The 54,646-nt window shown below is 64.0% G+C and carries 56 protein-coding genes, 1 tRNA gene and 3 pseudogenes (1 of these 60 cut by a window edge); 16 read left to right on the top strand and 44 right to left on the bottom strand.

Annotated features, from left to right (window positions below; all coding sequences use genetic code 11):
• The 4 genes from V8359_RS16130 to V8359_RS16145 form a co-directional block, all read right to left on the bottom strand.
• Positions 1-1,094, bottom strand: the 5' portion of a protein-coding gene (locus V8359_RS16130; protein ID WP_336430096.1) for a TRAP transporter large permease. Its footprint begins 214 nt before the window's first position; 1,094 of the gene's 1,308 nt are visible here — the first part of the coding sequence; it begins with the start codon at positions 1,092-1,094; the stop codon falls past the left edge of the window.
• A gap of 2 nt (positions 1,095-1,096) precedes the next feature.
• The gene (locus V8359_RS16135; protein ID WP_336430097.1) at positions 1,097-1,666 is read right to left on the bottom strand and encodes a TRAP transporter small permease; all 570 of its coding nucleotides are present in this window, start codon (positions 1,664-1,666) and stop codon (positions 1,097-1,099) included.
• Entirely contained in the window at positions 1,659-2,657 is a 999-nt protein-coding gene (locus V8359_RS16140; protein WP_336430098.1) for a TRAP transporter substrate-binding protein, read from the bottom strand. Before V8359_RS16140 ends, V8359_RS16135 begins: the two co-directional genes overlap by 8 nt.
• A 322-nt stretch (positions 2,658-2,979) precedes the next feature.
• Positions 2,980-3,894, bottom strand: a complete 915-nt coding sequence (locus tag V8359_RS16145; RefSeq protein WP_336430099.1) for a LysR substrate-binding domain-containing protein — start codon at positions 3,892-3,894, stop codon at positions 2,980-2,982.
• Positions 3,895-4,000: 106 nt separating this feature from the next.
• Between V8359_RS16145 and V8359_RS16150 the strand changes: the two genes are divergently transcribed.
• A complete protein-coding gene (locus tag V8359_RS16150) occupies positions 4,001-5,191 on the top strand; it encodes a M24 family metallopeptidase (RefSeq protein WP_336430100.1) in 1,191 nt (396 codons plus the stop codon).
• A gap of 419 nt (positions 5,192-5,610) precedes the next feature.
• Here V8359_RS16150 and V8359_RS16155 read toward each other — a convergent pair whose 3' ends face one another.
• Together V8359_RS16155 and V8359_RS16160 are read right to left on the bottom strand one after the other, a co-directional pair.
• Entirely contained in the window at positions 5,611-6,153 is a 543-nt protein-coding gene (locus V8359_RS16155) for a dimethylsulfonioproprionate lyase family protein (protein ID WP_336430101.1), read from the bottom strand.
• Positions 6,154-6,314: 161 nt separating this feature from the next.
• On the bottom strand, positions 6,315-6,635 hold the full coding sequence (locus V8359_RS16160) for a hypothetical protein (protein WP_336430102.1): 321 nt from the start codon (positions 6,633-6,635) through the stop codon (positions 6,315-6,317).
• Between the two features lie 323 nt (positions 6,636-6,958).
• Between V8359_RS16160 and V8359_RS16165 the strand changes: the two genes are divergently transcribed.
• Positions 6,959-7,498: a BLUF domain-containing protein gene (locus V8359_RS16165; RefSeq protein ID WP_336430103.1), complete on the top strand. Its 540-nt coding sequence runs from the start codon at positions 6,959-6,961 to the stop codon at positions 7,496-7,498.
• Between the two features lie 176 nt (positions 7,499-7,674).
• Here the strand turns inward: V8359_RS16165 and V8359_RS16170 are convergent, their stop codons facing one another.
• The 3 genes and pseudogenes from V8359_RS16170 to V8359_RS16180 form a co-directional block, all read right to left on the bottom strand.
• A complete protein-coding gene (locus tag V8359_RS16170; RefSeq protein WP_336430104.1) occupies positions 7,675-8,550 on the bottom strand; it encodes an SDR family oxidoreductase in 876 nt (291 codons plus the stop codon).
• A 91-nt stretch (positions 8,551-8,641) separates the two neighbouring features.
• Positions 8,642-8,757, bottom strand: a pseudogene (locus V8359_RS16175) (transposase); the annotation flags it as partial.
• A 543-nt stretch (positions 8,758-9,300) separates the two neighbouring features.
• Complete coding sequence (locus tag V8359_RS16180) at positions 9,301-13,158, bottom strand: Hint domain-containing protein (RefSeq protein ID WP_336430105.1); 3,858 nt, start codon at positions 13,156-13,158, stop codon at positions 9,301-9,303.
• Between the two features lie 407 nt (positions 13,159-13,565).
• Here V8359_RS16180 and V8359_RS16185 point away from each other — a divergent pair.
• From V8359_RS16185 to V8359_RS16195, 3 genes and pseudogenes are all read left to right on the top strand, one after another.
• Positions 13,566-14,988 (top strand): annotated as a pseudogene (locus V8359_RS16185) (IS1182 family transposase).
• A 242-nt stretch (positions 14,989-15,230) separates the two neighbouring features.
• Entirely contained in the window at positions 15,231-17,249 is a 2,019-nt protein-coding gene (locus tag V8359_RS16190; RefSeq protein ID WP_336430106.1) for a bifunctional enoyl-CoA hydratase/phosphate acetyltransferase, read from the top strand.
• Complete coding sequence (locus V8359_RS16195; protein ID WP_336430108.1) at positions 17,246-17,854, top strand: hypothetical protein; 609 nt, start codon at positions 17,246-17,248, stop codon at positions 17,852-17,854. The genes V8359_RS16190 and V8359_RS16195 overlap by 4 nt, the downstream gene beginning before the upstream one ends.
• On the opposite strand, the pseudogene V8359_RS16200 reads toward V8359_RS16195, so the two are convergent.
• Together V8359_RS16200 and V8359_RS16205 are read right to left on the bottom strand one after the other, a co-directional pair.
• Positions 17,814-19,385 (bottom strand): annotated as a pseudogene (locus tag V8359_RS16200) (baseplate megatron protein TIM-barrel domain-containing protein); the annotation flags it as partial. The gene V8359_RS16195 and the pseudogene V8359_RS16200 overlap by 41 nt on opposite strands.
• 284 nt (positions 19,386-19,669) lie before the next feature.
• A complete protein-coding gene (locus tag V8359_RS16205) occupies positions 19,670-20,779 on the bottom strand; it encodes a Hint domain-containing protein (RefSeq protein ID WP_336430109.1) in 1,110 nt (369 codons plus the stop codon).
• A 397-nt stretch (positions 20,780-21,176) separates the two neighbouring features.
• On the opposite strand from V8359_RS16205, the gene V8359_RS16210 reads away from it, so the two are divergent.
• Positions 21,177-22,070 (top strand): OmpA family protein, encoded by an 894-nt coding sequence (locus tag V8359_RS16210; RefSeq protein ID WP_336430110.1) that lies wholly within the window; start codon positions 21,177-21,179, stop codon positions 22,068-22,070.
• A 153-nt stretch (positions 22,071-22,223) separates the two neighbouring features.
• Here the strand turns inward: V8359_RS16210 and V8359_RS16215 are convergent, their stop codons facing one another.
• The 9 genes from V8359_RS16215 to V8359_RS16255 all read right to left on the bottom strand — a co-directional run bounded on the left by V8359_RS16215 (position 22,224) and on the right by V8359_RS16255 (position 28,347).
• A complete protein-coding gene (locus V8359_RS16215) occupies positions 22,224-22,673 on the bottom strand; it encodes an NlpC/P60 family protein (RefSeq protein WP_336430111.1) in 450 nt (149 codons plus the stop codon).
• Positions 22,670-23,551, bottom strand: coding sequence for a DUF2163 domain-containing protein (locus tag V8359_RS16220; RefSeq protein ID WP_336430113.1), 882 nt, complete (start codon positions 23,549-23,551; stop codon positions 22,670-22,672). Before V8359_RS16220 ends, V8359_RS16215 begins: the two co-directional genes overlap by 4 nt.
• 126 nt (positions 23,552-23,677) lie before the next feature.
• Positions 23,678-23,908, bottom strand: coding sequence for a hypothetical protein (locus V8359_RS16225; protein WP_336430114.1), 231 nt, complete (start codon positions 23,906-23,908; stop codon positions 23,678-23,680).
• Positions 23,901-24,080: a hypothetical protein gene (locus V8359_RS16230; RefSeq protein ID WP_336430115.1), complete on the bottom strand. Its 180-nt coding sequence runs from the start codon at positions 24,078-24,080 to the stop codon at positions 23,901-23,903. The genes V8359_RS16225 and V8359_RS16230 overlap by 8 nt, the downstream gene beginning before the upstream one ends.
• A 55-nt stretch (positions 24,081-24,135) precedes the next feature.
• The gene (locus V8359_RS16235; RefSeq protein ID WP_336430116.1) at positions 24,136-24,783 is read right to left on the bottom strand and encodes a lysozyme; all 648 of its coding nucleotides are present in this window, start codon (positions 24,781-24,783) and stop codon (positions 24,136-24,138) included.
• Between the two features lie 4 nt (positions 24,784-24,787).
• Positions 24,788-24,919, bottom strand: a complete 132-nt coding sequence (locus V8359_RS16240) for a hypothetical protein (RefSeq protein ID WP_336430117.1) — start codon at positions 24,917-24,919, stop codon at positions 24,788-24,790.
• Positions 24,912-25,259 (bottom strand): hypothetical protein, encoded by a 348-nt coding sequence (locus V8359_RS16245; RefSeq protein ID WP_336430118.1) that lies wholly within the window; start codon positions 25,257-25,259, stop codon positions 24,912-24,914. The genes V8359_RS16240 and V8359_RS16245 overlap by 8 nt, the downstream gene beginning before the upstream one ends.
• Positions 25,256-25,882 (bottom strand): DUF2460 domain-containing protein, encoded by a 627-nt coding sequence (locus tag V8359_RS16250; protein ID WP_336430119.1) that lies wholly within the window; start codon positions 25,880-25,882, stop codon positions 25,256-25,258. The genes V8359_RS16245 and V8359_RS16250 overlap by 4 nt, the downstream gene beginning before the upstream one ends.
• Complete coding sequence (locus tag V8359_RS16255) at positions 25,882-28,347, bottom strand: phage tail tape measure C-terminal domain-containing protein (RefSeq protein WP_336430121.1); 2,466 nt, start codon at positions 28,345-28,347, stop codon at positions 25,882-25,884. Before V8359_RS16255 ends, V8359_RS16250 begins: the two co-directional genes overlap by 1 nt.
• 85 nt (positions 28,348-28,432) lie before the next feature.
• On the opposite strand from V8359_RS16255, the gene V8359_RS16260 reads away from it, so the two are divergent.
• Positions 28,433-28,714 (top strand): type II toxin-antitoxin system RelE/ParE family toxin, encoded by a 282-nt coding sequence (locus V8359_RS16260; RefSeq protein WP_336430122.1) that lies wholly within the window; start codon positions 28,433-28,435, stop codon positions 28,712-28,714.
• A 22-nt stretch (positions 28,715-28,736) separates the two neighbouring features.
• Complete coding sequence (locus tag V8359_RS16265; protein ID WP_336430123.1) at positions 28,737-29,027, top strand: HigA family addiction module antitoxin; 291 nt, start codon at positions 28,737-28,739, stop codon at positions 29,025-29,027.
• On the opposite strand, the gene V8359_RS16270 is transcribed toward V8359_RS16265, so the two are convergent.
• From V8359_RS16270 to V8359_RS16285, 4 genes are all read right to left on the bottom strand, one after another.
• A complete protein-coding gene (locus V8359_RS16270; RefSeq protein WP_336430124.1) occupies positions 28,998-29,213 on the bottom strand; it encodes a DUF7697 family protein in 216 nt (71 codons plus the stop codon). The two genes, V8359_RS16265 and V8359_RS16270, sit on opposite strands and share 30 nt — an antisense overlap.
• Before the next feature lie 17 nt (positions 29,214-29,230).
• Positions 29,231-29,731, bottom strand: a complete 501-nt coding sequence (locus V8359_RS16275) for a hypothetical protein (protein ID WP_336430125.1) — start codon at positions 29,729-29,731, stop codon at positions 29,231-29,233.
• Positions 29,731-30,672, bottom strand: a complete 942-nt coding sequence (locus V8359_RS16280; protein ID WP_336430126.1) for a phage tail tube protein — start codon at positions 30,670-30,672, stop codon at positions 29,731-29,733. Before V8359_RS16280 ends, V8359_RS16275 begins: the two co-directional genes overlap by 1 nt.
• Before the next feature lie 104 nt (positions 30,673-30,776).
• Positions 30,777-31,196 (bottom strand): acyl-CoA transferase, encoded by a 420-nt coding sequence (locus V8359_RS16285; protein ID WP_336430127.1) that lies wholly within the window; start codon positions 31,194-31,196, stop codon positions 30,777-30,779.
• A 264-nt stretch (positions 31,197-31,460) separates the two neighbouring features.
• Here V8359_RS16285 and V8359_RS16290 point away from each other — a divergent pair, with 264 nt between their 5' ends.
• Positions 31,461-31,802 (top strand): hypothetical protein, encoded by a 342-nt coding sequence (locus V8359_RS16290; protein WP_336430128.1) that lies wholly within the window; start codon positions 31,461-31,463, stop codon positions 31,800-31,802.
• Between the two features lie 35 nt (positions 31,803-31,837).
• On the opposite strand, the gene V8359_RS16295 is transcribed toward V8359_RS16290, so the two are convergent.
• From V8359_RS16295 to V8359_RS16335, 9 genes are read right to left on the bottom strand one after another with little or no spacing between them, the layout of a single operon-like run.
• Entirely contained in the window at positions 31,838-32,470 is a 633-nt protein-coding gene (locus V8359_RS16295) for a DUF6441 family protein (protein WP_336430129.1), read from the bottom strand.
• Entirely contained in the window at positions 32,467-32,778 is a 312-nt protein-coding gene (locus V8359_RS16300) for a head-tail joining protein (RefSeq protein ID WP_336430130.1), read from the bottom strand. Before V8359_RS16300 ends, V8359_RS16295 begins: the two co-directional genes overlap by 4 nt.
• Entirely contained in the window at positions 32,778-33,791 is a 1,014-nt protein-coding gene (locus V8359_RS16305) for a major capsid protein (protein WP_336430132.1), read from the bottom strand. Before V8359_RS16305 ends, V8359_RS16300 begins: the two co-directional genes overlap by 1 nt.
• A gap of 39 nt (positions 33,792-33,830) precedes the next feature.
• Positions 33,831-34,196, bottom strand: a complete 366-nt coding sequence (locus V8359_RS16310; RefSeq protein ID WP_336430134.1) for a head decoration protein — start codon at positions 34,194-34,196, stop codon at positions 33,831-33,833.
• A 6-nt stretch (positions 34,197-34,202) separates the two neighbouring features.
• Positions 34,203-35,195 (bottom strand): head maturation protease, ClpP-related, encoded by a 993-nt coding sequence (locus tag V8359_RS16315; RefSeq protein ID WP_336430135.1) that lies wholly within the window; start codon positions 35,193-35,195, stop codon positions 34,203-34,205.
• Positions 35,196-35,199: 4 nt separating this feature from the next.
• Positions 35,200-36,723: a phage portal protein gene (locus V8359_RS16320; protein ID WP_336430136.1), complete on the bottom strand. Its 1,524-nt coding sequence runs from the start codon at positions 36,721-36,723 to the stop codon at positions 35,200-35,202.
• Positions 36,724-36,726: 3 nt separating this feature from the next.
• A complete protein-coding gene (locus tag V8359_RS16325) occupies positions 36,727-36,942 on the bottom strand; it encodes a phage head-tail joining protein (RefSeq protein ID WP_336430137.1) in 216 nt (71 codons plus the stop codon).
• Positions 36,943-36,945: 3 nt separating this feature from the next.
• The gene (locus V8359_RS16330; RefSeq protein ID WP_336430139.1) at positions 36,946-38,937 is read right to left on the bottom strand and encodes a phage terminase large subunit family protein; all 1,992 of its coding nucleotides are present in this window, start codon (positions 38,935-38,937) and stop codon (positions 36,946-36,948) included.
• Positions 38,885-39,481 (bottom strand): hypothetical protein, encoded by a 597-nt coding sequence (locus V8359_RS16335; protein WP_336430140.1) that lies wholly within the window; start codon positions 39,479-39,481, stop codon positions 38,885-38,887. The genes V8359_RS16330 and V8359_RS16335 overlap by 53 nt, the downstream gene beginning before the upstream one ends.
• A gap of 146 nt (positions 39,482-39,627) precedes the next feature.
• Between V8359_RS16335 and V8359_RS16340 the strand changes: the two genes are divergently transcribed.
• The gene (locus tag V8359_RS16340; protein ID WP_336430141.1) at positions 39,628-39,900 is read left to right on the top strand and encodes a hypothetical protein; all 273 of its coding nucleotides are present in this window, start codon (positions 39,628-39,630) and stop codon (positions 39,898-39,900) included.
• Positions 39,901-39,995: 95 nt separating this feature from the next.
• Positions 39,996-40,580 (top strand): DUF3489 domain-containing protein, encoded by a 585-nt coding sequence (locus tag V8359_RS16345; protein ID WP_336430143.1) that lies wholly within the window; start codon positions 39,996-39,998, stop codon positions 40,578-40,580.
• A 57-nt stretch (positions 40,581-40,637) separates the two neighbouring features.
• On the opposite strand, the gene V8359_RS16350 is transcribed toward V8359_RS16345, so the two are convergent.
• The 5 genes from V8359_RS16350 to V8359_RS16370 all read right to left on the bottom strand — a co-directional run bounded on the left by V8359_RS16350 (position 40,638) and on the right by V8359_RS16370 (position 45,007).
• Positions 40,638-41,267: a class I SAM-dependent methyltransferase gene (locus V8359_RS16350; protein ID WP_336430144.1), complete on the bottom strand. Its 630-nt coding sequence runs from the start codon at positions 41,265-41,267 to the stop codon at positions 40,638-40,640.
• Positions 41,268-41,346: 79 nt separating this feature from the next.
• Positions 41,347-41,568, bottom strand: coding sequence for a DUF7220 family protein (locus tag V8359_RS16355; protein WP_336430145.1), 222 nt, complete (start codon positions 41,566-41,568; stop codon positions 41,347-41,349).
• Positions 41,568-42,548 (bottom strand): DNA cytosine methyltransferase, encoded by a 981-nt coding sequence (locus tag V8359_RS16360; protein WP_336430146.1) that lies wholly within the window; start codon positions 42,546-42,548, stop codon positions 41,568-41,570. The genes V8359_RS16355 and V8359_RS16360 overlap by 1 nt, the downstream gene beginning before the upstream one ends.
• Complete coding sequence (locus V8359_RS16365) at positions 42,548-43,870, bottom strand: site-specific DNA-methyltransferase (protein WP_336430147.1); 1,323 nt, start codon at positions 43,868-43,870, stop codon at positions 42,548-42,550. The genes V8359_RS16360 and V8359_RS16365 overlap by 1 nt, the downstream gene beginning before the upstream one ends.
• A 525-nt stretch (positions 43,871-44,395) precedes the next feature.
• Complete coding sequence (locus tag V8359_RS16370; RefSeq protein ID WP_336430148.1) at positions 44,396-45,007, bottom strand: hypothetical protein; 612 nt, start codon at positions 45,005-45,007, stop codon at positions 44,396-44,398.
• A 127-nt stretch (positions 45,008-45,134) separates the two neighbouring features.
• On the opposite strand from V8359_RS16370, the gene V8359_RS16375 reads away from it, so the two are divergent.
• The 3 genes from V8359_RS16375 to V8359_RS16385 are packed head-to-tail and all read left to right on the top strand — an operon-like array spanning position 45,135 to position 47,273.
• Positions 45,135-45,617: a DUF2924 domain-containing protein gene (locus V8359_RS16375; protein ID WP_336430149.1), complete on the top strand. Its 483-nt coding sequence runs from the start codon at positions 45,135-45,137 to the stop codon at positions 45,615-45,617.
• Entirely contained in the window at positions 45,614-46,738 is a 1,125-nt protein-coding gene (locus tag V8359_RS16380) for a recombinase family protein (RefSeq protein WP_336430150.1), read from the top strand. Before V8359_RS16375 ends, V8359_RS16380 begins: the two co-directional genes overlap by 4 nt.
• Positions 46,701-47,273: a hypothetical protein gene (locus V8359_RS16385; RefSeq protein ID WP_336430151.1), complete on the top strand. Its 573-nt coding sequence runs from the start codon at positions 46,701-46,703 to the stop codon at positions 47,271-47,273. The genes V8359_RS16380 and V8359_RS16385 overlap by 38 nt, the downstream gene beginning before the upstream one ends.
• A gap of 756 nt (positions 47,274-48,029) precedes the next feature.
• Here the strand turns inward: V8359_RS16385 and V8359_RS16390 are convergent.
• Positions 48,030-48,119 (bottom strand) — tRNA-Ser (locus tag V8359_RS16390).
• Between the two features lie 181 nt (positions 48,120-48,300).
• On the bottom strand, positions 48,301-49,398 hold the full coding sequence (ychF, locus tag V8359_RS16395) for a redox-regulated ATPase YchF (RefSeq protein ID WP_336430152.1): 1,098 nt from the start codon (positions 49,396-49,398) through the stop codon (positions 48,301-48,303).
• A gap of 170 nt (positions 49,399-49,568) precedes the next feature.
• On the opposite strand from ychF, the gene trpA reads away from it, so the two are divergent.
• A complete protein-coding gene (gene trpA, locus V8359_RS16400) occupies positions 49,569-50,360 on the top strand; it encodes a tryptophan synthase subunit alpha (RefSeq protein ID WP_336430153.1) in 792 nt (263 codons plus the stop codon).
• Between the two features lie 42 nt (positions 50,361-50,402).
• Positions 50,403-50,855 (top strand): methylated-DNA--[protein]-cysteine S-methyltransferase, encoded by a 453-nt coding sequence (locus V8359_RS16405; RefSeq protein ID WP_442970394.1) that lies wholly within the window; start codon positions 50,403-50,405, stop codon positions 50,853-50,855.
• A gap of 38 nt (positions 50,856-50,893) precedes the next feature.
• Here V8359_RS16405 and V8359_RS16410 read toward each other — a convergent pair whose 3' ends face one another.
• The 4 genes from V8359_RS16410 to V8359_RS16425 form a co-directional block, all read right to left on the bottom strand.
• Positions 50,894-51,592: a CDP-alcohol phosphatidyltransferase family protein gene (locus tag V8359_RS16410; protein WP_336430156.1), complete on the bottom strand. Its 699-nt coding sequence runs from the start codon at positions 51,590-51,592 to the stop codon at positions 50,894-50,896.
• 36 nt (positions 51,593-51,628) lie between these two features.
• Entirely contained in the window at positions 51,629-52,555 is a 927-nt protein-coding gene (locus V8359_RS16415; protein WP_336430157.1) for a tyrosine recombinase XerC, read from the bottom strand.
• Positions 52,552-53,259 carry a DUF484 family protein gene (locus V8359_RS16420; RefSeq protein WP_336430158.1) on the bottom strand — a complete coding sequence of 236 codons (708 nt, stop codon included), beginning with the start codon at positions 53,257-53,259 and terminating at the stop codon, positions 52,552-52,554. Before V8359_RS16420 ends, V8359_RS16415 begins: the two co-directional genes overlap by 4 nt.
• Positions 53,260-53,439: 180 nt before the next feature.
• Positions 53,440-54,213: a methyltransferase domain-containing protein gene (locus tag V8359_RS16425; RefSeq protein WP_336430159.1), complete on the bottom strand. Its 774-nt coding sequence runs from the start codon at positions 54,211-54,213 to the stop codon at positions 53,440-53,442.
• Between the last annotated feature and the right edge of the window lie 433 nt (positions 54,214-54,646).

Raw genomic sequence — 54,646 nt, forward strand, 5'->3', positions numbered from 1 at the left:
CCGAACCAGATCATGTCGATCCCTGCGGCGCGCACCAGCGGCTCGACCACGGCGATTGTGAGCACGATCATGGAGATCCCATCGAGAAAGCAGCCGAGCAGCATGTAGAGCATCATGAGCGACAAGATCAGCGCGGTGCGTGAAAGCTCCATATCGACCACCCATTCCGCCAGATCGCGGGGCAGCCCGGTGAAGCCCATCGCTAGCGTGATGAAGGCCGAACCAGCGAGTAGCAGAGTGATCATGGCGGTCGTGCGCACCGTGCCCATGAGCGACTCGCGTAAAGATTGCATGTTGAGCGAACCCTGCAGCGCAGACAACAAAAGCGCGCCGGCCACGCCCAGCACCGCAGCCTCGGTGGGCGCCGCGATGCCGGTATAGATCGAGCCCACCACCGCAACGATGAGCCCCACCACCGGCAGGAGCTTGGGCAGGGCATGGAGCTTCTCGCGCCAGTCCGAGGGGTTCTCGCGCATGGCGCGCCCAGCTGGCGTCAGGACGCCCCAGCCGACATTGTAGAGCAGAAAGAGCCCCGCCAGCATGAGCCCCGGGATGAGGCCAGCCATGAAGAGCCGCGCAATCGATTCCTGCACCATTATCCCGTAGATGATCATGGTGATAGAGGGCGGGATGAGCAGGCCGAGCGTGCCCGCCCCCGCAAGCGTCCCTGCGACCATCGCATCGGGGTAGCCGCGCTTCTTGAGCTCCGGCATGGTGATCTTGCCCACCGTCAGCAGCGTCGCCGCCGATGAGCCGGAGATCGCCGAAAACGCGGTGCAGCCGGCCACGTTCACATGCAGCAGGCCACCGGGCCAGTTTCGCAGGAGCGGCGAGAGCCCGTCGAACAGGCTGCGCGAGAGCCGGGTGCGAAAGAGGATCTCGCCCATCCAGATGAAGAGCGGCAGCGAGGCGAGCCCCCAGAGCGAGATATGCGACCATACGGTGGTGGCCATCGCGGGGCCGATGGGGCGGCTGGTGAAAAGCGACATAGCCAGCGTGCCCACGATCAGAAGCGCCACGCCGACCCAGACGCCGGTGGCCAGCACCAGCACGAGAATCGCCAGGAAGATCAGTCCCATGGTGAGCGGGTCCATCCCTAATCCTCCTCGGGCCGTTCGAGCAGGGCCTCGTCGCTGTCCTTCACAAGGCTCTGGCCCGTGAGGCAGTAGCGCAGGGCGCCGTGCACCAGTGCGATGGCGAAGACCACGAATCCGATCGCGGCGGGCAGTTGCGGCAGCCACAGCGGCAACCCGTCGGAGCCGTCGCTGATATCCCCGAAATTCCACGAGATGCGCACCATGCGCACCAGGTAGTAAGCCAGAAAGCACACGGTTATGGCCGCCAGCACGGTAGCAAACTGGTCGAGCCTCCAGCGTAAGGGCTGCGGGCAGGCGTTCAGCCCCAGATCCACGCGAATATGCGCGCCCGCCCCGAAGGCATAGGCGCAGCCGAGGCTGCCTGCGGCAGCCATGGCATAGCCCGCCCCCTCGGTCATCCCGCCGATGTAGACCCCAAGAAGGCGCGAGACCACGCTCACCGCGACGAAAACAGCAATGAGCACGATGGCCAGCGCGGCCAGCCCGCCGCAGAAACGGTAGAGACTGTCGAGCGCGGCTTCGACCAGCGAAACCGCGCCCTGACCATCCTGGCGTTCGGGGTCAGCCACGATATGCTGCCAGAACCTTCTCGCCCACCTCGCCGGCGCTTGCGGCCCATTCTTCGGCCATGGTCGCGCCGATCTGCCGCAACCCGTTGATCAGCTCGTCCGAAGGCGCTTCAACCTTCATGCCGTTTTCCTTCATCGTCTCGATATAGCCGGCATTCTGCACTTCCATCTCGTCCCAGACGGCGGCTTCCGTCTCGGCGGAGGCCTCGAGCACCGCCGCGCGGGTGGCGTCATCGAGGCCGTTCCACGCATCGAGGTTCACGATCACGCCGGATTTCGGCATCCACGCGTTGATCGTGTAGAAGTAATTCACGTAATCCCAGATCTTCTGGAAGACGCCGATGGCACCCGAGGCCGTCATCGCCTCGGCCTGCCCGGTGGAAAAGGCCTGCGCGATGCCATCTGCTTCGGTCTTGGTCGGAACGGCCCCCATCAACTCGGCAAGGCGCGTGGTCGAACCATCATATGCGCGGAAGCGGACGCCTTCCATGTCGGCCACCGAGCTGACTGGCTTGGCAGAGAACAGCCCCTGTGGCGGCCAGATCGGCGCGAAGAGCAGCTTGAGACCACGCTCTTCCAGCGCGGCCTCTAGGTAGGGCCGCGATGCCTCGTAGAGCCGCCGCGCCTCGTCGCGGTCGGTGGCGAGAAAGGGCACGGTATCCACGCCTAGAACCGGCGCCTCCGCCGCATGGGGTGCAAGAAAGCGCGCGCCGATCTGCACCTGCCCTTCGCGCACCGCCCGCAGAATATCGGAGCCACCATAGAGCGAGCCCCCCGCATGAACGGTGATCTGCAGCTCTCCGCTGGATTTCTCGGCAACCTTCTCAGAGAAGGACACGTAGGACTTGGAGATGAAATTCCCCGCGCTGTAGGCCGCAGGCATGTCCCATGTCTGCGCCGCGAATGAAATGCGCGGCGCGAGCATGGTGGAAAGGCCGCCGAGCAGCCCGATCTGCAGGCTTTGGCGACGCGATATGTTCGAAAAGGTCATGTCTTGTCTCCCGTTGTTGGTTGTCGTCGTCCACCGCCCGAGACTGTCAAGACCGGGGCTCGCGTATTGAGGCCGCTGTCTTCTTCAGTGCCACGCAGCGCCATCTCACCCCGGCATAGTGCGTCGCATCAACCAACAATCATAATACTAATATCTCATCTTAATCTAAAATAAAGTTATACTCCGGGCACCTGGCCCAAAGGTCATAAGCGGCGCCGGCGATAGTTAGGGGCACATTTGAGACGGGCGGGGCGCTTGCCCGTGCGAAACCCGTCAGCCGGAAACTCCACGCTGCCCCCTTTCGGCAATCGGCGCGCAAGTCTCAGCGCAACGCATACTGCGTGCCAAGCTCGAGCTCCGTCTTCTGGGCAAGCCGGAGGATCTCGGAGCGCACGAAGTCCGTCATGCGGGTGTGCTTGCGCGACTTTGTCGAAATCAGCGACAGGTCGAACTGCGCGTCCGTCTCCACCGCCCGCGCCACGAGCCCACGCTCTTCGTAGAACCTGGCGGTGAGCGCGTCCACGATCGCCACGCCAAACCCGGCCAGCACGATTTCACCCGCCGCAGCCGTGGTAAAAACCTCCAGCGAAGCCGCCCCACGACGCCGCACCTCCGGCACCCGCAAGGCATCGACCGATTGCCCGTCGAAACTGCGCAAAACGACCACGGCCTCCGTTTCCAGCTGATGCGGCGCGATATTCAACTGCTGCTCGAACCTGTGCCCCGGACGGACAAGGCAGACGAGCGGCAACTTCATGAGCGGCACCGAGTCCACATCCGTCGCGTGCGGATCGGAAAGACAGAGCCCGATATCTACGCGGCCCGCCGCCACGGCCCGCAAGAGCCAGTCGGTGCTGCGCACTGGTAACGAAAGTGTGGTGTCGACCGCGTTCTGCATGAGATCGGCCACGATGCGCGGAAGCCAGAAATGCGCAAGCAGAGGCATTGACCCGACCGAAACCTCGCCGGCGCGGTTCTCGCGAATCGACGCGGCAAAGCGTTCGATCTGCTTCAACCCGGTATAGACGGTCTGCACCTGGTCGAATAGCAGCATCGCCTCGGCGGTGGGGTGCAGCCGGTTTCCCATCCTCTGGAAGAGTGCGAAACCCACGGCGCTTTCCAGCAACTGGATCTGCTTGCTCACGGCAGGCTGGCTCACATGCATCCGCTCCGCCGCGGCGGTGATGGAGCCTGTGAGCATCACGGCCCTGAACACTTCCAGCTGTCGCGGCGTCATAACTTTTATTGCTCCTAGAGACAATTAATTCGAATTGACGGAATGGATAGCACGTTCCACCCTATCGGCCAAGCCTGCCTGGGAGGCGTGAGCGGAGGAGCAAGGCGTGCACGTGATTTCCGACATTGCGCCAACGGAGCGCCAGAGAAGATTCTGGCCCGGGGAACTGGCGTTTCCCGAGGAAAGCTACACTCCCCGCCTCGACATGGTGCAAGCGGATCTGCGCAGGCAGGGCCTCAACGCCGCGCTTATCTTCGACCCCGAGAACATGTTCTGGCTCACCGGCTACCAGACGATCGGATATTTCACCTTCCAGGCCATGCTCGTGCCGGCGAGCGGGCTGCCGGTGGTGATCACCCGCGTCGTCAATTGCGACATGGCCAATGCCCTGCCGACAATCTCCCATGCCGTTGCGATCCGCGACACCGAGGATCATGTGGATGTGCTCGCCGGTTTCCTGAACACGGCCGGCGCAGCACGTATCGGCTTCGAACCCACGTCGCGCCAGCTCAGCGTGCAGGATTACCTGCGCCTCACCGGCCAGGTCACGGGCGAGCTCGTCGCCTGGATCGGGCCGATGGAGCCCGCCCGGCGCATCAAGACCGACGAGCAGATCGCCCGGATGCGTGCCGCCGCCCACGCCGTCGAGGCCGGCATGAAAGAGGCACTCGACACCATCGCGCCGGGCCGCACCGACAACGAGGTTGCGGCCGCGCTCTATCGCGGCTCCATCGCCGCCGGCAGCGAATATATCGGCCACCCTCCGATGGTGGTCAGCGGCAAGCGTTCCGCGCTCTGCTTCGCGCTCTGGAAGCGCAAGGTCATCGAGCGAGGCGACGTGGTGCTGCTCGAAGGTGCCGGCTGCATCGACCGCTATCACGTGATGATGTCGCGCTGCGCCGTGGTGGGCCCTCCGACCGATGAGCAGAAGGCAACCGCCGAGGCCTTGACGGAGGTGCTTGAGACCGCCGTCGCCACGATCCGGCCCAACGAGACCGCGGGCGAGATCGACAGGCGCTGCCGCGGCAAGGTCGAGCGGCTCGGGCTCGGAAAATACTTCAAGAGCCGCATGGCCTACGGCATCGGCATCGGCTTCCCGCCGAACTGGGCCGAGGGTCACATCTACGCCATCCGGCCCGACGACCCACTCGTCATCGAGGAAAACATGACTTTCCACGTGATCCCGACCATGTTCCGAGAGGAGTTCGGCATGGCGATCAGCGACAGCATACGCGTAACTAACAAGGGCTGCGAAGTTCTTACGAATTTTCCCCGCGATTTGGTTATCGTGGATTAACCGGGCGCTCTGCCAACCATTAGTCGCTGTTTGGCCACAGATGCTCACTACCCTGAAGAAACGAATAATCGTCCCCCGAATCTACATGAACCACGGCTGGGCGATCTTCTTGAGATTTTTGTCCTAGCTTAGCTACAAAGGTTTCGCTGGCGCGATTGGCTGAGTCATGGATTTCGCTTTTGCATAGAGTGATTTTCGCGTCGAATGTGTTTTCATTCATGTGTGTTTTTGCTCAAGAAACACGCCCACTCCTCCATCATCTCCCGTCTCTTGTCCAACATGTCACTACGGCGATAAGCCCGCTCGCGACAGCCGATCTGACATGCCGAGCGCTCGCAGCGCTCCGCCGCCGCAAGTCCGCTTCGAGCCGATTTTGATCTTCGAAAGCCCCACCTAAAGACCACTTATGATTGGCTACCTCAAGCGACGATTTCGGACTTCTCGTAGCTTCCGCCGACCCAGCAGGCGATCATTAATGTTGCGGCATTCCCATTGTGGAGAGCATGTAATTCGTTCGGTTCTGTAAAGACTACTTCGCCGGGTCGGACCCAAACCCGTTCTTTCCCGATCCGCTCGAACCAGAAGCCTCCAGACACAGTGACATACATCTCACGTGGTCCGTGCCTGTGTGTCGGATAATGGGCATGCGCGTTAAGGACCGAAAGCGCCAGCAACGCACCGTTCACGGCGATTGGTCCATCCGAAGTTGCCAGCGGGACCCATCCCCCGATCTTTTCAGTTTTTCCAAGCTCTTGCTCGGAGTAGCCTTCTCCCCAAGCAACCTTATCATACGCATTGATAAATGCGGTGCAGAGCCGGTTCAGCGCAGGATGTCCGCATTGATGGCAGTCAGGCAAGTCGGTATCCGGGCGCTCGTTTTGAACCCGATATGGGATCAGATCGTAGGATTGAGAGAATTGCCTAAAAAACTGTTTGATTTCGCGGTCGTTGAGGCTCTTCATTGCGTTCAATGCAAGCCTATATAGCTCAACCGTCGCGTTCGACACACTGGTAATGGGGCAGACCTCCAAGCTAGGCATGAACTCCTGAGGACAGAAGTATATCGCGCATCTAAACGCAAGCGGCAAGGTCCGCTTCGTCCCGCATTGCCGCCACTCGGAGCTCAAAAATTCTGCGCGAAGCATGAATGACCGGTCTGGGGAAGCTGCGGCGCGGCATCGGTGCTACTGATGGACGGCAGCTCCGGGCCGGTCGTGGCCTCCGCCATAGAAACAGCGGCTTGCATAAATGCTGTGCTCCGGTGCAGATTGATGCCATGTTGGTTAAAGAAATATTCGCCATCGCCGACGTCCGCGTCCCGGTCAAACGCAAAAAGACCCTGGATCCAGGAAAAGTTGACGATATCGCCGAGGATATGCTGGAGAATGGCCAAACCACCCCCATACGCCTGCGCGCCTGGCGTTACACCCACGCAGGCCAGCATGTGCTTTAGCCGGGCGATCTCGGGTTCGAGTATGTGACAGCCATTCAGGATCGGGGAACTATCTGGAAGCGGGAATAGGCGAAGCCCTTTGGCGCCGCCGGACCTCGAAGGGATACGAGCGACCCTTCGCCTGAAACTGAAGGTATAAAGGACGTGAAGGACAACGCTTGCTTGAACTTTGTGCCCTCTGATGGCAATTCAGTTTGCGAACTGCTCCAAGCCGCCAAACAGTTTGGTCTGAGGTTAAGCTTGGACAAAAAGAAGATGCAGGATCCGTGATGCGCTAGCATCCAAACCTGCTAACAAAAAAGAAGGGCAGGCAGATGACAGAAATTATCGGAACCGCATATTGCTCCACACCGGTCGGCTTTTCGTTCAAGACGATCGACGATATACTCAAAGTTTCGCAGGGCAATAATCTGCAAGCTGGCCTTACCGGTGCCCTAGTATATGACAACAATAATTACCTGCAGTGGCTCGAAGGCGACCCACTAACTGTGCGCGCCGTAGTCGAGCGAATTTTTCAGGATGACCGACACACTGACATCAAACTTCTGACGGCCCACAAGCTGAAGGGCCGGTGGTTTCCGGATTGGAATATGACAGCAGCAGTTACGCAAGGTGAGACACTTCGAGGACTCAAGCTTGTTCCTCATCTGTCGCTCGCAGCCTTCAACCCCCAGGATTGGTCCGAAGCAGATGTTGTTTCCTTTATGAGCGCTTTCAGCGACTATCTGAAACAGAGGCCGGCACCAAAATCTGAACTCTTGTCGGAAAATGAATCGCGACGCCCACGCCGCGTCGACCCATTAAGTCATTTTGACCGACGGTTGAGGAGCATCGCCCCGGATGCGCTGAGTTAAAGTTCTTTTTGAACCTCACAAGCTATCTCGATGTCATCGCTTCAAACATCGAAACGGCTCATGTGGACGACTTTGGAACCCTGAGCGCCGGCAATTTTGAATATCGAGACGCGCATTATCCTCACCGGCGGGAAGGAGGTGGCCGCCCTCTTGTGAGGGGCCACACCACGCTGAACTCAACTCAGAAGCCAACCACCATCAACATCCACGGTCGTGCCGGTTACAAAGTCGTTCTTGATCACAAACAAAATCCCCTCTGCCACCTCATTGGCTGTGCCAGCACGAGGGATAAGGTGGTCTTGGGTCATATCGTCATAAAGCGCTTTGCGTTCAGCGCCTTGCGCAGACACCATTGGAGTATCAATGATACCGGGGGAAACCACGTTTATACGAATTCGAGGCGCAACCTCGCGGGCCACCGCGCGCGCCATGGCTTCTACCGCGCTGCCGACAGAGGAAAGCGCGCTCTGCCCGGGTTGGCAATTGCGCGCTGGCGCACCAGACACGAGCGTGATCGAACCGCCGTCAACCACATGGCCGGCACCATGTCTGACGACGTTGGCATACCCCCAAAGCTTGTCAAAGGAAGCCTTGTAGCCGTCCATGTCCATCTTGAGAAAAGGACCGATTGCGCGCTCGCCACCCGTTGCGCAACTCACCAGGATATCGATTGGACCGAGGTCATTTAGCAGAGCCGCGACTGCTGCTTCATCAAGAACATCGCAGGATCGTGTCGTGACATTGGCAGGCAGTTTTCCCGCCTTGGAGGGATCGCGGCTAACCGCTACGACCGTTGCATCGCCATCAGCCAGCATCTGTGTTGTCGCAAGACCAATGCCCGAAGTGCCGCCAAAGATTACAGCTTTCTTGCCTGATACATTCATGTCGAAATCCTTTCGTAAATGAACCCTGGAAGGTGTGCGTCGTTTCAAGTTCCTACTGGAAACCTCTAGCTGACACGTCCAAAGTGGAACGTCTTTTGCGGCACCTTGTTGTTGTTTCGAGGCTGTATCAACATTCTGGGGCAAGTTGAACCAGCTGAAAGCCAGCATGTGCTTTATCCGGGCAATCCCGGGTTCGAGTATCTGACCGCTTTTCAGGAGCGAGAGATCACCTGGGGACCCCGGACATCTCCATTCAGGCGTAGAAGGTGCCTTCCGACATGCCATGCTTGCGGCACAGATCGGCGCACTTCGCACCGGCCTCATGCTCGGTCAGGTGCCGATGATCTGTTCTTCTGTGTATCTCGTTCGCTTCATTGTCCGGTAGTCCGTCCCTTCGGTGGGTCGGACTGTAATTCCAAATGGAAGGAAAATTCCGTGGCAGGTCACTGCCGCAACAAGGGATAGCGGCAGCCAATGAGAACTCTTGATCGTTCACTTAGAGAACAACCTGCGCAGGACACCACGAACCGAGAGGGTTTCGTAGGTTGGGTAGGCGCGTCCAAAGTCTCTATCATCAACCAGTTCGGGAAACTGATGAGGCTTACGCTTTCGACTCATTGTCTCCGAATTCTGTTCCAGATGGCTCCTGCTCAGGTAGGTATCTCGCATCGTTCACTTCCCTCTTGTTACCCAGACAATTTGCGGGGGAACCATGGCGAAAAGCGGCAAAGGCTATGAAAGATCAATGGCAACTTTTGATGAGCTCGAGACAAATTAGAGGACAGAATGCGCAGGCAGCGGACATTGCAAAGTTGGTGCCGTTGGCAACGCCGGGCGGCAAAGGCGAGCTAGACCCGACATTGGTGGCCCGCGCTGCAAACGGGTAGAGGCAGCCAGCATTGTTCAAAAACTGACCTTTCAGGCAAGAAGCACGGTCTCATGTCGCTTCAGAGATCGGCGCGCAGAAAGAAATGCTGAACTTTTCTGATCGTCACGCAAATCAGGAAACAGCGCGAGCAACTCGCTGGATTGTTCCTTATCCATCCCGGTGAGAAGATTTTGGCCCGGGTTGAAGCTCTCACTCCACGCGCCATCAGCCAGAACAACTTCATGTTGATCAAACAGGAAGTGGAGGTAAACTACCTTGTCTGCCAATATCGTCTCGATGCCCGGCAGATAGGTGAGATGCTTTGCCGCCACGAATATTTCAGGATCACCAAAGAAAACCGAAGAAGAGGCCGACATCCACAGCATCTTGTGCTGCGGTGACACCATCATATCCTGCTCCGGGATACCGGCACCAAGGGCACCGCGCTTGATCAGGATCGGTGCGAGATGTGTTCGGCGAACAATCTCTTCGCGCGAGAGAGCCCTGCGACCGACCCAATTGACTGGCTGGTAGCCATGATCACGTGTGACAAGCAGGTCTCCCTCGCAGATATCTCCTGCGGGCACGAGCCCGCGCTTTGTCATGACCAGCGATCCTGGTGTGAAGCATGGAACGGTCGGCCTTTCTGGCTCATACGTTATACCCGTGCCAGTTTCCATGTCGGTCACTTTGAACGCATCAATGTCGTAGTCGCCTTCGAGCGTGACAACGCTGTCTACCTCACCATCTGCATCGGAATCCACATTCAGAATGGCCGAGCCTTCTTCGACACTCAGTTCCTCATCACTGAACCGTGCATTGGTATAGAACAGAAGATCACTTTCCCCAAAGCCTGAAACCTGATCTCCGTCCAGTTCCTCTGGCAGCCCAAAGATGATGTTTTCACCGTTATTGATTTCGAGGTCGTCGTCGCCGGCCCCACCTTGCAGAACACTGCCATCGCCTTCCGATATCAGCGTATCTTCACCATTGCCCGTCGACATGAACGCTGGCGTCGTGCCTGCGTGATAGTTGACACCTGCATTCGTATATACAGCGTCATCTTCAAATCGATCTTGCACCCAGTTGCCGAACCGTTCACCTGCGTCCCGAGCGCCAGTGATATATCCTTCCCCCGCTTCTCTAGGGTTTATTCCAAGTGTAGACCAAACGTTCTCCGGAACGTTTTGTAGGTCTTCCCACCTGTTCGACACAAAATCGAAAATGGTATCTGCTGCGGGGATCAAGTTTTCGAAAGTTGGCCCAATAATATCCCGCGTATCTTCAACAGAGCCTCGGGTTTCGAGCAAATCTTCTAAAGCAAGGCTTTCGAATGGATTCTCCAAACCGTAACGAAGTTCGACAGTCTCTACGGCGGATTCAAATGCAAACTTGGCGATCGCTATTGGTGCTGAAGGAGCCGCAACTGGCAACGACGATAAAAAGCTTGACGCAATATCCACCCTGTAGTCCAGCGTTTGTAAAAATGTATCATAGTCAAAATCGAAATTGGTGATTGGCACATCACCTGTCGTTGACCCCAGAAACGAAAAGCTCTCGTCACTAAATTCCGTGGAGTTTGTGCTTGTGGACAACAGTTGGTAATCGCTGAGCGGTCGGATCTCTGAAGAGCTATTATTCTCCACTGTCCCGATGCTGGTATACAACTCATCCTGGAACCAGTAGCCCGTATGAGCATCCGTGATGAAACCAACCAAGGACCCGGACACCAATCCCTCGAGATCATTATCTGACGTAATCTTATCGAAAATTCCGTATTCAACACGGCCTGAGATGTAAGCATCGCCCGCTAACTGAACCAAGTCTCCGCTTGTGACAAAGTGAACCGAGTCTCGCACGTCGTCATCCGGATCAAAGGCCTGCGCCAAATCTTGATCAATGCCGGGGCTATTGAATGTTGCGATTGTCCCAAGCGATAGATCACTCAGTGTGGGCTCATCTTCAGACTGCAGTCTGGAAGCAATGTATTGGGTTTGTGCGCCACCTTGACTGTGACCACTAATATTCAGCGCTTGGCCCTGCTCGGTATTGCGCGCGATCCAGTCAACAATATCATCCCAGCTCTCATCAACCTGCGACCGCCCAACACCATCAGGCTCAAAATTAGAGGCCCAGTCATCTGCGTTGGATGACCCCCGGATGGCCAGAATTGGCTCTGCCGTCGGAGAGGTCATGCCAACCGCGAAAAGCCCTTCATCAGGACTGCCCTGTGACAGCACTTCGAACTCGTAACCCTGCTCAAGAATATAGGTGCTCTCGGTTCCAGCGCTTCCGAAGGCATGATAATCATTGGGTTGATCCCCCAGACTCTGATAAGCGACCAGCCGTGCCGCGATCTCAAGGTCCTCGGTGCTTGGCTGATAAAGAGAGGGGGGCGTTTCAGGGTCCTCAGGCACTTCTGGGTCGTCGGGGACCACCGGATCTTCTGGATCATCTGGCTGTTCCGGGTCGACGTCGCCGGGACTATCTTCTCCCGCCCCGGGACCTGAGGTGTCATCACCATCATTCGCGCCGGTGCCGATGTCCTGGTCCGCGAAAGGCGAGGCGAGGGTGACAACACCGGAGGATAGCTCATCAGCCACTGCGCTGGAATCTCCGCCATCGTCGCCGTCACCCCATGTGACGACCGAGCCGTCTTCTTTCAGCGCTGCGAAGGCGGTTTCAGTCGAGAAAATCTCCGTCACGCCGCCGGACAGGTCGTCCTCAACCCTGCTGGAATCACCGCCCGTGTCGCCCCACCCCCAAGTCACGACCGAGCCGTCTTCTTTCAGTGCCGCGAACGCGTCTCTAGTCGAGAAAATGTCTGTCACGCCGCCGGACAGCTCGCTGGCGATTGCACTGGAATCCCCGCCATTACTAGCTTGACCCCATGTTGCGACGGAGCCGTCTTCTTTCAGCGCCGCAAAGGCGTTTCCAGTCGAGAACACTTCCGTAATACCGCCGGAAAGCTCGTCCTCAACCGCGCTGGAATCACCGCCCCAAACATCCCTACCCCATGTCACGACCGAGCCGTCTTCTTTCAACGCCGCGAACGCCTGTGTATTCGAGTATATTTCTATGACATCGAAAGACAGATCGCTCGCTACGGCCGTGGAGTCTCCACCGAAGGAAGACGATCCCCACGTCACAACCGAACCGTCCTCGCTTAACGCCGCAAAGGCGCCACGGTTCGAGGTAATATTAGTGACTCCGTCGGATAGGTCGCTCCTCACCGCGCTGGAATCACCGCCCCAATTGCTGCTGCCCCATGTCACGACCGACCCGTCGTCTTTGAGCGCCGCAAAGGCGGTATTCGTCGAGGAAACAGCTGTTACCCCACCAGACAGATTGCCGGCCAACACGCCGTTGAAGCCAGGACCAGCCCCATCGCCGGAATAGCCGCCGAAGGGAGCGAAACCCCACGTCACAAGCGAACCGTCCTCGCTTAACGCCGCAAAGGCCCTCGAAGTCGAAAAAACCTCTATCACGCCGCTGGACAGATTATCCGTCACTTCCCTTGAGTTGCCGAGCCAACCGCCCCATGTTTCTATCGAGCCGTCCTCTTTAAGCGCTGCGAAGGCGCTACCATGCGAGTAAACGACCGCTACGCCACCGGACAGCTCGTCCGCCACAGCGCTGGAGTCTCCCCCGCTAGAGTCGCTGCCCCACGTGACGACCGAGCCGTCCTCTTTCAGCGCTGCAAAAGCGCTGCCAGTCGAGAAAATATCTGCGACGCCACTGGACAAATCGTCCGCCACCGCACTGGAGTCTCCGCCAAACCTGGCATCACCCCAAGTGACGACGGAGCCATCTTCTTTCACAGCCGCGAAAGCACGCCCATTGGGAAATTCACCACCTGCGCCAGTGGACCAAACCGACCCGTCACCGGAGTTCTTTTGTCCTGACATCCTGGCGACTCCCTCTTGGAAATATCGTCTGCGACAAAATTAAATGGCTTTCAGAAGCTAGCCACTCAGATTTGCTTTGGTGAGTCAATCAAAGGCAGCTTCTTCTCTAAACAATCCTGCCAAAGCGCGACGCTTGTTTCCTCTATTGCTTCTTACTCGAGGCTCGCTTGTCCAATCCTCGCCCGCCCAATTGTAGCTCAGGGGGCCTTTATCGCTGGTAGGTCCACCATTTCTACAACAAGAAAGCGTAACTACGTGAACAGGCCTCCCACCCGTCATCAAGACTTCCTCAATGGAAGAGAATTGCCTGACGACTGTCCACTTCGGGCTTATTTTGTTGAAAAACTAGCACTTGATCGAGGGACATCCTGCTGATTCAATTCTCTCGACGAGCGGGAGAATTGACGATGATGGGACCAAGACAGGAAGCTCAGGCGGCGCTGTTCGATGAGTTCTCGCTGGAAGATCAGGTTCCGCAAGACCATCTTCTTCGCTCCATTGATCGGTTCGTCCACCTGAGCAACATCCGTGCCCACCTGACCGAATTTTACAGCCATACCGGCTGGCCGTCGGTCGATCCCGAGCTGCTGATCCGGATGCTGCTGGTCGGATATTGCTTCGGTATCCGGTCCGAGCGGCGACTTTGTGAAGAGGTGCATCTGAACCTCGCGTATCGCTGGTTCTGCCGCCTCGATCTGAACGACCGCGTGCCGGATCATTCGACGTTTTCCAAGAACCGACATGGGCGTTTCCGCAAGAGCGAACTTCTGCGCCACCTGTTCGAGACGACCGTCGCGCGTTGCATCGCGGAAGGTCTGGTCAGCGGTCAACGCATGGCCATCGACGCCAGCCTGATCGAGGCGGATGCCAACAAGCAGAATTCAACCCCGAAGGAAGAATGGGACGCGTCGAGCATCAATCCCGCTGACGCGCCCCGCGCGGTCCGCGAGTATCTCGACACGCTCGACGAGGCCGCGTTTGGCGCGGCCAGCGATGTCCAGCTCAAGTTCACCTCGCATTCCGATCCAGCGAGCCAATGGACGGCGGCACGCAAGGGCCCTGCTTTCTTCAGCTATTCCGACAATTACCTGATCGACACGGATCATGGCGTGATTGTCGATCTGGAAGCCACGAGGTCGATCCGGCAGGCCGAGGTCGGATCGACCAAGACCATGCTGAAGCGGGTGAAGGGAAGGTTCGATCTGCACCCCGAACGCCTGATCGCGGATACGGCTTACGGCACCGGACCGATGCTGGGCTGGCTGGTCGACCGCATGATCGCGCCCCACATCCCGGTTATAGACAAGTCCGGACGCAGCGACGGCACCTGGACACGGGCAGAGTTCGAGTGGGACGCCGATAACGACCAATATATCTGCCCAGAGGGTCACGAGTTGAAGCAGTTCCGACGGAATTATTCCGACCCGAACCGGGGACCGACCGGCAAGGGCACAGCCCGTTACCGCGCATTGAAGGACGTCTGCCAAGCGTGCCCATCCAAAGCCAAATGCTGCCCCAACGCCGAGGCGCGCAAGATCACCCGCGAAGAGCATGAAGACGCCCGCCAGGTCGCCCGCGACATCCACTGCCCGGCAGTGCATGTTTACATGCATGAGAGGGGCCAAGACCCGCCAATACGACGTCTCAATGAAGCTTCGGAAGAAGGTTGAGATGCTCTTCGCGCACCTCAAACGTATCCTCGGCCTGGGCCGCCTCCGATTACGTGGTCCATGCGGCGCAAACGACGAATTCCTCCTCGCCGCCACCGCCCAAAACCTCCGGAAATTGGCCAAGGTCTTTCCCGCACCGCAGCAAACGCGAAAAGTCTGATAGGAAAGGCGCTCGCGCTCCACCAAAGCTTCCCATTTCTGCAATCGCAAACGGGTGTTTTTCCACAAAAGCGGCGGAAAAGGGACTTTCGCCGCGGCGGCAATTTCTTCCTATCAGACGACCTTAACGGAAATTGACAATTGCACCCGGCCGCGACGGATGCGGGTTCTTTCAAACTGTTATTTGCCTGTCATGTAACAGTCCTACGCAGGGAACACGTATGACGAACCAGGCGGGACCCGATGAAAGATTTGAAATCCGAGCGATCCAGCACAGACGACACCTATGCAGGTGATTACCCGCAACGGCCCCTTCGCAAAAAGCTGGCGACGTTGTCGCTTGGTGGCTCTCGTGCATCGATCCAGGCCATGTGGAGTGATTGGGCCGTGCATTTTGCGATGGCGCCCGACCTTCAACTCGACATGGTCAAGTCGGCGACCGAGAGCTGGCTGCAATGGGCGCGCTATGTCTCGGCGGGCTGCCCGGATGACCCGGATCTGAAACCCATTGAACCAGCGGAATCTGACCGTCGGTTTCGTGGTCGCGGGTGGAGCCAACCGCCTTTCGCGGCTATGGCGCAAGGATTTTTGTTGCTTGAAGAGCTTGCAGATCAGGCGGCGCGAAGCGTTCCCGGGCTTGGACAATCTCGACAAGACTCCGTGGCCTTCGTGACGCGGCAGATCCTCGACGCTATGGCACCGTCCAATTCCCCGATCACCAATCCGGACGTTTTGGCCCGAACCTTGGCGACTGGCGGGGCGAACATCCATCACGGCTTGGAACGCGCATTTCGCGACATCAAGGACGGGCCGACCCCCGCCGGAAACAGTCAGGTCGGGGAGGCGGTGGCGACCACGCCGGGCAAGGTTGTGTATCGCAACCATCTGATAGAGCTGATCCAGTATGAACCAACAACCGACACGGTTCATCCAGAACCCATCCTGATCGTGCCAGCCTGGATCATGAAATACTACATCCTCGATCTCAGCCCCGAGAACTCACTCGTGCGCTACCTGACCGAGCAAGGCTTTACCGTGTTCATGATCTCATGGCGCAACCCCAAGGCAGAGGACGCGCATTACGGTATGCAGGATTACCTCGACCTCGGGCCGCGTGCGGCTTTGGACGTGATCGAAAGCCAGTCCGGCGCCAAGAAAGTGCATAGTGCTGGTTACTGCCTCGGCGGCACGCTCTTGTCGATTGCCGCGGCGACCATGGCGCGTGATGGTAATGATCGGTTGGCCAGCATGACATTATTTGCGGCGCAGACGGATTTCAGCGAACCGGGTGAACTCAGCCTCTTTATCAATGAAAGCCAGGTGTCGTTCCTCGAAGACGTGATGCAGGAACAGGGCTATCTGGACGCCAGCCAGATGATGAGCGCCTTTCAGATGCTGCGCTCCAATGATCTGATCTGGTCGCAGATGGTGCGCAAATACCTGTTGGGGGAAGACGATCTTCCGATGAATGACCTCATGGCGTGGAATGCCGACACCACGCGCATGCCCGCGCGCATGCATTCGGAATACCTGCGGCACATGTTCCTCAACAATGACCTTGCTGCGGGGCGCTTTCACGTGGATGGGCACCATGTGTCACTGCGTGATATCCGGCTTCCCGTGTTCGTCGTGGGCACGGAAGGCGCCCTGCATACCGATGAGGTCATGTCCGCCGTTGTGTCCAAGACCGGCGGACTGCGCACCGAGCGCCGGATGAGCCATGTCTACGTCATGGACGTGCCAACCTATCCCAAACCGCTCATCATTACCGATGCCGCGATCAACATCGAGCCTGACCTTGAGACCAAGGCCGACATCATCCAGAACGCCATCGACTTGGCCCGCGCCATCGGCATCGAAGTGCCCAAGGTGGCGATCCTGTCGGCGGTCGAGACCGTCAACCCGCGCATGCAATCCACGATCGAGGCTGCAGCCCTGTGCAAGATGGCGGATCGCGGACAGATCACCGGCGGACTTCTTGACGGACCTCTGGCCTTCGACAATGCGATTTCATTGCGTGCTGTTGCCACCAAAAGCATCGTGTCGCCCGTCGCGGGGCAGGCGGACATACTGCTCGCGCCCGACCTTGAAGCCGGCAACATGATCGCCAAGCAGTTGATGTATCTGGCAGGGGCGGAAGCCGCCGGTGTCGTCCTCGGCGCGCGCGTGCCGATCATCCTGACCAGCCGGGCCGATGACGTGAAAACCCGCACCGCTTCTGCCGCGATTGCCGCCCTGTTTAGCGCGGCCCAACGCCCGTGACCGGATTGCTGACGCTCAACGCCGGGTCGTCATCTTTGAAATTCGGCCTCTACCGCAACACACAGGAGCCTGCATTGCTGGTGGTCGGGCAGGTTGACGGCATTGGCTCTACCTCGCGATTGATCCTTGGGACGGATGACGCCGCGACAGAAACGCCCTGCGATGTGGCCACTCACGGCGCGGCACTTGAATGTATCATCAATGCACTTGGGCCGTATCTTGACGGCATCACGATCACCGGTGTCGGGCATCGTGTGGTTCATGGCGGTCCGGATTTCGCGGAACCGGTGATTGTCACGCCGGGGATCGAGGCCGCACTGACAGATCTGATCCCGCTGGCCCCATTACACCAGCCGCATAACCTGGCTGGCATCGCCGCCGCACGCGGCCTGTTTGCCGACGCTGTTCAGGTGGCGTGTTTCGACACCGCGTTCCATCGCGGGCACCCATGGGTCAACGATACATTCGCGTTGCCCCAAAAGTTCTATGACAACGGCATACGGCGCTACGGATTTCACGGGCTTAGCTATGACTACATAACCAGCGTGATCGAATACGACGAGCCCGATGCCCGAAGTATTCCGACCAGTCGGCGGCGTAGCTGATGTCCGTGCTGGCGCCGAGGATGGCCCGGACGTCGGCCGCCAGATCGCGAAACGCCTGCACGGCCGGATAGCTCGACGCGCCCGAGCGGATCGTCGTCAGCCCGCGCATCTCGGTCCCGATCAGGAAGGCGTCGACCCCGCCCGCCGCCGCGCAGAGATGGACATAGTGCAGCACCATGCGGCGCAGGCCCCAATCGCCCGCCGCGCCGGTCCAGGAGACGGTCTCGCCCGAGACCGCGAAGTCTGATGGGCTGGCGCTGCCGAAGAAAGCCGACACCTGCGCGGCCGCAGCGGCAGTCTTGTCGACGCTGCCGGCATAGCCCACTGCGGGCGAGCAGGTGATCCGGCCGCGCCAGGGGAACGCGGGCTGACCGGTCTCGGCGGCGTTGTCGGAATACGGGTTCGGCAGGCTGTTGCCGGGCGGCACGTCCATCAGGATGAACGGGTAGAACGTCACGCGCAGCCCGCGGGCTTTCATCTCCTTGATCGCCTCGACGATGGCGAAGTCGGCGGGCGTGCCGCCATAGACGGGGCGGTCCTGCTCATCCCGGCTGACGAGGTGTGCCTCGGCACGCGAGACCCCGTTGACACTCCACGTCTGTGGGCTGGTGGTCTTTTTTGACACCTCGACACCCGGCCGGATGGTGCACTCGCCCGCGCGCAGGTCGTTGCCGAACCAGGCGACGACGAGGCTGACGCTCTCCACCTTGGGCGCCATGGCCTGCAGGCGATCCAAGGCCAGCACCATGTCGGCGGTGTCCGAGAGCGCGTTCAGGTTCTCCGGGGTCTGCGCTCCGCCGCTGCCTTTGCGAATGCCTGCCGTGGCGTAGGTGAACTCGCCCGAGGCCGGGATCATCGTAACGGCCTGCGTCAACCCTTCGGCGGTTTCGGGATCGGCGAGCGGGCGGAAGACCTCGAAGGAGAGCTGCGGCAGCCGGTTGCCATAGGTGGAGAGCGCCAGTTCCTCGAAGACCACATAGGCCGTGCCCCGATAGGCGGGTGTGCTGGCCACGCCCATCTTCGCCGCAATGAACGGGTCCGCCGTCTGCGTCTCGTCGCCGGGATACCAGCGCCAGCTGACGCCGGAGAGGTCCATCGGCTTGCCGTCGGCCCAGATGCGCCCGATGCCGGTGATCGGGCCTCCGCAGAGCGCCACGGCAAAGCTGGCGTAGTAGAGATACTCGGTGGTCTTGACCTTGCCGCCCCCGCCACCCTTGCCGCCGCCCTGCGTGGTGGTCTTCGTCTCCTCGCGGAAATCGGTCGCCCAGATGATGTTGCCGCCCATCCGCATCCGGCCGTAGAGCCGCGGGATCACCGCGCCTTCGGTGGCCGAGGTGATGCGCAGCGTGTCGAGCCGCGCGCCCTCGATGCGCTGCGTCGGCGCCAGCGACGAGATGATCCAGCTGTCGACGACCGAGCCGATGGTGGAGCCGATGAAGCCGCCGATCGTCGCGGCGCTGACGCCGAGGATCGCGCCGCCGATGCTGCCGCCAATGGCGGCGCCGGCCGCGCCGAGAACGAGGGTGGCCATTGGACCTCGAGGATGACGATTGAAGGAAAGACGGAAGAAAGGATTGGTCAGACGCGCCCGACGGAAGGCGTTCAGACCCAGGCGAAGCCAGCCTCACCCGCCACGCGCGTCAGGCGAAGGCGATGGCTGCGGGCAGCCACTGCTCGGCCGCCACGAAGGCGTCACTGATCAGTATTCGTTGACGGTGGTCGGATTGGGCGGGAAACGGTCATTCGCTGCAATCGCGAAGGGCTCGTGTAGGGAAGAATAAGCGGTCATTCACCGCGCATAGCCGAGCGTATTGGTTAGGCGCTCAGGCGCAATGCCTGTGCCTCGAACCGCTTCAGCGTATAACGCGAAAGTTCATAATCACAAACTTGCTGTTCAATTTCAGGGAAAAGTGCCACAATTTCGTCCCGCTCGAGCGGCGTAACCGCTTCAAGCGACTGCTGACCGGGGAATAGGCTTTCGACCGGGCTGGCCTCGGCAAAGACGACCTGATGCTGATCGAACATAAAATGCCAATATTCGATGGTCTCACAGGGGATGATGCGGATTGTATCGTCATTCACCAGGTGTTTGGCGGCTACCAGCACCTGTGCCTCACCGAACAGCAATTCAGCCCTAGCGCCCGTGATCAGAACTCGGTGATTTTGCGACACCCAAAGATTGCGGACATTGCCTATCGCTCCGCGCCGGATACGCACCGGCGCATTCGCGCCAACACCAGCTGTTTGGGTGCCGCCGATCCAGCGAATGCGTTGCGGTCCTTCATCCATGGTATTGACCAAGTCGCCCACTTTAAGCGTTTCAATCGCCTGAGGGCCGCCTGGGGTTTCGATCAGAGTGCCCGAGGCGAAACACACAAAGGTGTTCTCAGTAAAGATGTTGAGATCGCTGGAAAATTGTCCATCAGACACCTCTTCGCCCGAGATTACCCCGTCGCCATTCAGATCGATATCTTCATTGGTGGGCACCTCTAATGGCCCATTGGTGGACTCCAGCGTACCCAGAATATCCACACCCGCCACCGCCGCCATTTCACCCAAAACCGGCGCACCGGCGTCGGTTGAGGTCAGCGCGCTTGCATCAAATTCCAGATACCGATCGCCCATAGTCTTGCGCCCGACATCAATATCGGCACCTTCGCCCGGCGGAGCGTTGAATTCATAAAGGGAAACATCGTTGAAATAATCCGAGGCGTTGTCATAAACCGTGATGCCAACAATAACGGAATCGTCAGTTAGGATGCCATCGTCGGTCGCACCTTCAACATGATATACGACGATGTCGTCATATTCGAAAATAGCCGTGCCATCATGAATCATCAACTCGCCCCCACCACTTGCATTGGTGTTGGTTTGGGGGTCACCTATGACACTAAAACCGTTCAACAAAAGCGTTGTATCGGCCATAACTGCTCTTTTCCTGCCTCGAACCCGGTTCTTTTGCCCGTTTTTTCGATTTTGTCTCTCCGCTTACAGCATTAAGGCGGAAATGTGGCCCAAATAGGGCGGGGATTGATGGTGGAGTAGATATTCCGCGCTGCGGGTTTTCAAATGGCCAACAATTGTGCATGACCAGCGAAGGACCGGAATCGCGGGCCGCGATGCAGCGGTGGAAAGGCATGGCCAATGGCGGCTCTGGGCCGATAGGCTTTCCAAGTTGGAGCCAACCCGCTGGAAACCTCGCATCGCACATCGGTCGCCACGCACCGCTTGTCGTCCGGCGCCACCGTCTTTCGTCCTACCAAACGCGGGCTTGACCCATTACTCAATCGTCGTTTTCTCTCCCAGCGTAAGGAGACTTTCCATGCCCCAGATCATTCGTGCTCTCGCATTCGGCCTCGCCGCCGCCCCAGCCGCCGCACAGCAGACCGAGTATAGCGACGCCACCCGTGGGACTGTCGTTCTTCCTCAGGGCGATCGGTCCTTTGCCGATGCGGTGGTTTCACGCACTGTCGGCAGCGGATCGATCAAGACTTCGGCTGCAGACCCCGCCGCCACGCTGGGCGCACCGAATTATTCCGGGGATGTGAATGACGGCAGCTTCTTATCACTCGGTTGCGACGGGAATGTGGTCTTGCAGTTTGCTGACAACGCGCTGGTCGATCTGGAGGGGCCGGACCTATACGTGTTTGAGGTCGGGCCGAAAGTCGAGGGTATGTCGCTCGCCATTTCTACCGATGGCATGGATTGGACAGACATCGGCGCGATTACCGGCGGGCGTGCCGAGGTAGACATCGCAGATGCCGTGCAAGACGGGGCTGATTTCCGCTTTGTGCGTCTTGCCGATGACGGGGAGGACTGCGGCACTTCCTTTGCCGGGGCGGACGTCGATGCCGTCGCGGCCATCGGTTCCGCCTTGCGTTTCACGCTGGATGGGGCTGTGCTCTTTGCCCATGACAGCAGCGACCTCATGCCTGATGCCAAGGCCGCGCTCGACGACCTGGCCGCGCAGATCGCCGACGCCAATCTCTATGCCTTCCGCGTTGTCGGCCATACCGATGCCACCGGCAGCGATGCCTACAATCTGACACTGTCGCAGGAGCGTGCCGCGGCTGTGCGGGACTATTTCGCCAGCATGGACATCTTAACCAACGTGTCGATTTCGTCCGAAGGTCGGGGCGAATCCAATCCGCTGGCCAGCAACGAGACAGAAGAAGGTCGCGAACAGAACCGCCGCGTGGAAATCATTGGGCGCTGATACGGCGTTGTGATGCCGTTTCGACGGCGCTTGAGGGCGACCATGAAGAATCTTGGAACGTAGAGGCTCACGTCCGCAATGCGGATACTGCCTCGCAGGATTCATTTAGCCTCCCAATGACCGAAATGGGCCGAGACTTCCCGGCTTTTCCGTTCAGCCTTCGGCTTCCTGACGCTGCGGGAACAGGAAGGCGAAGGCGATGCGCCGCCGCCAGGATTGCGTGAGCGGTTCCTCGATCACGCCGAGCCGCTCGTAGGCGTGGAGGAAAATGTCGGGCCCGGTGACGATCCCGACATGCTTGGCGATGGCACGCGGCATCATGCGGAACAGCACCAGCGCGCCGGGACCAGCCACCGTCGGTTTCACCTCGATCATCATGGCGCGCGCGCCTTCGGCCAGCAGCTCGCACGGCCCGGTCTCGCCCCAATCGCGGCGATAGGGCGGGATCGGGAACGGCTCGGGGCCGACGACCTCGCGCCAGACGCCCCGCGCCAGCCCGAGGCAGTCGCAGCCGACGCCGCGCAGGCTCGCCTGGTCGTGGTACGGCGTGCCGAGCCAGGCCCGCGCGATGGCGATGACACTGTCTGGGTCGGCCGGCGTCACATCACGCCCCCGTCGTGCCCGCCCTTCGTCGCGTATCGGAGGACGGCGTCCTGGCCGGGGATGTGCGGGAAGCCGCGAAAGTTGGCGATGTTCGCGAACTTGGCCCCGCAGGTCTCCATGCGCTTGTCGCAGCCCGCACGAATGGTGAAGGCGTCGCCCTCGGCGATGGACCGCACCGGCGCTTCGAGCAGCGTCAGCACCGCGATGCCATCAGTGACGTCATGGCCCAGCACCTCGGTGCGCCGCCCGGCGTTCGCGCCGCTCGTCCAGTCCACGGTGCCGAAGGTGAACCAGCCGGACGTGAAGCCGCCCAGCCCCGAAGCGGTGAAGGCACGGTCACGCAGGAGATCGATGACGGCACCCGCGCCCTTGAAGGCTGGATCCTCCAGATCGACGCCGCAGCGCGCGTCCCCGAGCGCGGCGTCGCAGGTCGCCTGGAAGGTCCGCCCGACCGTCTGGCCGAGCAAATGGGCGAGCGAGCGGACCTCTGCGACGAAGGCCAGGCGCCCGCGCCGGATCTGGCCGATGGCGCCACGGCGCATCAGCACGCGCTGGCCCGTGTCGGCCCAATTCACCCGCCAGACCTCGACCTCGGCGTTGTCCCAGCGTCCGTCAAGGATGTCGGTCTCGGTGATGCGGTCCGAGGTCAGCATGCCTTCGGCGTCCTGCGCATCGACGGACAGGTCCGAACCAGAACGGACCTCGGAGGCCGTCAGCCCGCTCTCGGGTTCGAAGTCCGTCCCATCGAAAGCGAGTGTCCGGTCGTGATCGGTGAAGCCGAAGGTGACGCCGTCGGCCCGGGTGATCCGCCAGCACCAGGCGAGCGTGGTCGTGCCCTCGTCGAGATGGGCCTGCAGCGCGGGCGAGAGGGATTTCATCGGCAGGTTCCCGTCATGCGGTCGTCGAGATCGGCGATCCAGTCCGCCCATGCGGGCGGCACGGCGGCGACGGTCTCGGCCGCTGGGCGGGCCAGCCGCGCCTCCGCGTAAGCCATGCAGCCAGCGTCACCAGCGCCCGTCGTTGCGGCGCAGCCGCTCAGCAGGATCGCCAGCGCCGCGCCCGTCGCGAACCGCATCTCGCCCGCGCTCGACGCGCTCGCTCTTGTCTTCCATCGCATCGCGTTCCGCCTCCTGTTTGCCCACGCGCTCCCCTTCCGCGCGGCCCCAGAGCCGGCCGAAGACCACACCCCCGACCGCGCCGAGCGCCGCGACCAGCCAGATCAGAAGGTCAGCCATCGCCACGGAACCCGCGCTCGATCCGGTCGCGCAGGCCGATCAGGCCGAGCCCCAGGAACATCAGCCCCGCGGGCGAGGCATCGCCGGAGCCGGCAAGCAGCGCGACGAGGCGGGACAGTTCCCCAAGCGGCCCGGTGGCGGGCAGCGCGAGGGAGGCGATGCCGGTGAGCATGGCGAGAAGTCCCGCCCACCAGGTCATGGAGTTGGGTCGGACGTAGCGCATGGGATCAGGCCCTCCGGATCAGGGTGGAGAAGAAGGCGGCCAACCGGGCGAGCCAGCCGCTCGGCGCGTGAGGGGTGACAGGGACAGCGGGCCTGGCGGGTTGCAGGAGCGCCAGAGCTTCGCTCTCCGCCAGCCGCCGGACAGGCCGCGAGAAGTCCACGCGGCCCGCAGGATCTGCGGACCAGACCGGGATCGGCCCGCCTGGATAGCGGCCATGGCGGAACAGATCGCGCTCCACTTCGCGCCGGGGGATGATCTCGGCGGGCCGCCGCCAGTTGAGGAAGGCCCGCGCCGCGGCCTCGCGGTCGCCGTCGTTCAGGTGGCGGGTCAGCGCAGCGCGAGCGATGCCGCCGGTATTGTAGTGGAAGCTGACCAGCGCATCGAACTCGTGCGGCGCCAGCGGGACCGTCACCGCGGCCAGAACCTCGGCCTCGTAGGTCGCGAGGTCAGCGCGGAAGACGCGGAATGCCTCGCCGATGCCCTCATCGAGATCGGCGGGCATGCCGCTGGGCATCTCCGCGGGATCGGGCGGCCCGGCCGCGGCCGTGTGACCGATGCCGAAGGTCCAGGTGCCGGTGGAATCGCGGTAAGGCGCGGGCACGACTCCTTCGTGCCCGGCCAGGGCCAGCAGGCCCCGCTCGGTCATCTGCATGGGATTACTCCAGAAACGAGAGGATCAGGATGAGGGCTGCGACCATCAGGCCGATACGCAGGCGATGGACGAACATCTCGCGAGGGTCGTCGGTCAGGCGTCGCAGGCCACGCAGAACACGAACGAGCTCAGTCATCGCTGCCCTCGCGCGCCTTGCGCAGTCGCGCCAGAACCAGCTCGATCACGGCGGGCCCGAAAACGCCGACGAGATAGGCGGCCGAGCCTGCCGCTCCCCCGGCCGGGATGGCCTCGGGCGGCAGGCCGAGCCAGGCGGCGATCACGGCCATGGAGAGGCTGCCCATCCCGGCCGCGATCAGCCCGCCGAGCAGGATGTGGCGCAGCGCATCGCGCAGGCGCATCTTCGTGGTCAGCGCGTTCGTGGCCCCGCCGAGTGCGCCCCAGGCGGCGAGGATCACGGCGGTCGAGGCCGCGAGCTCGCGCAGCACCGCGGCAATGAAGTTGCCGGAATCGTTCATCGCCGGATCTCCAGTAGCGGAATGGAGGTGATCGAGCCGAGCCGCTCGAGGTCGAGCGTCACGTCGAGCACGTCGGTGTCGAAGCGGACCGGCACGTCGAAATCGAAGCCCGCGGTGATCGCGACATCCGCGCCCGGCGCGCCGCTGAAGGTGACGGCGCCAGTGGCGGTGTCGACCGACCAGCCAGACGGTTGCTCCACCCCGCTGAGCGCGATGCGCACGGTTCCGATCACCGGCTTGGCGATGGCGCGCGTCCAGGATTGCGCGCCGGAGGCGTATTGCTTCACCAACTGGAAGGCGGTCGTCGTGCCGTCGCCGGTGCCGATCGCCTGGTCGGTGGGCGATGCCGTGCCCGAGGGCAGGCAGGACTTGTGGTCGCCCCAGTCCTTGAACCGGAAGCCATGGAGGCGGCCGTTGCGCGCCTCGAAGAAGGCGACGACGGCGGCCAGATCGTCGGCGCGCCGGATGCCATAGGCGACGTCGTAGCGGCGGCGGCTGTTCGCCCAGCTGGCGTTGCGCTCCTCGTCACCCGAGGCGAGTTCGACGATCTGCGTGCGCCGCTCCGGCCCGCCCCGCGCGCCGCGGCTGATATCGTCCGGAAACCGGACCTCGTGAAACGCCATCACATGCCTCTCCGGCCCATGGCCACCGCGCGCGAAATGTCGGCGGCGACCTGTGTGCGGGATTGCCGGAAGCTTTCGGCGTCGCGGGTCTGGATCGAGATGTTGACGACCGGGGCGGGTTCGTGGTCGCGGCGCGGGGCGTCATAGTCGCGGGTCTCCCGGCGCGAGAGCACTCGCTCGCCGCGCTGCAGGATCGCCGGCACCTCGTCATGCCGAAGCCCGAGCGTGCCGCCGGAATGCATCCGCGTGGCTGCCGCGAAAGCCGCGGCCGGAGCCATGCGCCCGGGTCCCGGTGCGCCGACCATGCCGCCGGCATGCAAGACGCTGGCGAAGAGCCCGCCGGCGCCCCCGAGCGCATTGCCGAGGGCACCTGCGATCGGCCCCAGGATGAAGCGCCGGGCGGCGATCTGCGCGAGATCGGCGATCAGCGAGGTGACGAGGTCGCGAACCTTCAGCTTGCCGGTCTTCACGAACTCGCCCACGGCATTCTCGGCCGACCGGAACGCGCCGACGAGGCTCTGGCCGATGTCGCCGCCGATGTCGCGGGCCTTGCTGGCGTAGTCCGACAGCGCGGCTGTGACCGCCTGCCAGCCGGTGACGGCCCGCTCGGTGCTGGGCGCGGCGGCGGAGGCGGCCGCGCCGGCCTCGGTGGCCGCCTGTCCGGCGGCGCCGAGGGCATCCTCGAAGCGGTCGGCCGAGTCCTTGGCCGCCTCCAGCGCCGCCGCGCCGTCCGTGCCCGCGCCCGCAACTGCGTCCTTCAGCGCCTGCCAGGCGGTCATCGGGCGCGCGGCGGCCTCCGTCAGCATGCCGGCCGCCTCGGTATAGCCCGCGGCACGGCCGCGCGCGTCGGCGGCCATCCCGCCGAAGAGGTCCGGCGCGTCAACGTAGGTGCGGCCCATGGCGGCGCGGAAGGCCTCTCCCGCGGCATCGCCGACCGCCGACGCGGCGCCGGCGAAGGGGTTCTCGACCCCGCCCAGCTCGACCGGGTCCAGCCTGCCAATGGAGAGGCCGCCCTCGCCGGTGGCCCAGTCCGGAAGGTTGGACAGCGCCGCGTTCAGCCGGGTGATGAAGCGGTTGATCCGCGCCACGACGCCGTTGATCATCGACTCGACGCCGTCGATCAGGGCATTGGCGGCCTGGAAGGCGAAATCCCCGATGGCCTCGGGCAGCGCACCCCAGGTCGCCTTCACCGCCTCAAACGCTCCGGAGAAGGTCGCGACGGTGCTGTTGCCCCAGCCGACTACGGCCTCCGTCGCGCCTTGGAGGCCCTCGAGGATCGTCGCCTGCGCCGCGGCCCAGCCGGCCTCCACCCGCGCCCAGGCGGCGCCGGCGCGCAGCGCGATCCGGTCCCAGGCCTCCGCCGCCGCGTCCTTCAGCAGACCGAGCGCCTCGCCGATGCCGCCCGTCGCCGCCACGAGGCGGGTGAACTGGTAGATCAGCTCCCCCGCGCCGACGATGAGCGCGCCGATGCCGGTGCGGATCAGCGCGCCGCGCAGGACCACCAGCGCCGTGGCCAGCCCGCGGACCGAGAGCGCAGCGGCGGCTAGCCCCGCCACCCAGCGCCCGGCGAGGAACCCCGCGAAGGCCGCCGCCGTGCTGGCCACCCGCCCGACATTGTCGATCAGCAGGACGAGCGCGTCCGAGATGCCGGTGAAGACGCGCTGGATCGGGCCGCCCACTTCGCCGAGCCGGGCCAGCCCTTCGGCCGCGCCCTGCAGCGCCGGTGCCGCCGCGACGGCCAGCTGGTTCGACAGGCCCCGCCAGAGAAGCCCCAGACGCGAGATCGCGTCGTTCGTCTCCTCGATCCGGTCGGCGTCCGCGTCGCTGACCAGCACGCCGAAGCGGCGCAGCTCGTCGTTGGCCTGGCGCAGCTGTGCCGGGTCGAGCCGCTGGAAGGCCACGAAGGCGCGGTCGCCGAAGAGCTGCGAGAAGAGCGCCGCCTGCTCGGAGGCCGCCGCATTCTGCCGGATCGCCTCGGTGACCCGCGCGATGCGCTGGTCGAGCGGCAGCGCCAGCAGCTCCGCCGCGTTGAGCCCCAGCCGCCGGATCGCGTCGGCCGCGGGCCCGCTGCCGTCGGCGGCGAAGAGCGACAGGCGCCGGGTCAGCCGCGCCGAGCCGGCCTCGAGCTCGCGGAAGGAATTGCCCGACAGGTCCGCCGCGCGGGCGAGCACCTGCACGCTCGCGGTGGTGGTGGCGAGCGACTGCGCGAGCTTGGCCTGCGCGTCGACGGTCTGCAGCCCCGAGCGGATCAGCGCCGCGCCGGCCGCCGCAGCCGCCGCGCCGACGACCCGGGCGATCCGCGTTGCCTGCCGCGCGAAGCGGGCGAGCCGGCGGTTGGCCGCCTCCATCTCGCGCGAGAGGCGCCGGAACCCCTGCTGCCCGGCCTCGCCCACACCGCGCAGCGCATCCTTGACCTGCCGCCCGCCCGTCGCCGACAGGCGGACGGAGACGCGTTTTTCGGCCATGTGACTGCCTCCGGTATCAGCAGGATCGGTAAGACGGGCGCCGCGCGCCCCTTGCAGAATGTATCACGGCGTGATACATGCCCCCATGATCGTCAGCACGAAGGGCAAGCGCGCGGCGAACGCGGTGGAAGGCCGGTTCGGCAAGGGCTTCCCGGCCGATCTGGTCAAGCGGACGCGTGCGATGCTCTCGGCGCTCGACGCCGCCGTGGTCCTCGAGGATCTCCGGTTTCCGCCGGGCAACCATCTCGAGGAGCTCAAGGGCGACCGGGCCGGGCAGCATTCCGTCCGGATCAACGACCAGTGGCGCATCTGCTTCGTGTGGACCGATCGGGGACCGGCCGACGTCGAGATCGTCGACTACCATTGAACGGGCATCGAAAGGACGCGCCATGACGCTGATGAAGTCCCCCTCGCACCCCGGCGAGGTTCTCAGGGAGCTCTACCTCGACCCGCTCGGGCTGAGCTCGATCGCGCTGGCCCGGCGCCTGCACGTGCCGCGCACGCGGATCGAGCGGCTGGTGCGGGAGGAGACCGCCGTGACCGCCGACACCGCCATGCGCCTCGCCAAGGCCTTCGGCACGACACCCGAATACTGGATGAACCTGCAGCGCGCCTGGGACCTCGCCCGCGCGCGCGACACGGTCGACGTCTCAGACATCACCCCCGTCGCCGCCGCCTGACCGCGCCTGTCTGGCCAGCGTCTCGACCACCACCGCCTCGACATGCGGGAGAAGCTCGGCGGCGGCGGCCGGGTCGATGCCGCGGGCGCGCGCCATGGCGAGCAGCGCGGTCATGTCGAAGCCGATCACGCCGCCCATCGGGGCCAGCCGCAGCTGGCCGCCCGCCGCCTGCATCAGGTCCCGCACCTGCCGGCCCTCGATTGTCAGCGGCCGCTCTTGCGTTTGCGGGCAGTCCGGGCACGGCCCCTGGCACCCTGCGCAGTAGTCCGCGCCCCCGCCCCAGACCCAGGCTGCGAGGGCGCAGAGGCGTTTTTTTCCTGCTCCAGCAGCAGCCCCTTCTGGACATGGCGGGTCTGGAACGCCTCGAAGATCGGCCAGATGTCCATCAGCGCCGGGATCGTCTCGGGCCCGGGATCCACGGGGTTGCCCTTCGCGTCGCCCACGCCCTCCCACTCCACGATCGCCAGCCGGGCCAGCGCCACCGCGAAGGGGATCGCCACCGCCTCGTCGGCCGAGCGCGCCGTGGCGGGGTCAGCGTCCGGCGTCACGTCGCCCTCGGGTGGCACGCTTTGAAGCGCCGCGACCACATCGGGGTCGCGGCGCGCCTCGGCCATCAGCGCTGTGGTGATCGGCAGGAGTTTCAGGCGGACGCCGCCGGGCATGTCGTGCCAGGCGGGTTTGCGGGTCATGTCGAGTCGGAGCATCAATACTGGTCCACGTCGTTGATGAGGGTTGCGGTGGCCATGCGGCCGGTGCCAAGGTCGCGCGCTGCCTGCCAGTCGAAGGTCGCCTGGATGCCCTGCGGCCCGTCGATCCCGATGCGCGGGCGCGGCAGGTAGACGGCATGCGCCGTCAGCGTGAAGCTCTCGCCCGAGGGCAGCGCGTAGCCGAACACCAGCTCGCACGGATCGCCGTCGATCGCCTGCTGCAGCAGCGTCTCGTCGGCGAAGCGGACCACCACATTGCCGGTCAGCGCGGCGATGCCGGGCTCCACGCCCGCGATCTTGCCGTCGGCGCGGATCGTCTCCACCCGGTCGAGGTTGTTGGCATAGGTGATCTCGGCGGAAACGAGGTTGCCGAGCGCGGCGCCGTTGCGCTGGACGCTGCCGTTGAAGCTGCCGAAACGCTTGAGCGCGGGCTCGGTCAGCGTGCCGGCCTGGCTGGTGGCGCTCTTGTCCTCGCCCTGCGCGATCACGCCGACGGTCGCGGTCACGAGGCCCGAGCGCTCCATCGACCATTGCAGCTGGTTGACCCGGCAGCCGGGATACATCGCGTAATGCGGCACCTCCGGCAGGCCCTTTTCCAGCGCGAAGCTCGGCAGGTCCCAGGCGCCCGACTGGAATTCGTGGGTGTAGGGCCCGGTGCCGCTGGTCGCGGGCGCCCCAAACGCGGCCTTGAGCCAGTACCCCCAGGCCTCCGCGTCGATCGGGACCACCACGTCGCCGTCGGCGGTGATCGCGTCCTTGACCGGGGCCAGCGGATCGCGGCCGTAGCCCAGAAGCTCGGAGTCGAGCAGCGGCTGCTCGGCGGCGACGGTCAGCCCCGGCGCGAACGGCATGCGGACGAAACCGCTGGCCGGCGGCGTGCCGTAGACGGTCTCGAAGCCGAGCGCCAGCCGCGCCCGCGCCCCAAGGGATCGTGCCATGATGCTCTCCTCTCGCAGAAAGAAGCGGCCCGCGGAGCGGGTCCGCGGGCCGGTGGGTCATTGGTCGGGCGCCGGAGGTCGTCCGGATGTGGTCTCCGCCGCGCTCAGCTCAGCGGGTCGTCCGTCGTGTAATGCAGCACCACCGCGATGGTCGCCGCCTTCAGGCTCGCCGAGCCCTCTACGGCCAAATCGACGGGGCGCGGCGCTTCCGCCTCGACCCAGTCGCACAGCCCGCCCAGCGTGCGGTCGGCCGCGACGGCCGTGCCAATGCTGGCGGTCAACGTGTCGAATGCGGCGTCACGATCACTGCCCTGGATCACCGCTTCGATCTCGGCGCGGTGCTGGTAGTGGTAGGCGAGCGGCGACAGCGTCACCTCGGGCTCCCCCGGCTCGCCGTCGCGCAGGATCAACAGGCCCTCGGCCGGGACACGCTCGGGCAGGACCTCGCCTCGGAGCGCGGTCGCGGGCAGTGCCGAGAGCCGCGCATGCAGCGCGGTGAGGATGGTTTCGCGTGGGGTCGGCATGATACTGTAGAGACCATGAGTTTGGCATTCGAGCGCGACACCGGAGCGCGATCAAAGCTCTGTTCGCGTCGACGCGCCAGAACACGCGTTCTGTTCGGCTCCCCTCGCGCGCGCGGTGATCAGAAATGACAATCAAAGTCGTGCGCGAGAATTATTTTCATGTTACCTGAGACTGGGAAGATGCGAAATGCATCCACGCTCGTAGTATCGGGCGGGGGCTTGTACTCGTGTCGGCATATGAGAAAACAACACAGGAGAAATGAAATGCAGATTCCAGAAGCTACGAAACCCGCAATTTGGGGAGCGATCGGCGGCGCAGTAGTCGCGATAGTGATCGGCTTCGCCTGGGGCGGATGGATGACCGGCGGCGCAGCGACCGAGATGAAGGTAGCCGGAGCGGAATCGGCCATTGTTCAGGCGTTCACACCGCTCTGCGTGGCCAAGGCCGAGCAGCAACCGGAACAGATCGACCTGCTCAAGGAAGAATCGAGTTACCAGCGTGATGACTTCGTGATCGATGCTGGCTGGGTCGACAATGTGAGCGAAAAATACCAAGCAGAAGTGGCTGACTCCTGTGCGGACTCAATCGTCGAAGGCATGGAATAGAATCTGCGGGACGTGTCCGGGGCACAGCAGCCTGATTAGAACTTTCCTTCGACCCAGTTGGCCACGATCAGCCCCGGCACGCTGTCATGCGCCCGCTCGGCGTCGCGGTCGAGGTTCAGCCGCTTCGGCAGCTTCACCTGCGGGACCAGCAGGAAGATCGGCGCGGTCATCTGGTTGCGGCCGGTCTTCGCGCGTGAGGCCACCGCCTGGCCCCGCTTGTTGAGACGGGCGCGGTCGGCGACGAGCAGGCTCGGGGCGCGGCCGCGGTAGACGAAGCGCAGGCGCAGGCCGCGGCGGCGTTCCCATTCGCCGGGGGTGATCCTGCCGCCGCGCAGGCCGCGGCCGGCAGCGGGTGTCGGGATCGCGAGCCAGAAGCCGGTCTTCGAGCGGATCAGCGGGCCGGTGTCGTGGGCGCCGACGATGGCGGGCGCCTTCGACCAGACCAGCGACGCCGCGCCGATGCTGGTGGTGCCCTTGGGCCATGTCTCCGCGCGGATGCTTCTGGCGAGCCGCTGGCCCAGCCCCGCGCCGGTGATCTGGCGGCGCCAGTCGGTCTTGAGCTGCCCGCCGGCCTCGCGCATCGCCGTGGTCACCGCCTTTTCGCCGGCCTTGATCTCCGCCGCCATGAGCGCAGCGAGGTCCGGTGTTACGTCGAGCTTCAGCTTCATGCCGGCCGCAGATCCACGGTCCAGACCAGCCGCTCCCGGTCGCGGACTGGCTCGCCCTGGATGAGGAAGGGCTCGCCATCGATCTCGATGCGGTCGCCGGGGCGTGGGTTCGGCACTTCTGCCACGCGCAGGTCCAGCCGCGTGGTCTCCGACCAGAGGCGCGCGTCGCCGAAGCCGGTCGTCTCATCCGCGCGGCGGGTGACCACGCGGACAAGGACGGGGGCACCACCCTCGGGCGTGTAGACGGCGTCGCGGGCGATGTTGTCATCCGCGAAGAGCGCGTCGAGCGCCATGGCCACGACGGTCATCAGGTCCGCCGCGCGCTGCGCAGCACCTGCGGGCGGGTGCAGATCGGCAGCGGGTTGGACTCGATCTCGAGCCGCACCCATTCGTCGCGGTCCCGGTCCGGGATCATGCGCGCGTAGAGCGGCAGGCCCACGGTATTGACCGTCTCGAAGGTGTCGGCGGGGGCGTAGTAGATCTCGAACAGCCCCTCGACGCCCTCGGGATAGAAATACGCCTTGTCGGTGGGCACGCCGAAGCCGAGGCCCCCGCGATACCGGCGGAAGGTGATGCCGCCGAAGCTGACCTCCTCCCCTACCCTGCCCCGCAGGTCGGCGGCCGCGGCGGTGTTGAGATAGGTCTCGCGCACCTCCTTGTGGGCCACGAGATCGGCGAAGAAGGCCGAGCCGCATTCGGCGCGGACCTGCACCTGGCCGGCGGCGAGACCGCCAAGGCTGTCCTCGACGCTCTCGATCAGCGCCTGGCAGCGCTTGCGCAGCGCGCCCGAGGCCGGAGAGGTGTTGTCGAGGTCGAAGTCGACCTCCGCCGCGGGCGTGATGCCGAACTCGGCGTGGTAGTCGATGACCGTCGCGCCGTCCTTGGGGTCCTTCACCACGCCCTGAATGCCGTTGAAGAGGTGGAACTCGAAGGTGGCCTCGGCGTCGTTTCGCAGCCGACCCAGCTTGCGGGCGACCTCGGCCTGGACCTGCTGGACGGCGGTCTCGGAGCCGAAGTCGCGGATGGACTGGATCTCCGAGGCCCAGAGAACGTCCTGCTTCTTGAACTGGCGGCAGACGAAGGCGCGCATCTCGCGGCGTTCAGGGATCTGGCTCTCGTAGGCCGAGCCACGCTCCGAGAACGGGATCAGCGAGAGCGTGCCGTCGCGGCTCTCGATCATGACGGTGCGCGCGCGCACGCCGCGGGCGCCGAAAAGGTTCGCGCCCGACAGGATAGCGGGCTTGTAGGGGATGTTCTCGAGCGCGCGGGTGAGCTCGACGATGGTGAAGGCATCGCCTTCGAAGATGTCCATGGTGGCCATGTTGATGCCTCCGGGTCAGGGGTTGTGGGGGGTGCGCGGTCAGCGGACGAGGATGCCCGCGGCGAGGAGCGTCGTGTGGGCGGCGGCGATTTCGGGATCGCTGGGCGTGCCGGCGAAGACGAGGTCGTGGCGGTTGACGATGGCGGGGCCGCGGACCACCGCGACGGCCGGGGCATCGCCACCGGACGCATCCGCCTTGCCCCAGAGCACCGCGACAGCGGTCTCGGTGCCGTCGACGGCAGCCGGGTCGTGGGCGGCGTATTTGCCCGAGGCCGTGATCTGGCCCAGCACGGTGCCGGGGGCGAGCGTTCCGGAGGCGACGGTGATCGTCTCGCGGGTGTAGTCGCGATGGGCTTCCCAGACGAGGAAGCCGCCGGGATGCGTGGACTCGGAAAGCGTGGTCATGGTGTCTTATCCCTTGAGCTTGAAGGTGCGGGCGATGACGTCGCCCCAGGGGCGGGTCGTGGCGCTGCGCCCGGGTTGCGGGTGATGGGGCGTGATCTCGGGCGCCGTCTCGGCGCGGGCGTCCAGCAGCGCGGCGCGGACCGCCTCAAAGCTGGCGTCCTCCTCGAGGAACCGCCCGGCCATCTGCGGCTGTCCGGCGAGGCGGCAGAGATCGACGACGGCGCGCGCATGGGCGATGGCCTCGGCGCGGATGGACGCGGGGTCCGGGCCCGTGCTGGCAGAAGCCGCCGTGGCGTCCGGAACGTGCGCCCCGGGCTGCGGTGCGGCATCGGGCGCCGGCGCGACATCGTTGGCGTCTTCAATGATGTCCGCCCCCGTCTCCGCGCTCTCCGGATCGGCGGTCTCGACCGCTTCGACCAGCTCGGGCGGCGCGTTCCGGAAGCGGGCGATGTCGAAGCTGGCGGCGATGCGCACGGGCTCCGCAAGCTGCGTCGCGAGCCCCGCCTCCAGCGCCTCGGCGGCCGAGAACCAGGTTTCCGCCGCCATCAGCGCCGCGATCTCGTCCTCGGTCTTGCCGGAGCGGGCGGCATAGCCGCGCGTCATGCCGGCCGCGATCTTGTCCAGCGTCCCGGCCATCTCGCGCATGTCCGCGGCCGTGCCCATGACGAGGCCGGAGGGGTCGTGGATCATCAGGAAGGCGTTTTCCGGCATGACGATCGCGTCGCCCGCCATGGCGACGTAGCTCGCCGCGGAGGCGGCGATGCCGTCGATCCAGACGGTGACCGGGCCGCTTTGGCGGCTCAGCGCGTTGTGGATGGCCACGGCATCGAAGACCGACCCGCCCGGACTGTTGAGGCGCAGGTCGATGGCCGCGTCATCCGGCAGCGCGCCCAGCTCGGCCAGGAACCCCTTGGCGCTGACGCCATAGGCGCCGATCTCGTCATAGATCAGCACCTCCGCGCCGCTTTCGCGGGCGCGGATCGTGTACCAGCTGTTCATGGTTTTACTCCTGATTGGTGGCACGGCCGGTCGCTGCCGCATCCTCGCCCGTCGTCTCATCCGCCCCGTTGCCCGGATCGGGCCGCGTCGCCGGGGTCGCACGCGCTCCTTGGGTCTCGCCCGGGCTGGTGCGGTAGCGCAGGCCGAGCCCCTCGGCGCGCGCCGTGTCCGTGGCGTTCTCGCGGTCCACTTCCTCGACGTCGTAGCCGGTGGCCTCGACCACCTTGCGCCGCGAGGTGATGCCGGCTTCCATCGCCAGCACCTGCGCCTGGATGTCCTTCAATGGATCGACCCAGTCCCAGCGCGGCGGGATCCACTGCACCATGCGCGCGGCCGCCGGGTCGGGCAGATCCAGCCGGCCGGCCAGCTGCGCGGTCTCCAGCCAGCGCGCCCAGACGGGCCGACAGAGCTGATGGGCGAGCACCCCGTGCTGCAGCTGCTGCACCCGCCGGCGGAACTCGACGAGTTCGGCCCGCAGGCTCGAATAGTTGGCCTGGCGCACGTCGCCGGTGACCAGGTGATAGGGCAGCCCCAGCGAGGCCGAGACGCCGAGCAGCGTCCGGTACTGGAACGCCTCGTAGCTGCTGCCGACATCCGCGGGGCTCGAGAACTTCACGTCCTCGCCCGGCAGCAGCACCTGCAGCGTGCCCGGCTCGAGGCTGGCGATGGCCGCGCCGTCGGGATCGGGCTCTTCGGTGCCGATCATCGGCTCTTCCGGCGCGGTCTTGGTGATGAAGCCCGCGAACATCGCCGCGGTCTTCTTCCGGTCGAGTTCGGCGTCGTCGTACTGGTCGAGCAGGAACAGCCGCACCATCGCGGGCGCCACATGCGGCAGGCCGCGGATCTGCCCGGCATCGAGCGGGCGGTAGATGTGCAGCACGTCCCCTGCCGGCACGCGCACGGTCTCGGGGACCGCCACGCGCCGATCCGTGCTGTCGCCGGGATGGGTGCAACGGAAGTGATAGGCCACCCGGCGGCCGATGGCGTCGAACTCGATCCCGCAGCGGATGCGGTTGCCGCTCAAGGCGGTTTCCGTCTTCTCGAAGGGCAGCATCTCGGACTGGAGGAGCTGCAGTTGCAGCGGGACCAGCAGCCCGTCCTCGGCCCGGCGCGACCGCATCCTGACGAAACACTCGCCGGCCACGAACATCTCCCGCGCCACCATGGCCTGCAGGCCGTAGAAGTCTGTAAGCCCGTCGGCGTCCGCCTCGTCGGTCCAGGCGAGCCAGAGCCGCTGGACCCGGTCGCGCTGCTCAGCGTCGTCGATCAGCGACGAGGGCTTGATGCCGTCGCCGACGAGGTTGGCGGCGAAGGCCTCGCAGGCGTTGGCGGCATAGCCGTTGGTGACCACCAGCTCGCGGGCGCGGGCCAGCAGCTTCGGCCCGCCCGAGGCGACCAGCGCGTTCACGTTCTCCAGCGGCGGGTTCCAGCCCCGCAGCCGGCGCCGGGACATCGCCCCCTCGAGCCGCGCACGCACGCCGGCGGGGCCGCCGGCGGGCTGGCGGCGAAACCGGTCGAACAGTGCCATGGATCACAGCCCCTTCGTCGTCGTCACGCGCAACTGCCGCACGATCCGTCGGCCCTCCGCCGCGGCGATCTCGCGGTCCAGAGCTTCGATGGCCCGGTCGATCTCGGCCACGCTGCGATATTCCACGGTCTTGCCGTCATAGCTGACCCGCGCCACGCCCGAGGACCGCTGCGCCGACAGCGCGTCGCGGCGGGCGCGCAGTTCGTTCGCCGTGCTCATCGATCACCCCATGTAGCTCGACCGCCGCGTCCGCCGTCGCGGCGCCGGGCGGGGCGCGGGCCGGGCCGGCGCCTCACCGTCCATCCCGGTCGTCTCGACCGCCAGTTGCCGCTCCAGGTCGTGCCAGCGCGCCTCGGACCAGCGGTCCGCGCCCGCGATCCAGGCCGCAGCGCGGGCATAGACCCGACAGTCCAGCGCTTCGTTGCGTTCCCGAAGCTTCTGCCATTCGAGCTTCGAGAAGCCGCGCTTGCCCTTGACCGTGACCAGCTGCTCGGCGGTCAGCTGCTTGAGCCATTCGCTGTCCGTCCAGGACGGCAAGTGGACCGTTCCCGGCGGAAACGATGCACCGGCCTCCCGGTCCTCCCGCGTCGGACGCTCCTGCCGCAGGAAGCGGTAGGTCTCGGCCTTGAAGGTCGATGTCGCCACGGACCACAGCCGCGCACCCCGCCGCAGGCGCTTGCCCGCGACGGTGGCGTCGACATAGGTCGGGCCCGTCACCGGGCTCGCGCGGTTGAAACCGTCGAGCCCCTTGACGGGTGCCACCTGCGCGAAGCCGACCTGCCGCGCCCAGCCATAGACCGCGCTGGTCTCGAACCCGGTGTCGATCGCCAGCCGCGCGATGGTCAGATGCTGGCCGCTTTCATGCGCCCATGTCCGGCCGAGCAGGTCGGTGAGCCTCTGCCAGCAGGCCGGATCGCCGGGCCCGCCCTCGATGACGACATGTTCGACGAGCCAGCTTTCCAGCCCGCGGCCCCAGGCCCAGACGTCGACCTCGATCCGGTCCTTCTGCACGTCGGCTCCGGCGGTCAGGAACAGGCCGCCCGCCGGCACCGTGCCCGGGGGCCACGGCTCGCGGCGATCCGCCAGCCGTTGCCAGTCCGGCGCCTCGCCGGTCTCGACCCAGGTCTCGCCGAGGATCGTGTTACGGAACGCCTTGATCGCCTCGTCGGAGCCTCGGGCCGCCTCCCAGGCCCGCGCGATCCGGTCCCAGCCCAGCCAGCCCACCGGCGAATAGAGCGCCGAGAGGTGATAGCCGACGGTGCCGGGATCCGCCGGCTCGGCGGTCGCGCGCCACTCGCCAGCTTCCAGCATCGCCGTCTTGTGGTGTTCGGCAATGGCCGCGTCGCAGCCCTCGCAGTGATACTCCGCCGTCTCCGGCCGGCCCTTCTCCCAGCGCAGCCGGTCGAACTTCAGCCACTGCGTCGCGCCGCAATGCGGGCACGGCACGAAGAAGCGGCGCTGGTCGGACGCCTCGTATTCCCGCTCGATCCGGCTCAGCCCCCGGATGGTCGGCGTCGAGACCAGGAAGACCTTGCGCCGGTGCGCGAAGGTCAGCGAGCGCGCCTCGGCCAGCGTGACCGGATCGCCTTCCTCGTCGGCGGACGCCGGGTACGCATCGACCTCGTCGAGGAAGATGTACCGTGCCGGCGTGGACCGCAGCCCGACCGCCGAGTTCGCGCCCGTCATGATCAGGATACCGCCCGCGAACTCCTTGGACAGCATCGTGTTGCCGGCGTCGCGCGAGCGTGCCGGCTTGATCCGCTCCCTGAGCTCGGGGCTTTCCTCGATCAGAGGGTCGATGCGCTGGCGCGAGTTCCGCTTGGCCAGCTCCACCGTCGGCTGGACCGCGAGCATCGGGCCGGGCGCTTGGTGGATCGCGAACCCGATCCAGTTGTTACCGGCCTCCGTCGCGCCCACCTGCGCGGCCTTCATGAACACCACCCGCTGGGTGGGATCGCCGGGCGAGAGCCGGTCCATGATCTCGGCCATGTAGGGCGTGCGCAGGGTGCGATACTGCCCCGGCTCGGCCGAGGCGCGGGACGACAGCTTGCGGTGCCGGTCGGCCCATTCCGACACGGTCAGGTCCGGGTCCGGCCGCAGCCCCGCGAGCCACGCCCGCAGGACATCCCGAGCGCCATCGAAGGCCAGCGCGTCCGCGTCCTCAGCGGAGATCGGGCTGGATCTCGGCGAGGTCGTCGAGCTGGGATCGGACATGCGTCTCCAGAGCCTTCTGCATCGCGGCGGGCTCCACGACGATTTCCTGGCCTAACGCTTCGCTGCATGAGGCCGAGAGATCGGCCGCCATCAGCGCGGCCACCCGGGCGGGCCAGTTCACCCAGACGTCGCGCTCCTGCCGCGCGAGGCGGAACACCAGCGCCAGCGCGCGGGCGCGGTCGATCAGCTCGCCCTTGAGCTTTTGCAGCCGGATACGCCGCTCCTGCGCCTTCAGCACCTCGTTGGCCGTCTTTGCCTGCAGGAAGGTCGTCCCGCCGCCCGTAGCCGGCGCGGCCAGGCCCTGTTCCTTCAGCGTGTCGCCCACGGCCGAGACGGCCGCCTCCGGCACGGGCTTGCGCTTCGGCTTGGGTGGCTTGCGGTTTTTCGACGGGTCCGTCGTCTCGGCGCGGCGCGCGTCGCTGGCGTCGGCGTCGATGCTCCCGTCGGCGTGCAGCACCAGGCGTCCGGCGGCCTTCGCCTTCTGGATCGCGCCGCGCGACAGGCCGACCCGGGCGGCGTATTGGCGCTCGCTCAGACCCTCCATGTCGCGCTCCGATTATCATGCGAATTCATGTGCTTATTGAGTTGATAAGCCTCCGCGCCGGAGCGAACGTGGGTCCACAAGGACGATGCAACTCACCACCGCGCTCAAGCAGCGCAGCGATAGCGCAGAACGAAGGAGCCACCACAATGACCACCCGCCTGAACCCGATCACCACGCCCCGCCACGAACTCCGCGCCGAGAAGGCGCGCCGCAACAGGGAAGCCGCGCTCGCTGCCTTCATCGGCAAGAAGGCCGAGATCGACGAGATGCTCGCCCGGCTGCAAGCGCTCAGCGACGATCATTTCGAGACCCACCCAGACGAGGTGGGCTGGGCCATGGTCGGCACCCTCGAACACTACGCCAGCCTCCTGAAGCGCATCACCGACAGCGCCTTTGGCGAGGGCGAGCACGCCGAGTGATCTCCGACACCGCCGGAACTCCCGCCGCGCGCCCTGCGCGGCTCGGGGTCGTAGAAGGCGCCGCATGACGCGGGCCTCGAACACGGAGACCCCAGATGACCAAGCTTTCCGACACGCAACTCGTGATCCTCGGCGCCGCCGCGCAGCGCGAGGACCGCAACGTCCTGCCGCTCCCCGGCTCGCTCCGCGGCGGCGCCGCCGCCAAGGTGGTCGGCGCGCTGCTCTCCCGCGGGCTGATCGCCGAGACGGCAACCGACAGCCGGACCAAGGCCGACGCCGCGCTCAACCGGATCTGGCGCAACGCCGAGGACGGCCGCGCCATCCTCCTGCACATCACGGACGCGGGCCTCGCCGCCATCGGCGTCGAGCCCGAAGACGCGAACCCCGCGCCTGCGGGCGCGACGGACCAGCCGACCGAGGAGCCCGCGCCGGACACCTCCACTGAGCCGGAGGCCACGCCCAAGGCGCGCACGCCGCGCACGGGCACGAAGCAGGCGAAGCTGATCGAGATGCTCCGCGCCGAGGGTGGCGCCACTATCGACGAGATCGCCGGGGTCTTGGAATGGAGGCCGCACACAGTGAGGGGTGCGCTTGCCGGCGCGCTCAAGAAAAAGCTCGGCCTGACCATCACCTCCGAGAAAGTCGACGGAAGGGGGCGTGTCTACGCCATACGCGACTGACGCCGCGCGTGCGCGCCAACTGCAGGTCGCCGCCCAACAAGGGCGGCGGCGCTCGTCTCAACGGTGGGTCTTGCAGAACACGCTGTACTGAAAGCTCTGTCGATTGCCCTTCGGCGTGATGTGCATGTGGCGTCTGGCGTCGAGCATCTCGAACCGGCCCGGAAGCAGACGATCGAGTTCCTGCGTCAGCTCTTCCGGCGCATAGCGCACGACGGGCAGGCCCGAGCACATCTCCGGCCCGTCATCCGCGAATGTCGCGATGATCGCTGTCCCGCCCGGGCGCAGGGCTTGTGCCAGTGCGCAGGCATAGCGGGCGCGATCCTCGGTCCCGGTCAGGAAATGGAACACCGCGCGGTCGTGCCAGACCGCATACTCCCGGTCGGACTTCCACGTCGTGATGTCCGCCTCGATCCACTGAACCGCATCGCCCCTTGGGCCGAGCCGCTGCCGGCTGACGGCCAGGGCGGACGGGGAGAGGTCCAGCACCGCGAGAGGTCCGAAACCCTCCGCAAGCAAAGCATCGACGAGCCGGGACGCGCCGGCCCCGATGTCGATGAACGGCTCGCCCGGTTGCAGATGTTCGCGCACCAGGTCGAGCGACAGCGCGGGCGTTGCTTCGAACCATGTCAGCGCATCTTCCGGCCGCGCGCCGTAGACGTCGTCCCAGTGCTCCTGTCCACCTGCCATCTTGCCCGGTTCCCCCTTGTGGGATCGAACCTAATCCATCGAGGCGCCGCATGACACCGTCATTGCATCACGAGCGTCCTCAAGAACTCCGAGTCCGGATCGCCTCGAACAGTCGGCGCAGGACATAACCCCGCGCCAGCGACACACCGGTGAAGGCGAGCCCGATGGTCATGTGCTCCGCGAGCCCTGTCTCGATCCCGAACCACGGGAACACTACGATCTGCGTGGCGATGGCCAGCACATAGCCGACGACGACATTCGTCGCGGCTTCGATCATGGACATTGTGCGGCTCTGCTTCATTACAGGCTCTCCATAAACGCCGTCACGAACTCCGCCGCGAGCGGCGGCACGATCGCATTGCCGTAGCCCCGCAGCAAACCCATGCGGCCGGGTATCCCATCAGCCAGCGGGAATGTTCCGGGCTCAACGGGCCGCCAGCGGCCATCGCGGCAGAGGAGCCAGTCCGGATCTCGCCAGACGCCGTCCGTCGCGCGGGTTCCGGCGGGGTCGGCGCGGTCGACCAGTCGACCAGCTTCACCGTCCTGCGGCTCGCATCGGTGTTGCCGGCCGCGTTGTACGCTGCCGTCGCGGGCGAGCCCGCCATCGCCGTCGGCCAGCCTGCCAGCCAGACCTGCCGGCCGAGCAGCGCATTGATCGGCACCATCCGGCATTCCGAGCCGTCCTTGTGATCCCGCGCCGAGGCTGTCGCCCAGCCCGCCCTGCTCGAGGGCGGCGGCGCCGAAGAAGAGCCGCTGGCGGATGTGCGGCGCGCCGACGCCCGCAGCCGGCAGATCGGCCGCCGCGACGGCGTAAGATGCCGCTGCCAGGTCAGCCGCCAGAGCGTCGAACCACGCCCAGCCAGCCGCATCCTCAGTCGCTGTTCGAGCCGCGCCGCCAACCGGTCCGAGCACTGCCGCGCTGGCGACCTGCTCGCCGAAGACGAGCTCCGGTCGGCAGGCTGCAACGAGCTGCAGGAATGCCGGGGCGAGATGGCGGTCATCGTCCTGTCCCTTGCGCTGCCCGGCCTGGCTGAAGGGCTGGCAGGGCGGCGAGCCGGTCCAGACGGAGAGATCGCCGGCCACGCCGGCGAGGCGCAGCGCGTAGGGCCAGCCGCCGATCCCGGCGAAGAAATGGCATTGGGTGAAGCCGCGCAGATCGGCGGGCTCCACATCGAGGATGGACCGCGCATCCACCTCGCCATCCGGCAGCAACCCAGCCGAGATCAGTTCCCGCAGCCAGGCACAGGCCGCGGGATCGGCATCGTTGTAGTAGACGGTCATCAGGCGGCGGCATCGGCCTTGTCGCCCAGCCTCTCTTCCTTCACCGCGGCGAAGCTCCGGCCGTCGCCATCAAGGACTGCATACTTCCCGGTCTCCGCCTGCCAGCGCTCCACGGCGACATCGACATAGGCCGGGCTGATTTCCATCGCGAAGACACGGCGGCCGTTGGCTTCGCCCGCCATGATCTGCGAGCCCGAGCCCGAGAACGGCTCGTAGCAGAGCCCGCCGCGGGCGACGTGCTGGCGCATCGGGATGCCGAAGGCGTCGAGCGGCTTCGGCGTCGGGTGGTCGGGGCGTTCGTCCTTCGCAAAGGACGGCATTTCCCAGGTGGAAGGCAGCGTCTCTTGCGCCACCTTCGGCGGACGGTTCGGGCGGCGCCAGCCCATGAAGCAGGGCTCGTGCTTCCAGAGGTAATGCGACCGGGTCAGGACGCCGCGGTCCTTCACCCAGATGATCTGCTGGTGCACGAAGGCCCCCGCCTTTTCCCAGCAGGCTTCCAGCATCGCCTGGCGGCGCGAGGCGTGCCAGCAGTACCAGGCGGCATCGTCGGTGATGGCTTCCGCCACGGCTGCAGCGATGAAGCCGTCGTAGAGGTCCGCGCCCTGCGAACTGTCGTCCCAGGTTGTGCCATAGGACGCCGACCAGTCTTTGTTCCGCGTCGGGTGGTTCGAGCCGTCGTAGTCGACGAGGTATGGCGGGTCGGTGGCGAACAGGATCGCCCGCTCGCCATTCATCAGGCGGCGCACATCGGCCGCGCTGGTGCTGTCGCCGCAGAGCAGGCGGTGATCGCCGAGGATCCAGAGATCGCCGGTGCGGGACGCCGGGTTACGCGGCGGCTCGGGGATGGTCACCGGCGGCGCGGAGCCCCCGGCGACAACCTCTTCTTCGCCGCCCCCGTCCGGATCGAAGGCCAGCAGCTTGTCAAGCTCGCCGTCCGAGAAACCGACCAGCGACAGGTCGTAATCGTCGGCCAGCAGGTCCTGCAGCTCGGCCGAGAGCAGCGCCTCGTCCCATGTTCCGAGTTCGGTCAATTTATTGTCGGCCAAACGATACGCCCGCCGCTGCGCCTCGGTCAGGTGGCCCAGCACGATCACCGGTGCCTCTGTCAGCCCCAGTTGGGTGGCGGCCAGGACGCGTCCGTGGCCCGCGATCAGCTCGCCATCCTCGCCGACGAGGCACGGCACGGTCCAGCCGAACTCGGCCATGCTCGCGGCCAGCTTCGCGACCTGATCGGCGCCGTGCTGCTTCGCATTGCGGGCATAGGGCTGGAGCCTGGCCAGCGGCCATTGCTCGATCCGCTCGGGGGCGAAGGCGAGGGTCATGCGTGATCCTGTCGATGCTGTTCGCGCGGTGGCGTTGGCCGCGCTGGACTCCCGCGGCGTGGACTCCACCGAGGTGGATACCCTGGCTTCCGGCCGGACTCCGGCATCCGCGGGGTATCCACCCCGCGCGGCCGGTCAGCTGTTTGATTTTACGAGGGTTTCAGGCAGCTCAGGTGGCTTCTGGATTCCGGGTGGCTTCCCAAAAAATTGGCCTTGTCGCTGGCGATATTTCGCGCCACGCCCGCCAGCATACGAAGGTGAACGGAAAGGAACCGTAAAATCAGAGGGTTACGGGCAGGCGGAGACAGTTTTTCCGGTCAGGCGGCGGGCGTTTGCCCGGTTTCGAACTGTCGCCGTTTGCGTGCCGTCATGTTCCCGTCTGGACCCCGAACTGGCTTCCGGTTGGACCCCGGCATCCAGCGCTGCGGCCTTCGTCCCTTCGTTCACGGCTCGTGCGATCATACCCCGTTTGTATCCCTCAGCGCCGATAAGTGAACCCCGTGCGATGTCTCTCCAAAAATTCCGTCACAGGACGATTTTTCTTGACAGCCGGTCGGCGTTCTCGACCACGAAACGCTTCGATCGCCTGGGCTGCGGCTGCGGGGCCGGATAACCCTGTGCGGGCGCGGCGGCTGCCGGCGCTGTGCCCATGATCTGCGCGTAGTCGCGGTGGTCCGGGGTCACCGCCGCGCGGATCTCGTTCTTGTCCTCGCCGTTGGTGTCGGTGCCGATGTCGATCCGGGCCACGAACTCGAGCCCGTCGAGATCGGCGAAGCCGTCGATGCGCCGCGCTGCCTGCGCCTCCGGCGAATTGTCCTTGTCGGAAATCCCGCGCGCCGAGTTCAGCATGCCGCGCACGAGGCTGCGGCCCATGTTGGCCCAGTCCGGTCCCTTGGGGCTGTAGAGCCCGATCAGCGACCAGATCTTGCGGCGGGCATACGGCCCTTCCAGCACCGTGTATTCGGCGTCGAGATAGACGGCCCCGGTCGCGCCGCGCCTGGCGTAGCCGCCGGTCCAGCCCTGCGCGGGATCGTCGAAGCCGCCGGGCCGGATGGTCATCCGCACCTTCGCGAGCGTGCCCTTGGGGATGACGTTGGTGTTCGATTGCGCGTCGTTGAAATCGTTCCAGAGAGACATGGGAGGGGTCCTTTCAGCTGTCGTTGGTGTCGGAGGGGGTGGCCGGCGCCGTCGTTGGCGCGGCGTGGCTCAGCCGCTCGGGGGCGGGTGTTGCGGGCTGGCGGATCTTCTCCATCAGGCGCCCGAGATGGGGAGCCTCGACCATGTCGAGACGCCCCGAGCGATCCTTGGCCGGATACCCGCGCGCCTGGCCGCGCTGAAGGCCGCGACGACGCCGGAATTGAAGGCGCAGTGGCACGAGTTGTTCGACAGCGAGCCGCCGCCCTTCAACCGACGCTACCTGGAAAGCCGGCTGGCCTACCGCATCCAGGAACTGGAATATGGCGGGCTGAAGCCCGAGACCATCCGGCGGCTGGAGCGGTTGGGCGAGGAGCTGGATGGCGGTGATCGCAAGAAAAGCCGCATTCGCGCAGATCTGAAACCGATCACCGGCACGCGGCTGCTCCGCGAATGGCAGGGGGTCGAGCATGTCGTCACCGTCACCGCGGACGGATTCGAGTGGCAGGGGCGGCCCTACAAGTCGATCTCGGCCATTGCCCGCGCGATCACCGGCACGCGCTGGAACGGCTGGGTCTTCTTCGGTCTCAAGAGCCGGAGGGCGCGGACATGACCAAGCCCATCGTCCGCAAGCAGCGCTGCGCGATTTACACCCGGAAATCCTCCGAGGAAGGGCTGGAGCAGGAGTTCAACAGCCTGCACGCGCAGCGCGAGGCCTGCGAGGCGTACATCGCCAGCCAGCGATCGGAAGGCTGGGTGCTGGTCCGGGATCAGTATGACGACGGCGGCATTTCCGGCGGCACGCTGGACCGGCACGGCCTGCAGCGGCTGGTGGAGGACATCGAGGACGGGCTGGTCGATGTGGTCGTCGTCTACAAGATCGACCGCCTCAGCCGCTCCCTCGCCGACTTCGCCAAGCTGGTCGAGGTGTTCGACCGCAATGATGTGACATTCGTGTCGGTGACGCAATCCTTCAACACGACCACGTCGATGGGGCGGCTGACGCTGAACATCCTGCTGTCCTTCGCCCAGTTCGAGCGGGAGGTAACCGCCGAGCGCATCCGCGACAAGGTCGCCGCCAGTCGAAAGAAAGGCATGTGGATGGGCGGGGTCCCGCCCTACGGCTACCGGGTCGAGAACCGGAAGCTGGTCATCGACGACGAGCACGCGGGCCATGTCCGCTGGATCTTCGCCCGCTTCCATGAGATCGGATCGGGTACGGAACTGGCGCGGGAGGTCGCCAAACGCGGCATCCGCACGCCCCGCGGCAACCGGATAGACAAGAAGTACCTGTACCGGATGCTCAATAACCGCGCCTACATCGGCGAGGCGGTGCACAAGGGCGAGAGCTACCCCGGCGAGCACGACGCGATCATCGACCGCGAGACGTGGGACCGCGTCCACGCCATCCTGCAGGAAAGCCCGCGCAAGCGCGCCGCCCGCACGCGCGCCGACACGCCCGCGCTGCTGAAAGGGCTGCTGTTCGGCCCCGATGGCGCCGCCTTCTCGCCGACGCACACGCGCAAAGGCGACAAGCTCTACCGCTACTATGTCAGCCAGACCGTGCTGAAGCACGGCGCCGGATCCTGCCCGGTGGGCCGGGTGCCCGCGGGCGAGATCGAGGCCGCCGTCATCGATCAACTCCGTGCGGTGTTCCGACAGCCAGAGATTGTTGCGGGGACGTGGAAGGCGGCGCGTGCCCACGGCGCTAACAACAATTGTGAATCTCTATGACACCTTGAAAATTCTTTTCTCAAAGGGAATGGGTACTAGGCTGGAGGTGCTGAGGTTCAACCGTCCGTCGAACAAGCAGCTAGATACATATGAAAAATACGCCTTAGAGTTCTTTGAGTGCGTGCACGCTTCATTTCCAGAAGTCAGGGATTACCTGGACGCCGCACCATCCAACGTGGATGGAAGTGCGCTTAGGTCAGCCTCAGGAGGACATCTATTATTCCGTCCGATTGGTCTAGAGATCATCGCGGAGAACTATTGTCATCTCAAAAAATCACGCGTGTTAAGTCAAAGTGAGATCACCTCACTCCTTTCGTCACTCCCTTCCCAGCTCTCCGAGGCTCCTTATCGCGGTTTGGTTTGGAATCCGCGCAAAGAGTCGATCAACACAAAGGGTAAAGGGGTTGCGAAGCGCGTAGTGGGGTACATGTTGGGTTCCGACACGGATGAAGCAACCTTGTTGGCAGACTACCGGAAGGCGCTGGAGGGGGTAGAGAAACCGGAAGAAATGAAGCTTCCAGAAAAGGTCGCTTGAGCGTGTTCTTTACGAATGCAAACGAATAGTTTTTCTCGTCTTTTCAACCGAAACAAGGAAAGATAACGTGACTTCTCTTTCGTGCTGGCGCCATTGCAGTCCCGTGTGCTTGATATGGGTGGCACGGGCGCAAGAACGCATCATGGTCTATGGGATGGTTCCAAGGCAAGGGTAGCTATGAAATGCGCCCTTATGAAATGCGCCCTTCCTGGTCTCGGGTGAAACTCGTCCCCATGACATGGCGCGCATCCAATCTGCAGAAGGTTGGTCTCCATGTAGTGGTCATGGGGGTTTCGGGGGCAGCAGGAACGCTCCCCTGATTGGTGATCAAACGGGCAGCCGTTTGTGCATATGTCAAGCGACACCGTAGGAGCAAATGAAGCAAATCATCGAAATCGTGAAGGCATTGAACACCGTCGAGGCTGCCTGATCGGACCTTTTTAGATATCTGCGAGCGGACGCGTCGAGTCCTGGCCACGGCAATAAGGGGAACGTTCGGTTTCTGTTCCATCACACCGGATGCCACTGGCATCGAAGTGTTCAGCTGCAGCCCCAGAAAATTATTGCAATTTCATATGGTTGTAAGCTGTTCACCAAATCGGCGCAGTCATGAGGTCCGGAGAATATCGGCCCGGAGAGAACGCCTGTGCGCTTTTCGGGGCATGGGCCGGTTAACAGCCCTTCCCGCATAACCCTCGAAAACAACGGAAAAATCCGGCCGCAGCCGGATCGGGAGAACGCTTTCGCGGGGGCAAGTGGCGGAGCCGATGGGATTCGAACCCACGAGACCCTCTCGGGCCTACTCCCTTAGCAGGGGAGCGCCTTCGACCACTCGGCCACAGCTCCGCTGGCGGGTGTATCGGCGTCAAAGCGTGAGGGCAAGAGCGAATGCTCATGTGTCGGGCAATTCGCCGATATGCTGAGCAGGTCGATCCGCTTTAGACGCGCGCCGCGCGACCTTCATGATGCCACATCTGCGGGGTGTTGAAATTCAGCCCCCACATCTCTGACGCAGGCCCGCCGCACCTCAATTGTTGAACAGGAAATGCAGCACGTCGCCGTCCTTGACGACATAGGCCTTGCCTTCGGCGCGCATCTTTCCGGCGTCCTTGGACGCCTGCTCGCCTCCGAGTGCGACGAAATCATCATAGGCAATAGTCTCGGCGCGGATAAAGCCCTTCTCGAAATCGCCGTGAATCACCCCGGCGGCCTTGGGCGCGGTGGTGCCTGACCTGATGGTCCAGGCGCGCGCTTCCTTGGGGCCGACGGTGAAATAGGTTTCGAGGTGAAGCAACTCATAGCCTGCGCGAATCAACCGGTCGAGCCCGGCCTCGGCAAGGCCCATCTCTTCGAGGAACATTGCCGCTTCGTCTGCATCAAGCTGGCTGATCTCTTCCTCGATCTGGGCCGAGATGACGACATGCGCGTTACCCTCGGCTGCGGCCATCTCGGCCACCTTGGCGGAATGCGCGTTACCTTTCGCCGCCTCGGCTTCGCCCACGTTGCAGACATAGAGCACCGGCTTGGTTGTCAGAAGCTGCAAGCCCTTCCAGGCGCGTGCGTCCTCGGCGTCCACCTCAACGGTCCGCGCCGGGCGCCCTTCGTCGAGCGCGGCCTTGGCGGCTTCCATCAGGCGCTGCTGCTGAACGGCTTCCTTGTCGCCGCCGCGCACCTTGCGAACGATATTCTGAAGCCGCTTCTCGATCGACTCGAGATCGGCCAGCATCAGTTCGGTCTCAATGGTCTCGGCATCCGCCACCGGGTCCACCCGGCCCTCGACATGGGTGACATCCCCATCCTCGAAACAGCGCAGGACGTGGGCGATGGCATCGACCTCACGGATGTTGGCCAGGAACTGGTTGCCAAGCCCTTCCCCCTTGGAGGCGCCTTTCACGAGGCCCGCGATATCCACAAAGGTCATGCGCGTCGGGATGATCTGCTTGGATTTCGCAATAGCGGCCAACCGGTCCAACCGGCTGTCGGGGACGGCAACGTCACCCACATTGGGTTCGATCGTGCAGAAGGGGAAATTCGCGGCCTGCGCGGCCGCCGTACGCGTCAGCGCGTTGAAAAGCGTGGACTTGCCCACATTCGGAAGCCCGACAATACCCATTCTGAAGCCCATGGCACATCTCCTGCGGTGGTCCGCGCCGCTTCTAGGCGCGCACCCGCCAAGGCGCAAGGGTGCGCGTGGCTTTCAATGTTCGCCAAATACGCACAATCCCGGCCTCGCCCCATTGCCTTTGGTCCGCAAATTGGGCAAATCGGGTCGGACATTCGCGAAGGACCACGCTCATGAGCCGTATCGACGCCAAGTTTGCCGAATTGCAGAAGGCCGGACAAAAAGCCTTTGTTGCCTATGTGATGGCGGGCGACCCGGATTATCAAAAATCGCTCGAGATCGTGCGCGGCCTGCCCGCCGCTGGTGTCGATATCATCGAACTGGGCCTGCCTTTTACCGATCCGATGGCCGATGGCCCCACGATTCAGCTTGCCGGTCAGCGCGCGCTCGAAGGTGGCATGACACTGGAAAAGACGCTTCAGTTGGCGCGCGAATTCCGCGAGGGTGACGACACCACGCCAATCGTGCTGATGGGCTATTACAATCCGATCTACAATCGCGGTGTCGACAGGTTCCTTGCGGATGCCCGCGAGGCCGGGATCGACGGTCTGATCGTGGTGGATCTGCCGCCCGAAGAAGATGACGAGCTGTGCATTCCGGCTCAGGCGGCGGGCCTCAACTTCATCCGGCTGGCCACGCCCACGACCGATGACAAGCGCCTGCCCAAGGTGCTTCAGAACACGTCGGGCTTTGTCTATTACGTGTCGATCACCGGTATCACGGGCGCCGCGACGGCGCAGGCGGGCGATGTTGGCCCCGAAGTGTCACGGATCAAGGCCGCGACCGATCTGCCGGTGATCGTCGGCTTTGGTATTCGCACCCCCGAAGCCAGCCGCGAGATCGCAAGCGTCGCGGATGGTGCCGTGGTGGGCTCGGCCATCGTAGGCGAGATCGCAGAGGGCAAGAGCGCGGACAAGGTTCTGGCCTTTGTCAAATCGCTCGCTGATGGGGCGCATTCCGCATAATCCGGGTTGTGCGCGTGCGGCGGAGTGGCCCAAACTGGGCACATGACCGAACGCATGATGCACAGTCCCCTTGGGCCTTTGACGCTCCTCTCCAGTGATGGGGCGATCACCGGGCTGGAATGGCGGCGTGGCGCTCGGGATGACGCGCCTGAACTGGTCAAAGCCGAGGCACAGCTGACCGGCTATTTTGAGGGTAAGCGAAAGCTGTTCGATCTTCCCTGCCGGGTGCGCGGTTCGGAGTTTCAGCAACGCATCTGCGCCCGCATGTCCGCGATACCGTTCGGCGATACCGCCACCTATGGCGATCTCGCCGCCGAACTTGGCGTGCCGGCTCAGGCGGTGGGCACGGGCTGTGGCGGGAACCCCATTCCGATCATCATTCCATGTCACCGGGTCTTGGGGGCGGCGTCGCTTGGCGGGTTCTCGGCCAAGGGCGGGGTCGAGACCAAGGTCTGGCTCTTGCGGCACGAAGGTGCGGCCGGGCTGCTGATCTAAAGCGTTACGCGAAACGCTTCAGAGCCCGGTGCAAGGCGTCAAGAGCCTCGGCGCTCGGGGATGATTTGCTGGGCGATACCGGCGAACACAAGGTAGATTGACGTCAGCACAAGACCCCAGTGGGCCCAGCTTTCGGGATGAAAATCAACCCAGGCGGCCCAGGCCGCAAAGGCGGTCCACGCAAGCGCCACAGGAAGCGACAGCCAGCGCCAGCGTTTCGTGCGCACAGGATGTATGAACTTGAGCGGCAGGAACATCGCGATGGCCAGCGCCGACACGATCATGAGGATGATCCAGAAATTCGGCTCGACCGCGAAGACGACCAGAACCATCATGTTCCACGCCGCCGGAAACCCCGCAAAGGACTTGTCTTCGGTCTTCATGCCAGTATCGCACATGTAAAGCACGCTGGCGAAGGTGATCACGATGATCGCGAACCATCCCGTCCAGCCCGGCAACAGATCCGAGGCGAAAAGCGCGAAGGCCGGAATGAAGATATAGGTCAGATAGTCGATCATCAGATCGAGGATCACCCCGTCAAAGCGGGGTGCATTCGTCGCGACGTGATATTTCCGCGCCAGAGGACCGTCTATGCCGTCGACGATGAACGCCACAACGAGCCAGAGGAACATCAAGCTCCATTTTTCCTCGACGGCGGCCAGCATTGCGAGCATCGCAAAGACAGCGCCGGTGGCGGTAAAGAGGTGGACGCAAAGCGCCTTAAATCGCAAACTCATGGATGGGTTCATGCCGTAAATCTGGACCCTGTGCAATCAGGCTTTGCGCCCGGCGCGCGGATGCGACGCACGATAAACTTCCATAAGCCGTGCGGTATCCACGCCGGTATAGGCCTGTGTCGTCGAAAGCGAGGCGTGGCCGAGCAATTCCTGTATCGCCCGAAGATCACCCCCGGCATTCAACAGATGCGTCGCAAAGCTGTGTCGCATCGCGTGGGGCGTGGCGGTGGCCGGCAGACCAAGCTGTAGCCGCGTGCGTTCAACCACCTTCTGGACCATCCGGGGGTTGAGCGCCTTGCCGCGCATCCCAAGGAAAAGCGGGGTCGCGCGGTCAATCGGGTGGGGGCAGAGGCCGGCATAAAGCGTTACCGCCTCGCGCGCCGCGCCAAGAACCGGAACGACGCGCTCCTTGCCGCCCTTGCCGGTGATCCTGAGCGTTTCGGGCAAGGGAAGGTCAGCCCCGGTCAGCGACAGTGCCTCGGAAATCCGAAGCCCGCAGCCGTAGAGCAGCGTGATCACCGCCGTATCGCGGGCGCCGATCCATGGGATGTCGGACTGGACTCCCGCAGTGTCGATCACCTCGCGCGCAGCGTCGGCCGTAAGCGGACGAGGTAACTTGCGGGTGAACTTGGGCGACCGTGCCGAAAGAACGGCGGTGGGATCGATCCCTTCGCGATCGGCAAGCCAGCGAAAGAAGGATTTCACGGCCGAAAGCTTGCGGGCGAGGCTGCGCGCGCCGATTTCGCGCCCGCGCATATGCGCCATCCAGCTTCGCATGTCGGTGACGCCGATATCTTCCAGCGCCGCGAGCCCGACCTCACCGCCCTTGTGTTCGCTGATGAATGCGAGGAATTCACCCACGTCGCGGCCATAAGCGTCAAGGGTGTTGTCGGATGCGCCCCTAAGCGCGCGCGCGGTTTCGAGCCAGCCCTGCAACGCATCGCGGGCGGCCGCCGAGATCACGACAGCCAGCGCCGCATCGCACGTTCGAACACGCCGCCAAAGAAGGTCAGAAGATCGGTGCCCTGCTGTGGTGTGAACTGGTGCGGATCCTCGGCTCCGAGAACCAGCATGCCGGGCAGGCGCCCGTCACCGAAATCAAGACGGAGACAGGCCTCGGACCTGATGAACTGCGCCGCCTGTCCGTGTACGCGCTCATCCGCGTCATGCACCTGTCGCAGGGTCACGGGCCGCTTCGGGGTGCCGCGCCCGTTGGTCAGATAGCCTTCGACGAATCCCAGATCGGCGACCGAGAGGACATCGCCCATACGGCGCACGCTCGGGTCGTCATCGTTCTGAACCGATTCGAGGATGAGGCGCACCGAATCCACGCGCAGGATGTCGGCCACGTCGCCGCCCAGATCGCGCAGGAAGGTCTCGAACTCGACCGGGTCGAGCATGCGCAGGATCGCGCGGTGAATGAGGTTGGTTCCGGCAAGGTTTTCATAGGCCGCTGCAATCACGCTGCGATGCGTGTCCTCGAGCCGGTCCAGCCGCGATTCAAGCCGGTCCATCGCGATGCCGCGCAGATCGACGATATTGCCGCCCATCGCCCGCTCGTTGGCGGCGATAAGCGCGCGCATCAGGTCCTTGTCATCCAGAATGACATCGGGTTGCGTGATGATCTTTTCACGCAGGGAATCGTCCATGCGGGGATTGCTGCTCATGCTCTGCCTCGGGTCTTCGTGCCACGTTTTGATCCCGTTATGCCCGGTCGCGACGCCGATTTAAAGAAATTTCGTGGCCAGAGCCCGATTTGGCGCCAGATATTGAAGTGGGGCACCTGCGTGCGCCCCGCGGAACGGAGCCGACCTTGGAATTTGCGCGATCAAATGTCGGCTGTCGATTTAGGCAGACTTGCCGATGGAAAAGCTAAATCGTCCGGTCGAGAAAAAATGCTCCCCTCGCGCGTCTAAGGCAGCTTGTTCTTCGGCCCACGCTTGGAGTTCTTGTTCTGGCACCGTGTTCTGTCCTTTCAAGTAAGCAACGATAAATGGAACCAGCCCTTCTCCATAGCAAGCTTCATACCGGTCCACATTTACGATTGAGAAATAGCTCACATCGTCAAAAACTAACCCAGCTTTTCGGAGACGGGCGGTGAGTGTGCGCGGTAGCTTGCTGTTAGCACAATGAGGCGCAAAAGCCTTAAGTATCTTTTCCATGCGGTCTGGGTGTTCGCTATGCCAGCAGACGCCTTCCCAATCTGTAGCAAGGATTAAGCCGCGACCGCCCGGCTTAAGCACACGTTGAGCCTCGCTTAAAAATGCGTCTACATCAGGAACATATTCGGCGACCTGCGTGCTGACGACGACGTCAAAATAATCTTCCTCGAATGGGAGTGCGGTTGCATCCGCACATTGATAACTAAGCCATTCACACTCATTTCTTTGGCTTGCACGCTCCACCATCTGTTGGGAGATGTCTACGCCGACGACCTTCCCGTTCGAGCCAGTTTGAGCGGCGATTTCGGCAGTGAGGAAACCAGGTCCGCTTCCGATATCCAAGACGCGTTCGCCCTTTTGGACGGCAATTCTTTGAAGAGTATCCTCGCGTTGCGAGATGATGTCCGGTCCAAGATAAACCGCCTCCAGCCGCTCTGCCGCCGCATCGTCGTATTCCATGCCCATCGTGTTAGCCCCGCATTTGCTGGCTTTTAGGATAGCATCGTTTCATGTAACCACAAAACGTAGCGCTGAACGAACATTTGTGTCGCTGCGCTGTTCTTCAGACATTGGCGCAGTATGCAGAATTCTGCACACTTTGGGCTCTGAGCGGTCGTAGGTTGCACTTAGCAACAAGGCCTGCTCTGCGGACGATGCCGCTGTTCAGGCGCCTTCGGCTTGATCCCGCGCGGGGGGCGATTCGCTAAGACCGTTTAGGCTTCGGACCCGCCACTGGCTGTGCAAGGTGCGAGCGTCTGGAAAGCGGATATTTTGTTGAAAAACTCGCGCTTGATCGGAGCGTAAGTTGCTGATTCAATTTTCCATATCAGTTGGAGGGTTGAGCAATGATGGGACCGAGACAGGAAGCGCAAGCGGCCTTTTTCTACGAGTT

The organism is Roseovarius sp. E0-M6, assembly GCF_037083845.1.
In the GTDB taxonomy this organism is placed as follows: domain Bacteria; phylum Pseudomonadota; class Alphaproteobacteria; order Rhodobacterales; family Rhodobacteraceae; genus Roseovarius.

Excerpts from the sequence above, each read along its gene's own strand:
- V8359_RS16140 (WP_336430098.1), bottom strand. The coding sequence starts at position 2,657 with ATGACCTTTTCGAACATATCGCGTCGCCAAAGCCTGCAGATCGGGCTG.
- V8359_RS16145 (WP_336430099.1), bottom strand. The coding sequence starts at position 3,894 with ATGACGCCGCGACAGCTGGAAGTGTTCAGGGCCGTGATGCTCACAGGC.
- V8359_RS16155 (WP_336430101.1), bottom strand. The coding sequence starts at position 6,153 with ATGAAGAGCCTCAACGACCGCGAAATCAAACAGTTTTTTAGGCAATTC.
- V8359_RS16160 (WP_336430102.1), bottom strand. The coding sequence starts at position 6,635 with ATGCTGGCCTGCGTGGGTGTAACGCCAGGCGCGCAGGCGTATGGGGGT.
- V8359_RS16165 (WP_336430103.1), top strand. The coding sequence starts at position 6,959 with ATGACAGAAATTATCGGAACCGCATATTGCTCCACACCGGTCGGCTTT.
- V8359_RS16170 (WP_336430104.1), bottom strand. The coding sequence starts at position 8,550 with ATGCTGGCTTTCAGCTGGTTCAACTTGCCCCAGAATGTTGATACAGCC.
- V8359_RS16180 (WP_336430105.1), bottom strand. The coding sequence starts at position 13,158 with ATGTCAGGACAAAAGAACTCCGGTGACGGGTCGGTTTGGTCCACTGGC.
- V8359_RS16190 (WP_336430106.1), top strand. The coding sequence starts at position 15,231 with ATGAAAGATTTGAAATCCGAGCGATCCAGCACAGACGACACCTATGCA.
- V8359_RS16205 (WP_336430109.1), bottom strand. The coding sequence starts at position 20,779 with ATGGCCGATACAACGCTTTTGTTGAACGGTTTTAGTGTCATAGGTGAC.
- V8359_RS16210 (WP_336430110.1), top strand. The coding sequence starts at position 21,177 with ATGCCCCAGATCATTCGTGCTCTCGCATTCGGCCTCGCCGCCGCCCCA.
- V8359_RS16220 (WP_336430113.1), bottom strand. The coding sequence starts at position 23,551 with ATGAAATCCCTCTCGCCCGCGCTGCAGGCCCATCTCGACGAGGGCACG.
- V8359_RS16225 (WP_336430114.1), bottom strand. The coding sequence starts at position 23,908 with ATGGCTGACCTTCTGATCTGGCTGGTCGCGGCGCTCGGCGCGGTCGGG.
- V8359_RS16230 (WP_336430115.1), bottom strand. The coding sequence starts at position 24,080 with ATGCTCACCGGCATCGCCTCCCTCGCGCTGCCCGCCACCGGGCCGCTT.
- V8359_RS16235 (WP_336430116.1), bottom strand. The coding sequence starts at position 24,783 with ATGCAGATGACCGAGCGGGGCCTGCTGGCCCTGGCCGGGCACGAAGGA.
- V8359_RS16240 (WP_336430117.1), bottom strand. The coding sequence starts at position 24,919 with ATGACTGAGCTCGTTCGTGTTCTGCGTGGCCTGCGACGCCTGACCGAC.
- V8359_RS16245 (WP_336430118.1), bottom strand. The coding sequence starts at position 25,259 with ATGAACGATTCCGGCAACTTCATTGCCGCGGTGCTGCGCGAGCTCGCG.
- V8359_RS16250 (WP_336430119.1), bottom strand. The coding sequence starts at position 25,882 with ATGGCGTTTCACGAGGTCCGGTTTCCGGACGATATCAGCCGCGGCGCG.
- V8359_RS16255 (WP_336430121.1), bottom strand. The coding sequence starts at position 28,347 with ATGGCCGAAAAACGCGTCTCCGTCCGCCTGTCGGCGACGGGCGGGCGG.
- V8359_RS16260 (WP_336430122.1), top strand. The coding sequence starts at position 28,433 with ATGATCGTCAGCACGAAGGGCAAGCGCGCGGCGAACGCGGTGGAAGGC.
- V8359_RS16265 (WP_336430123.1), top strand. The coding sequence starts at position 28,737 with ATGACGCTGATGAAGTCCCCCTCGCACCCCGGCGAGGTTCTCAGGGAG.
- V8359_RS16275 (WP_336430125.1), bottom strand. The coding sequence starts at position 29,731 with ATGCTCCGACTCGACATGACCCGCAAACCCGCCTGGCACGACATGCCC.
- V8359_RS16280 (WP_336430126.1), bottom strand. The coding sequence starts at position 30,672 with ATGGCACGATCCCTTGGGGCGCGGGCGCGGCTGGCGCTCGGCTTCGAG.
- V8359_RS16285 (WP_336430127.1), bottom strand. The coding sequence starts at position 31,196 with ATGCCGACCCCACGCGAAACCATCCTCACCGCGCTGCATGCGCGGCTC.
- V8359_RS16290 (WP_336430128.1), top strand. The coding sequence starts at position 31,461 with ATGCAGATTCCAGAAGCTACGAAACCCGCAATTTGGGGAGCGATCGGC.
- V8359_RS16295 (WP_336430129.1), bottom strand. The coding sequence starts at position 32,470 with ATGAAGCTGAAGCTCGACGTAACACCGGACCTCGCTGCGCTCATGGCG.
- V8359_RS16300 (WP_336430130.1), bottom strand. The coding sequence starts at position 32,778 with ATGACCGTCGTGGCCATGGCGCTCGACGCGCTCTTCGCGGATGACAAC.
- V8359_RS16305 (WP_336430132.1), bottom strand. The coding sequence starts at position 33,791 with ATGGCCACCATGGACATCTTCGAAGGCGATGCCTTCACCATCGTCGAG.
- V8359_RS16310 (WP_336430134.1), bottom strand. The coding sequence starts at position 34,196 with ATGACCACGCTTTCCGAGTCCACGCATCCCGGCGGCTTCCTCGTCTGG.
- V8359_RS16315 (WP_336430135.1), bottom strand. The coding sequence starts at position 35,195 with ATGAACAGCTGGTACACGATCCGCGCCCGCGAAAGCGGCGCGGAGGTG.
- V8359_RS16320 (WP_336430136.1), bottom strand. The coding sequence starts at position 36,723 with ATGGCACTGTTCGACCGGTTTCGCCGCCAGCCCGCCGGCGGCCCCGCC.
- V8359_RS16325 (WP_336430137.1), bottom strand. The coding sequence starts at position 36,942 with ATGAGCACGGCGAACGAACTGCGCGCCCGCCGCGACGCGCTGTCGGCG.
- V8359_RS16330 (WP_336430139.1), bottom strand. The coding sequence starts at position 38,937 with ATGTCCGATCCCAGCTCGACGACCTCGCCGAGATCCAGCCCGATCTCC.
- V8359_RS16335 (WP_336430140.1), bottom strand. The coding sequence starts at position 39,481 with ATGGAGGGTCTGAGCGAGCGCCAATACGCCGCCCGGGTCGGCCTGTCG.
- V8359_RS16340 (WP_336430141.1), top strand. The coding sequence starts at position 39,628 with ATGACCACCCGCCTGAACCCGATCACCACGCCCCGCCACGAACTCCGC.
- V8359_RS16345 (WP_336430143.1), top strand. The coding sequence starts at position 39,996 with ATGACCAAGCTTTCCGACACGCAACTCGTGATCCTCGGCGCCGCCGCG.
- V8359_RS16350 (WP_336430144.1), bottom strand. The coding sequence starts at position 41,267 with ATGGCAGGTGGACAGGAGCACTGGGACGACGTCTACGGCGCGCGGCCG.
- V8359_RS16355 (WP_336430145.1), bottom strand. The coding sequence starts at position 41,568 with ATGAAGCAGAGCCGCACAATGTCCATGATCGAAGCCGCGACGAATGTC.
- V8359_RS16360 (WP_336430146.1), bottom strand. The coding sequence starts at position 42,548 with ATGACCGTCTACTACAACGATGCCGATCCCGCGGCCTGTGCCTGGCTG.
- V8359_RS16365 (WP_336430147.1), bottom strand. The coding sequence starts at position 43,870 with ATGACCCTCGCCTTCGCCCCCGAGCGGATCGAGCAATGGCCGCTGGCC.
- V8359_RS16370 (WP_336430148.1), bottom strand. The coding sequence starts at position 45,007 with ATGTCTCTCTGGAACGATTTCAACGACGCGCAATCGAACACCAACGTC.
- V8359_RS16375 (WP_336430149.1), top strand. The coding sequence starts at position 45,135 with ATGGGGAGCCTCGACCATGTCGAGACGCCCCGAGCGATCCTTGGCCGG.
- V8359_RS16380 (WP_336430150.1), top strand. The coding sequence starts at position 45,614 with ATGACCAAGCCCATCGTCCGCAAGCAGCGCTGCGCGATTTACACCCGG.
- ychF (WP_336430152.1), bottom strand. The coding sequence starts at position 49,398 with ATGGGCTTCAGAATGGGTATTGTCGGGCTTCCGAATGTGGGCAAGTCC.
- trpA (WP_336430153.1), top strand. The coding sequence starts at position 49,569 with ATGAGCCGTATCGACGCCAAGTTTGCCGAATTGCAGAAGGCCGGACAA.
- V8359_RS16405 (WP_442970394.1), top strand. The coding sequence starts at position 50,403 with ATGACCGAACGCATGATGCACAGTCCCCTTGGGCCTTTGACGCTCCTC.
- V8359_RS16410 (WP_336430156.1), bottom strand. The coding sequence starts at position 51,592 with ATGAGTTTGCGATTTAAGGCGCTTTGCGTCCACCTCTTTACCGCCACC.
- V8359_RS16420 (WP_336430158.1), bottom strand. The coding sequence starts at position 53,259 with ATGAGCAGCAATCCCCGCATGGACGATTCCCTGCGTGAAAAGATCATC.
- V8359_RS16425 (WP_336430159.1), bottom strand. The coding sequence starts at position 54,213 with ATGGAATACGACGATGCGGCGGCAGAGCGGCTGGAGGCGGTTTATCTT.